This is a genomic window from Streptomyces sp. NPDC096323, assembly GCF_040302845.1.
GTDB lineage: Bacteria > Actinomycetota > Actinomycetes > Streptomycetales > Streptomycetaceae > Streptomyces.
Genome location: NZ_JBEOSI010000011.1, coordinates 1 through 56,160, shown reverse-complemented (window position 1 = coordinate 56,160; position 56,160 = coordinate 1). Strand labels below are relative to the sequence as shown.

The following is a 56,160-nucleotide window of genomic DNA, read 5'->3' as shown; positions in this document are numbered from 1 at the left end:
TCGGCGAGCAGCACCACCTTGCCGCGCGCCCCGCCCAGCGTCGGCAGCGCGGAGTCGATGTGGAACAGCGGGCGCCAGCCCCTGCCGTCGAGGTAGTCGTCGAAGACGGCCCGGAACGCGGCGTCGCTCTCCTCCGAGTACTCCTGCTTGACCCGCATCAGCACGGTCTCCGTGGGCCGTTGCGCGAGGAAATCCCGGCAGGCGCCGAGTACATCGCCGAACATCAGGTTCTGGTACGAGGCCCCGTGGTGGATCGCGAAGGAACCGCCGGTGATCCGGCACCGTACGTCCAGAAAGCGAAGCCCGCTGTTCAACTGCTGGTCGACCGTGGTGTTCTGGCACTCGGTCCAGGGCCCGCCGTAGCGGGCGCCGGAGTCGTGCGAGCCGGGGATCGTGAGCCGCTGGAGGGCGGTGGAGTCCGCGATACCGCGCATCCAGTCCTGCGCGGTGAGGGCCTGCCGTGCCTCGGCCCGCGCGGGCGCCGTGCCGACGAGGGCGGTGGCGGAGACGGCGAGCGCTCCGGCCAGAAAGTGCCTGCGGTTCACGGTGTACGGGCTCATGCGGGGACGCCTCCGGGGGCCGTGTGGGGTCAGCTCAGGGATTATGACCCGTACACGTCATGCACGGAACAAGGCGTACGGCCTGGGTGCGGCGCGAAAACAACGGATGCGCGGGCCGGGGCCGCCGCCCCACCCGCGCATCCTGTCGGTGTCGTACGCCGGAACCGCCGGGACTACTGAATGACCGTGATCCGGTCCGTCACCGGCGGGGCCAGCGGCGCCGCCGCCGTGGAGTGCGCCGCCAGGTACGCGTTGAACAGGTCCAGGTCGGACGGGCCGACCAGCTTGTTCGTGCCCGCGCCGAGGGCCGCGAAGCCGTCGCCGCCGCCCGCGAGGAACTCGTTCATCGCGACGCGGTACGACTTGGCCGGATCGATCGCCTCACCGTTCAGGCGGATCGTGTCGGTGACCACGCGCGCCGCGCCGGTCTTCGTCATGTCCAGGGTGTAGCTGAGGCCCTTGGAGATCTGGAGGATCTTCGGGCTGGCCTCGTTCGAACCGCTGACCTGCTGCTGGAGCGCGGACACCAGCTGAGCGCCGGTCAGGTCGACGACGTTCATCATGTTGGTGAACGGCTGCACGGTGAACGACTCCCCGTACGTCACCACGCCGTCGCCCTCGCTGCCCGTCGCCTTGTACACGAGGTCGGCACGGATGCCGCCCGGGTTCATGAACGCGACGACCGCCCCGCCCTTGTCCGCCGGGGCCAGGCCCTCCAGCTGCGCGTCGGCGATCAGGTTGCCGAGCGGCTTCTCGGGGGCCGTGGAGCCTCGGCCGTTGATGTCGGCCGAGATGAAGCCCTGCGGCCGGCTCGCGATCGGCGCCGCGAGCGTGTTCCAGCGGGCGATCAGGTCCGTCATGTCGGTGGCCTTGGCCTGGTCCCGGGTGACGATGTGGTTCACCGCGGCCGGGTTGGCGGCCGAGCCCTTCACCGCGGTGCGCACGATGTCCTTGGTGCGGCGGTCGTACGTGAGCGTCGTGTCCGTGTACAGCTTGCCGAACGACGAGGCCGAGGTGACCAGGCGCGGGTTGCCCGCCGGGTCCGGGATCGTGCACACGTACGCCTGGTGGGTGTGGCCCGTCACCAGCGCGTCGACCTTGGGCGAGATGCCCTTGGCGATGTCCGTGATCGGCCCGGAGATCCCGTCACCGGCACCCGGGCTGTCGCAGTCGTAGTTGTACGAGGACGAGGCCGGGGCGCCACCCTCGTGGATCAGCGCGACGATCGACTTCACGCCCTGCCGGTCCAGCTCCTTGGCGTACTTGTTGACCGTCTCGATCTCGTCGTGGAACTTCAGGCCCTTGACGCCGTTGGCCGTCACGATGTTCGGCGTGCCCTCCAGGGTCACGCCGATGAAACCGATCTTGACGCCGTCCTTCTTCCACACCGTGTACGGCTTGAGGACCGGCTTGCCGGTCTTCTCGTCCGTCACATTCGCGGCAAGGTACGGGAAGTCGGCGCCCTCGAACGTCTTGCCCTGCTCGTAGCATCCCTCGACCGGGTGGCAGCCACCGTTCTGGAGGCGGCCCAGCTCGGTGGCGCCCTCGTCGAACTCGTGGTTGCCGACAGTCGTCACGTCGAGGTCGATCTTGTTGAGCGCCTCGATGGTCGGCTCGTCGTGGAACAACCCCGACAGCAGCGGGCTCGCGCCGACCATGTCGCCGCCGGCCGCGGTGATGGAGTACGGGTGGCCCTTGCGGGCGGCCCGCAGCGAGGAGGCGAGGTACTCCACGCCTCCGGCCGGGATCGCCTTCGTCGTGCCGTCGGCCTGCTTCTCGGTGACCGATCCGGCCGAGCCGGCCGGCGGCTCCAGGTTGCCGTGCAGGTCGTTGAACGACAGCAGTTGTACGTCAACGGTCCGGGCCGGCGTGTGGTGGCCGTGGCCCTTGCCCTGCGTCTGGGCGCCGGCCGGCATGGCGGCGACCAGCGCGCCGACGGTGGCCAGACCGGCTGCGGCGGCGAGCACCCGCCGGGACGCGCGGTTCTTCTGCGGTGTCGCTGACATCGGACCCCTTGTGAGTTCAGCGGGTGGCATGAGGGTGGTGACAAGTCTGGATACTGCGTGCCGCAGCCTAGAGTCAACGCGCGTAGCGCGACAGATGTTCGGGGTTACGAATAGGTTGCCGCCCGAGCGGAACGGGGCCATTCACTCATATGGCTTACATATGTGAGCAGAAACGTCACCGCGTGCGCCAAAGGCGCAAATCTGTACGCCATGGACAGCACCACCACCCCGAAGGCCGCCATCCCCGCGCAAGAGCCCTCCGGGCTTTCTCCCGGGCTGCCCTCCGGCTTCCACGAGATGATCGACGACCTGAAGACGATCGTGCGGGGCGCGCACGTGCGCGCACAGCTCAAGGTCAACACCGAGATGCTCCAGATGTACTGGGAGATCGGGCGGACGATCCTCGATCGGCAGAGCGGGGAGAAGTGGGGCACGAAGGTCATCGACCGGATCGCCACCGAGCTGCGGACGGAGTTCCCGAACCAGCGGGGGTTCAGCACGCGCAACCTTCAGTACATGCAGCAACTGGCTCGAACGTGGGTCGAACAATTTGCGCAGCAAGCTGCTGCACAATTGCCGTGGGGCCATCTCCAGCTCCTCATGGACAAGTGCAAGACCTCCTTCGAGCGGGATTTCTACGCTCAGCACGCCGTCCACCACGGCTGGTCCCGCGACTACCTGGGCTCGATGATCCACACGAAGCTGCACCTCGCCGAAGGCGCCGCGGCCAACAACTTCGACGTCACGCTGCCCGCCGGCTCCGACGCCGTGAAGCAGATCTTCAAGGATCCGTACCGTCTCGACTTCACCGAGCTGGAGGGCCGTCCCGCCGAGCGCGATCTGGAGGACGCCCTCGTCGCCAACCTGATCCGCTTCCTCACCGAGCTGGGGGTCGGCTTCGCCTTCGTCGGACGCCAGTACCCGATCGTCGTGGGCGACAGCGAATACCGCATCGACCTGCTCTTCTACCACTGCAAGCTGCACTGCTACGTCGTCCTGGAACTCAAGACCCGCAAGGCCCACCCCGAACACTTCGGACAGCTGGGCTTCTACGTCTCGGTGGTCGACGACCTGGTACGGGACAAGGAGCGCGACGAACCCACCCTCGGCATTCTCATCGCGGAGAGCCGCGACCGCGCCATGGTCGAGTACACGCTGCGCGGATACAACACGCCCCTGGCCGTCAGTACGTACGCCGGACTGCCTGACCGCGTACGCGAACTGCTGCCCGCCGCCGAGGATCTCTCCCGGATCGCCGACGGCGTGCTGAATCCGTCGGAGCCCGGCAGCTAGGGGCTGTCCCACGAGATCCGAGCAGCATCCCGACAGCTGAGCGTCGGAGCGCCACGCACACGCCCCGTCTCCGCCCCTCCCGCCGTACGCTCGTACACATGACGACAGACGTACCCCTCCCCGCCCCCGGACGCGAGATCCAGACCCTCGACACCCTCTCCCCCGACCAGGCCGGAGCCGTCACCGAGCTCCTCGCCGAGGCCGCGCGGAACGACGGCCGGCAGGCCGTGTCCGAGCAGGGGCGGCTGCAGTTGCGGGGCGGGCACCGGGAAGGCGTGCGGCATTTCCTGCTGACGGCAGGCGGCGTGCTCGTCGGGTACGCGCAGCTGGAGGACACCGACCCCGTAGAGGCACCGGCCGCCGAGCTGGTCGTGCACCCCGCGCACCGCGGGCACGGGCACGGGCGGGCGCTCGGCGCGGCGCTGCTCGCCGCGACGGGCAAGCGGCTGAGGGTCTGGGCGCACGGCGGGAAGTCCGCGGCACGGCACCTCGCGCAGGTCCTCGGCCTTTCGCTGTTCCGCGAACTGCGGCAACTGCGGCGCCCGTTGAGCCCGCTGAACATCGCGGAGCCGACCCTGCCGCCCGGAGTCAGCATCCGCACCTTCGTGCCGGGCGAGGACGACGCCGCCTGGCTCGCCGTGAACGCCGCCGCGTTCGCCCACCATCCCGAACAGGGCTCGCTGACCCAGCGCGACCTCGACGACCGCAAGGCCGAGTCGTGGTTCGACCCGAAGGGGTTCTTCCTCGCCGAGCGGGCGACGGAGCGCGGCGGCGCCGAGCTCGTCGGCTTCCACTGGACGAAGGTGCACGCCGAGGAGCAGCTCGGCGAGGTGTACGTGGTCGGCATCCGGCCCGACGCGCAGGGCGGCGGCCTGGGCAAGGCGCTCACCGCGATCGGGCTGCGCCATCTCGCATCCGAGGGGCTGCCCACCGCGATGCTGTACGTCGACGCGGACAACACGGCGGCCCTGGCCGTCTACGAGCGGATGGGGTTCACCACCCATGAGACCGACCTGATGTACCGCACGGAGTCCTGAGTTCCAGTCAAACCCCGTAGGGGCGGCGTCGCTTGACGTCGCCCCTGCTTTGCGCCACCCTTTCACTACTCAATTAGTGAAAGGGGTGAACATGGCACAGTCCGCAGCGGTCGAGTTCCGCATCGACCGGCGCAGCGGCGTCGCCACGTACCTCCAGATCGTCCAGCAGACGAAACAGGCGCTGAGGCTGGGACTGCTGGAGCCCGGCGACCGGCTGCCCACCGCCCGCGAGGTCGTGGAGGCCACCGCCATCAACCCGAACACCGTGCTGAAGGCGTACCGCGAGCTGGAGCGCGAAGGCCTCGTCGAGGCCCGGCGCGGCCTCGGCACCTTCGTCACCCGGACGCTCGGCGGCGCGGCCGCCGCCGATGACGCGCCGTTGCGCACCGAACTGGCCGACTGGGCCCGCCGGGCCCGCGCCGCCGGTCTGGAGAGGGACGACGTGAGCGCGCTCTTCACCGCCGTACTCGACCGCACATTCCCAGGGGAGCAGAGCTGATGACAGGTGCAGCGATCGAGGCCGTCGGCCTCGGCATGCGATACCGGCGAAGAGACATCGCATGGGCACTGCGCGACTGCTCGTTCCGGCTGCCCGCCGGGCGTGTGTGCGCCCTGGTCGGCCCCAACGGCGCCGGGAAGTCCACCCTCCTGAGCCTGGCAGCGGGGTTCCTCCGGCCGGCCGAGGGAACGGTACGGGTACTGGGGGCGGCGCCCGCCGACGCCCGCGCCCGGATGGCGTACGTGGCCCAGGACAAGCCGCTGTACCCGCAGTTGACGGTCGCCGAGACCCTCTGGGCGGGGGCCGAGCTGAACCCGGCGACCTGGGACCAGGACACCGCCGACCGCATCGCCGCGCCGCTCCCCGGAAAGGCGAAGGTCCGTGCGCTCTCCGGTGGTCAGCGCACCCGGCTCGCCCTGGCCCTCGCCCTCGGCAAGCGGCCCGAACTGCTGCTGCTGGACGAACCGATGGCCGACCTCGACCCGCTGGGGCGGCACCAGCTGATGGGCGCCCTGATGGGGGAGGCCGCCGAACACGGCACCACCATCGTGATGTCCTCCCACATCCTCAACGAGCTGGAGGAAGCCTGCGACTACCTCCTGCTCCTCGACGGCGGCCGGATCCGCCTCGGCGGTGAGACGGACGACCTGATCGCCGCGCACACCCTGCTCACCGGCCCCGTGAGTGACCTCGCCCCGCACACCGTGGTCGAGACACGTACCGCGGGGCGGGTGCAGACCGCGCTCGTCCGGAGGGAGGGGCCGGTGGACGTCACCGGCTGGGAGACGGCCGAGCCGTCGCTGGAGGAGCTACTGCTGGCGCACCTGCGCTCGCCCGGGGCGCCGGACCTGCTGACACCGAGCGCCACGGCCGGCAACAAGGCGGTGGCCGCATGAGCACCACCGGCCTGCGCCCCCGCGTCGCACCCGCCGGACTGCGGGGCCCTGTCCGGGTCCTGCTCCGCCAGCACCGCGGTGCGCTGTGGGCGGCCGGCGCACTCCTGGCGCTCGGCATCGCCTTCGTGGTGGGGCTCCGGATATGGGTCGCCCGCTCGCCCGAAAACTGTGCCGACGGCGACACCACCCGCTGCGGGGACGGCAGCTACCTGGCCACTTATGCCCGCACCTCCGCCGAAACCTTCCTGGCGGACGGCGGCACCACCCTGCTTCTGCTCGCCGGGCTCATCGGCGTCTTCGTCGCGGGTCCGCTGATCGCCCGCGAGCTGGAGAACGGCACCTTCCGGTTCGTCTGGGCCCAGTCGGTGTCGCCCGCCCAGTGGCTGGCGTCCCGCATCGCCCTGCCCGCGGTCCTCGTGACGGCCGGGACGACCGTCCTGGTCCTCGTCTACCGATGGGGCCTGTCGGACCTGCGGAACAACGCGCACGCCAACGGACTCGGCTGGCCCGAGGCCGGGGTCTTCCCCGCTCTCGGCCCGATTGCCGTCGCCTACGCACTGCTGGCCGTGGCCGTCGGCGCCCTGTGTGCCGTCCTCGTACGCCGCACTCTCCTGGCCATGAGCCTCACCGCTCTCGTCCTGGGCACGGCCATGAACGGGTTCGGCCACCGTCGCTACGAGCTCTGGCCGACCGCCCGCCTCCTCGGCAGGGGCATCCTGCCGCGCGACGCCTGGCGCATCGAATCGGGCATGCTCACCCCCTCCGGCAAGGAGATCTACTGGCAGGACTGCTGGGACTCGGGCCATTACCTGCCTGACGACATCTCCAGCTGCATGCGCGACCAGGGCGGGGTCACCCACTTCACCGACTACCACCCCGCCTCCCACTTCTGGCCCCTCCAGCTCGTCGAGACCGGCATCCTGCTCGTCCTCGCCGCCGCGGCCGTCGCCCTCGCCTTCCGCGTCCTGCGCCGCCGCCACGCCTGAGCGGACAGGCACCACGTGGCCGTGCCCGGGCCGGATCCGCCCCCGGGCACGGCCACACACCGCTTCCTGCATGTCATGTCACCGTTACCGCGCATTCAGACGGCCTTGCGACCCTCTCAGGATGCAGCCAGCTGTGCCGACCCCCCGCAACGGGAGAATTCCCGGCGGCGAGCGCGCCGACCACGCGCTCTCCGTGATCTCATCGCCCTCCGACGCGCCCCCGGAGCACTCCACGCGGAACAATGGGCCCATGAGCCAGCAGCCCAGCTCCGAGGTCCCGGTCCAGCCCACCGCCCAGCCGTCCGTCGGCTCCCTCGCCGCGCACCGGCCGCACGCCGTCGCCGCCGCGTCGTCCTCCCACGCCCTGTCCACCGCGGCCGACCTGGACCCCGACATCGACGCCGACCCCGACGCGTACGAACCCGATGTCGACGGGGACGAGCTGCCGCAGGGCCGGTTCCTCGACCGGGAACGCAGTTGGCTCGCGTTCAACGAACGCGTTCTGGAACTGGCCGAGGACCCGGCGACCCCGCTCCTCGAACGGGCTAATTTCCTCGCCATCTTCGCCTCGAACCTGGACGAGTTCTTCATGGTCCGGGTGGCCGGACTCAAGCGCCGCATCGCGACCGGTGTCGCCACCCGGTCCGCATCCGGCCTCCAGCCCCGCGAGGTCCTCGACCTGATCTGGACCCGGTCGCGCGAGCTCATGGCCCGGCACGCCGCCTGCTACCAGCAGGACATCGCCCCCGCCCTGTCCGACGAGGGCATCCAGCTGATCCGCTGGCCGGAGCTGACCGAGAAGGAGCAGGCCCGGCTGTTCACCTTCTTCCGCCAGCGCGTCTTCCCCGTGCTGACGCCGCTGGCCGTCGACCCTGCGCACCCCTTCCCGTACATCTCCGGCCTCTCGCTGAACCTCGCCGTCGTCGTACGCAACCCGGTCAGCGGCCACCGCCACTTCGCCCGGGTCAAGGTGCCGCCGCTGCTGACCCGCTTCCTGGAGGCCTCGCCGCAGCGCTACGTCCCCATCGAGGACGTCATCGCCGCCCACCTGGAGGAGCTCTTCCCGGGGATGGAGGTCCTCGCGCACCACATGTTCCGGGTCACCAGGAACGAGGACCTGGAGGTCGAGGAGGACGACGCCGAAAACCTTCTGCAGGCCCTGGAGAAGGAGCTCATGCGGCGCCGCTTCGGCCCGCCGGTCCGCCTCGAGGTCGAGGAGTCCATCGACCCGTACGTGCTGGACCTGCTGGTCCGCGAGCTGAAGGTCTCCGACGCCGAGGTCTACCCGCTGCCCGGGCCGCTCGACCTCACCGGGCTGTTCGGCATAGCGTCCCTGGACCGGCCCGAGCTGAAGTACCCCACGTTCATCGCCGGCACGCACCGCGACCTCGCCGAGGTCGAGTCCGCCTCGGCGCCCGACATCTTCGCCGCCCTGCGCGAGCGCGACGTGCTGCTGCACCACCCGTACGACTCCTTCTCCACCTCCGTCCAGGCCTTCCTGGAGCAGGCGGCCGGCGACCCGGACGTCCTCGCGATCAAGCAGACGCTGTACCGGACCTCGGGCGACTCCCCGATAGTGGACGCGCTGATCGACGCGGCCGAGTCCGGCAAACAGGTCCTCGTACTCGTCGAGATCAAGGCCCGCTTCGACGAGCAGGCCAACATCAAGTGGGCGCGGAAGCTGGAGGAGGCGGGCTGCCACGTCGTCTACGGGCTCGTCGGCCTGAAGACGCACTGCAAGCTCTCGCTCGTCGTCCGCCAGGAGGGCGACACCCTGCGCCGCTACTCGCACGTCGGCACGGGCAACTACCACCCCAAGACGGCCCGGCTGTACGAGGACCTCGGTCTGCTCACCGCCGACCCGCAGGTCGGCGCGGACCTCTCCGACCTCTTCAACCGGCTCTCCGGCTACTCGCGGCGCGAGACGTACCGGCGCCTGCTCGTCGCCCCGAAGTCGCTGCGCGACGGGCTGATCGTCCGGATCGACAAGGAGATCGCGCACCAGCGGGCCGGCCGCCCCGCCTACGTACGCATCAAGGTCAACTCGATGGTCGACGAAGCGATCATCGACGCCTGTTACCGGGCCGCGCAGGCCGGCGTCCCCGTCGACATCTGGGTCCGCGGCATCTGCGCGATCCGCCCCGGCGTCACCGGCCTCTCCGAGAACATCCGGGTCCGCTCGATCCTCGGCCGCTTCCTCGAACACTCCCGGGTCTTCTCGTTCGGCAACGGGGGCGAGCCCGAAGTCTGGTTCGGCAGCGCCGACATGATGCACCGCAACCTCGACCGCCGCATCGAGGCCCTGGTCCGGGTCACCGACCCCGCGCACCGGGCCGCACTCAGCCGGCTGCTGGAGACCGGCATGGCCGATACCACCGCCTCCTGGCACCTGGGCCCCGACGGGAACTGGACCCGGCACGCCACGGACGCGGAGGGCCGGCCGCTGCGGCACGTACAGGAAATGCTCATTGACGCCCGGAGGCGCCGGCGTGCGACGCCCTGACCACCAGACACAGGCGGACCTGACCGCGGGGACGGTGCTCGCACCGTATCTGCGCACCCAGGCCGCGGACTTCCTGCGCAGCCTGCGTCTGCACCGCGAGAACAGTGCCCCCAGCGACGCCGGACCCCAGGCCGCCGAACAGGCCGCCCGGGCGCTGCGCCGCTCGTCCCGCCGCATCAGCGGCACCCTGCACACCTTCCGGGCGGCGCTCGACCCGCTCTGGGCCGAGCAGCTGCGCACCGAACTGGCCTGGCTCTCCGGCACGCTCGCCCGCGAGCACGCCTACGCGGAGCGGCTGACCCGGCTCCTCGAAGCGCTGCACGGACTGTCGGGGGCGCCGCCCCTGCCGGCGGCCCGCGCCGGATCCAGCTCTGGGGCCACCACCGCCGGCACCGCCGTCGCCGTCGTCGACAAGGAACGGGCCGTCCTCGGCGTCGGCGCCGCGCGCGCCGGCGCACTCCTGGAACGGCAGCTGACCCTCGCCCGCACCCGCGCCCACTCGGCGGCGCTCCAGGCGCTCGGCTCCTCACGGTTCCACGCGGTCGCCGACGCCGTCGCGCTGCTCGCCTCCGAGGTTCCGCTCTCCGCCGCGGCCGGCGCACCCGCCGGTGAACTGCTGCACGAGCCCGCCGACCGGGCGGAACAACGGCTGCTCGGCGCCGTCGCGGCGCTCCCCCGCGACGAGGCGGCCGAGCCGTACAACGAGGCGCACGACGCGCCCTGGCACCAGACCCGGCTGCTGCTGCGCCTGCACCGGTACGCCCAGGAGGTGCTGCGCGGCGCCCCCGATCCGGTCCTGACCGGCCCCGGTCACGCGCTCGATCTGCACCGGGACGCGGCGGAGGCGGCCACGGCGGCCTCCGCGGCCGCCCGCACGCCCCGCATCGCGCCGGCGACCGCGTACGCCCTGGGCGTCCTCCACGCCGACCAGCGCCACGAGGTGGAGGCGGCGCGGTCGGTGTTCCGCGAGAGCTGGCCGTACGCGACGGCGACGGCGGCAGCCCGGCCATGAGCGGCACGGCGGGCGGCACCGTGCGGGCGGCGGGCTGCGTGCTGTGGCGCCGCCGGCCCGCGGCCGCCGGCGGGGGCGTGGAGCTCTGTCTCGTACACAGACCGCGTTATGACGACTGGTCGTTCCCGAAGGGCAAGCTGAAGCGCGGCGAGTCCCCGCGGGACGCGGCCCTGCGCGAGGTGCTGGAGGAGACGGGCCACCACTGCGTGCCGGGCGCCGTGCTGCCCATGGCCCGGTACGTCGCGAACGGCCGGCCGAAAGAGGTCACGTACTGGACCGCCGAGGCCACGGCGGGCGCCTTCGCGCCGAACGACGAGGTGGACGACGTGCTGTGGCTCCGTCCGGATGCCGCCCGCGCCCGCCTGACCCAGCCCCGCGACCGCGACCTGCTGGACGCGGCCCTGCGGATGCTGCCGCGCGCGTAGCCGGGCCGGGCCATTCCAGCCCGTCCGGCGTTCGAGGACAAATCCCACGCCCGGGCCCTCCCGCGCGCACAGCCGGACGGGCTGGAGTGACCCGCGGGGCCCGGAACCAGGCCGCCCTGCACGGTTCACCTGCCGTTCACCCACCCCCGCAGACCACTTCACCTGTTCTGCCTAATTTCGGCAGTACACGGTGCGAGGCACACACCGCACCGGCCACGACTTCCGCTCCACCCACCACCACGCACGCCGTCGTAGAGCGAAACCACCGCGGCGGCTCCTGGAAGGAACACCCGAAAGTGAAGCTTCAGCGCAAGAACCGGCTTCGTGCCACCGCGCTCGGTGCCCTCGCCGTCTCCGGCGCCCTGGTCCTCACGGCGTGCGGTTCGGACAACAACAGCGGCAGCGACACCGGCGGGAACGGCGGCCAGACGAAGGCCGCGTCGAACGTCAAGTGCGACGGCGCCAAGGGCCAGCTGCGGGCCTCCGGGTCCAGCGCCCAGAAGAACGCCATGGACCTCTGGGTCAAGGAGTACATGGCGGCCTGCTCCGGTGTGGAGATCAACTACAACTCCTCCTCGTCCGGCGAGGGCATCGTCGCCTTCAACCAGGGCACCGTCGGCTTCGCCGGCTCCGACTCGGCGCTGAAGCCCGAGGAGGTCGCCGACTCGAAGAAGATCTGCAAGACCGGCCAGGGCATCAACCTGCCGATGGTCGGCGGCCCGATCGCGGTCGGCTTCCACCTGGACGGCGTCGACAGCCTGACGCTGGACGCCCCCACCCTCGCCAAGATCTTCGACACGAAGATCAAGAAGTGGAACGACGAGGCGATCGCCAAGCTCAACCCGGGCGCCAAGCTCCCGGACAAGGCGATCCAGCCCTTCCACCGGTCCGAGGACTCCGGCACCACCCAGAACCTCGGCAAGTACCTCAGCGCCGCGGCCCCGGGCGACTGGAAGTACGAGCCCGAGAAGAAGTGGCCGGCCCCGGGCGGCCAGGGCGCGACCGGCTCGTCCGGCGTCGCCACCCAGGTCAAGCAGGTCGACGGCTCGATCGGCTACTTCGAGCTCTCGTACGCCGCCTCGCAGAAGATCACCACGGTCGACATCAACACCGGTGGCGCCGCCCCGGTGAAGGCCTCCTCGGAGAACGCCTCCAAGGCCATCGCCGCCGCCAAGGTCAAGGGCACCGGCAAGGACCTGGCGCTCAGCCTCGACTACACCACCAAGGCCGAGGGCGCGTACCCGCTGGTCCTGGTGACGTACGAGGTCGTCTGCGACACCGGCAACAAGGCCGACACCCTCGGCACCGTGAAGTCCTTCCTGACCTACACCGCCTCCGCGGACGGCCAGAAGCTCCTCACCGAGGCCGGCTACGCCCCGATCCCCGACGCGATCAACGCCAAGGTCCGCGAGACCGTCGCCGGCCTCTCGTAACACCCGGCCGGTACGAGCAGCACACACCGCACAACGCGACAGGCGGCCCCGGTCCGGCGCACCCCTCCGGACCGGCCCGCCACCCCGGAGGCCGTCGGGCGGCCCCGACCGGACCGCCCGACGCCTCTCAGACCCATCCGGTGCACCGCCGCCAGGGGAGCCTCCGCTCCCCCACACAGACCGGAAAGACCATGGCTTCCACCACACAGACAGAAATTCCACCGGCCCCGCCGGGCAGGCGCGCCCGCCCCAAGGCCACCGGCCGCGCCGGTGACACGATCTTCCTGGGCCTCTCCCGCGGCTCGGGCATCCTGCTGCTCGTGCTCATGGCGTCGATCGCCGTGTTCCTCAGCTACCGCGCCGCGATCGCCATCTCCGGGGACGAAGGCAACTTCCTCACCACCTTCGACTGGAACCCGGCCGGCGATCCGCCGGTCTTCGGCATCGCCGTCCTGCTCTTCGGCACCGTCGTCAGCTCGATCATCGCGATGGTCATCGCGGTTCCGATCGCTGTCGGCATCGCCCTGTTCATCTCGCACTACGCCCCGCGCAGGCTGGCCGGCGCGATCGCGTACGTCATCGACCTGCTCGCCGCGGTGCCCAGCATCGTCTACGGCATCTGGGGCGCGCTCGTCCTCGTGCCGTACCTCGAGGGCCTGAACCTCTGGCTCGACCAGTTCTTCGGCTGGACGTACCTCTTCGAGAAGACCGAGATCGGCGTCGCCCGCTCGCTCTTCACCGTCGGCATCCTGCTCGCGATCATGATCCTGCCGATCGTGACCAGCGTCAGCCGCGAGGTCTTCCTCCAGGTCCCGAGGATGAACGAGGAGGCCGCGCTCGCGCTCGGCGCCACCCGCTGGGAGGTCATCCGCCTCTCGGTCCTGCCGTTCGGCCGCTCCGGCGTGATCTCCGCGTCGATGCTGGGGCTGGGCCGCGCGCTCGGCGAGACGATGGCCGTCGCCACGGTCCTGTCGCCGAGCTTCCTGATCTCGCTGCACGTGCTCAACCCGGGCGGCGGGACGTTCGCCCAGAACATCGCCGCGAAGTTCGGCGAGGCCGACGCGTTCGGGCGCGACGCCCTGATCGCCTCCGGCCTGGTCCTCTTCGTCCTCACCCTGCTGGTCAACGGCGCCGCGCGGCTCATCATCGCCCGCCGCAAGGAGTATTCGGGGGCCAACGCATGAGCCACGCGACCACCAGCGTCCAGGACCGCCCGGCGCCCGCACCGACCGCGCCGGCCACCGGCCTCAGCAGCCGGTCCCTGCCCCGACTGGCTCCGCTCGGCTTCGCCGCCCTCGCGATCGCCCTCGGCGTCGGCACCGGCGCGGCCGCCGGCTGGCACAGCCGCGTCCAGTGGGGCCTGCTGTCCGCACTGCTCTTCCTGACGATCTCGTACGTCGCGACCAGCGTCGTGGAGAACAAGCGCCAGGCCAAGGACCGCCTCGCCACCAGCCTCGTCTGGGTCTGCTTCCTCGTCGCCGTCGTCCCGCTGGCCTCACTGCTCTGGACGACCATCAGCCGGGGTTCGGAACGCCTGGACGGCTACTTCCTGACCCACTCGATGGCCGGTGTCCTCGGCCCCGAGGCCAGCGGCGGCGTCTACCACGCCCTGATCGGCACCCTGGAGCAGGTCGGCATCGCCACGGTGATCTCCGCCCCGCTCGGCCTGCTCACCGCGGTCTATCTGGTGGAGTACGGCAAGGGCGCGCTCGCCAAGGCCGTCACCTTCTTCGTCGACGTGATGACCGGCATCCCGTCCATCGTCGCCGGTCTCTTCATCCTCTCGATCATGCTGATCGCGGGACTGGAACCGTCCGGCCTGATGGGCGCTTTGGCCCTGACCATCCTGATGCTCCCGGTCGTGGTCCGCTCCACGGAGGAGATGCTGAAGCTCGTACCGAACGAGCTCCGCGAGGCCTCCCTCGCCCTCGGCATCCCGAAGTGGCGCACCATCCTCAAGGTGGTCCTGCCGACCGCGATCGGCGGCATCGCCACCGGCGTCATGCTCGCCATCGCGCGCATCGCGGGCGAGACCGCACCGATCATCCTGCTGGTCTTCGGCAGTCAGCTGATCAACCCGAACCCCTTCGAAGGCGCCCAGTCGTCACTGCCGTTCTACATCTACGAGCAGTACAAGATCGGCGAGACCGCCTCCTACGACCGCGCCTGGGCGGCGGCCCTGGTCCTGATCGCCTTCGTCATGATCCTCAATCTGGTGGCCCGCGGCATCGCCCGCTGGAAGGCCCCGAAGACCGGCCGCTAGGTCCGGCGGAAAGCAGTGATTCAGATGGCCAAGCGCATCGACATCAGCGGCCTGTCGGCCTTCTACGGCAGCCACAAGGCGATCGACGACATCTCCATGACCGTGGAACCCCGCTCCGTGACCGCCTTCATCGGCCCGTCCGGCTGCGGCAAGTCCACCTTCCTGCGCACCCTGAACCGCATGCACGAGGTCACCCCCGGGGGCCGCGTCGAGGGCAAGGTGCTGCTGGACGAGGAGGACCTGTACGGATCGAACGTCGACCCGGTCACCGTGCGCCGCACGGTCGGCATGGTCTTCCAGCGCCCGAACCCGTTCCCGACCATGTCGATCTTCGACAACGTCGCGGCGGGCCTGCGCCTCAACGGCTCGTACCGCAAGAACGCACTCGGCGACGTCGTGGAGAAGTCGCTGCGCGGCGCGAACCTCTGGAACGAGGTCAAGGACCGGCTGAACAAGCCCGGCTCCGGCCTCTCCGGCGGTCAGCAGCAGCGTCTGTGCATCGCCCGCGCCATCGCGGTCGAGCCCCAGGTGCTGCTGATGGACGAGCCGTGCTCCGCCCTCGACCCGATCTCCACCCTCGCCATCGAGGACCTGATCGGTGAGCTGAAGGAGCGCTTCACGATCGTCATCGTGACGCACAACATGCAGCAGGCGGCCCGCGTCTCGGACCGCACGGCGTTCTTCAACCTCGCGGCGGTCGGCATGCCCGGCAAGCTCATCGAGATCGACGAGACGGAACGCATCTTCTCCAACCCCTCGGTCCAGGCCACGGAGGACTACATCTCCGGCCGCTTCGGCTGATCCCCAGACGGCCTTGAGGTGCTGCATGGCGGTGCCACCACAAGGCGAAGGGTCCGCCCCGCTCTCCACGAGGAGAGCGGGGCGGACCCGTTCGTACGGTGTACCGGCCTGCGGTCAGCCGAAGATCAGCGCGACAACCCCATAGCTCGCGGCGGCGACGAGCGCCGCAGCCGGCATCGTGATGAACCACCCCAGGATGATGTTCTTCGCGACACCCCATCGCACCGCGTTCACCCGCTTCGTGGCGCCGACACCCATGATCGCCGAGGTGATGACGTGCGTCGTCGAGATCGGCGCGTGGAACAGGAACGCCGAACCGAACATGATCGAGGCCCCCGTCGTCTCCGCGGCGAAGCCCTGCGGCGGGTCCAGCTCGATGATCTTCCGGCCGAGCGTACGCATGATGCGCCAGCCACCGGCGTACGTACCCAGCGACAGCATCAGCGCGCAGACGAGCTTCACCCAGACCGGGATCGGGTCGCTGTACGTCTCGTGGCCGGAGATGACCAGGGCCATCACCACGATGCCCATCGTCTTCTGCGCGTCCTGCAGACCGTGACCGAGCGCCATGCCCGCGGCCGAGACCGTCTGCGCGATGCGGAAACCGCGCTTGGCCTTGTGCGGGTTGGACTTCCGGAACATCCACATGATGGCGACCATCACCAGATAACCGGCCACCAGGCCGATCACCGGCGAGATGAACATCGGGATGACGACCTTGTCGAGCACCCCCTGCCAGTGCACCAGCGTCCCGCCGGCCAGCGCCGCGCCGACCATTCCGCCGAACAGGGCATGGGAGGACGACGACGGCAGGCCGAAGTACCAGGTGACCAGGTTCCAGATGATCGCGCCGACCAGTGCGGCGAAGAGGATTCCCATCCCCTTGTCGCCGGTGGGCGTCGCGATCAGACCCTCGCTGACGGTCTTGGCGACCCCGCTGCCGAGGAACGCGCCGGCGAGGTTCATCACCGCCGCCATGGCCAGGGCCGCACGAGGCGTGAGCGCCCGGGTGGAGACCGACGTGGCGATGGCGTTCGCCGAGTCGTGGAAGCCGTTCGTGTACGTGAATCCGAGCGCGACGCCGATGGTCACGATCAGTACAAAGGTGTCCACGTGGTTCAGGACTCCTTGACCGCGATGGTCTCCACCGTGTTCGCGACGTGCTCGAACGCGTCCGCAGCCTCCTCCAGCACGTCCACGATCTGCTTCAGCTTCAGCACCTCCATGGCGTCGTACTTGCCGTTGAAGAGCTGGGCGAGCAGCTTGCGGTGGATCTGGTCGGCCTGGTTCTCCAGGCGGTTGACCTCGATCCAGTACTCGGTGAGGTTGTCCATCGTCCGCAGGTTCGGCATGGCCGCGGCGGTCAGTTCAGCCGCCCGCGCCAGCACCTCGACCTGCTGCTCGACACCCTTGGGGAGCTCCTCGACCTGGTACAGAACGACCAGGTCGACGGCCTCCTCCATGAAGTCCATGATGTCGTCGAGCGACGAGGCGAGGTTGTAGATGTCCTCGCGGTCGAACGGCGTGATGAAGGAGGAGTTCAGCTGGTGGAAGATCGCGTGGGTGGCATCGTCCCCCGCGTGCTCCGCTGCCCGCATGCGCTCCGCGATCTCGACTCGGGAGGCAGAATCCGCCCCGAGCAGTTCCATGAGGAGTTTCGAGCCCGTGACGATGTTGTCCGCGGAGGCGGAGAACATGTCGTAGAAGCTCGTCTCCCTGGGGGTCAGACGAAAGCGCACGTGGGGTCCTCGGGGTGCTTTGGATTCGGTCAGGCTGATGCTAGGCGCATCATCCGGCCACGGCTAACCGGCATTCTTCAGTGTCGCGCATCAGGCACAGTGATCAGCACGGGGCCCCGGTCACGTTTCAGCTGAATTCGTTAGGATATACCCACCAGGGGTATGTAAACGGCAGGGTAAAGGAAAAACGGGAGGCAGCAATGACCACTACCGAGGCCACCGAGGCGGACCGGTCGCCCGACGCGGGCGCATCCGATGCCACGGCTCCCGCCGAAGTGCTCGTGACCGACCACGACCGCGGGATCCACGGCTACCACCACCAGAAGGCCGAGCACCTCAAGCGCCTGCGCCGCATCGAGGGCCAGATCCGCGGCCTGCAGCGCATGGTCGACGAGGACGTCTACTGCATCGACATACTCACCCAGGTCTCGGCGTCCACCAAGGCGCTCCAGTCCTTCGCGCTCCAACTGCTGGAGGAGCACCTGCGCCACTGCGTCGCCGACGCCTCGGTCAAGGGCGGCGACGAGATCGACGCGAAGGTCGAGGAGGCCACCAAGGCCATCGCCCGCCTGCTGCGTACCTGACCGAGGCTCGCCCGATACCCGCCGCCCGCCCCGTCAGCCCCGGTGATCCGCCTGCCGGGGGACGGTGGCGCGCTCGGTGATCGCCTTCACGCAGAGCACCTCGTCGATACGGTCCACGCTGAGCCGCTCGCCCATCGCCGCCGACGCCGCGATCATCAGCTCTCCGCAGAGCTCGATCTCGGCGAGGGCCACCAGGTCCGATACGGTCCGCGGGCTGAGCGTCACCACGTCACTCACCTCTCACTGCCGTCGCCGATTTCCCAGGGTAGGGATCCCGGCACGCACCGCGCATGGCACGGACGGGCCATTTCGCCGCCCCTCAGATGCCTAGTGCCCCTCCCGGCACCAGGGCCTCTCGTTTGGATCATGCCGGGCTCGCGGGGCGGTCACTCCCGCCGCCCCTGCTCGATCTCTCCGGTGTAGATGTCGCGCGCGTCCGGCAGCGGTACGGAGACCGGCACCCCGAATCCGTACAGCAGCGTCGTCGACACCACCTCCCGCACCTGCCCCTCGTTGGCGAAGCTGAACCGGTGCCGCACCTTGCGCAGCCGGCCCTGTTCGTCCAGATACGCGTCGAACGGCACCGCGTGCGTACGGAACCCTTTCGCCGCCGCCGCGAGCGCACCCCGGAAAGCCGCCGGGGCGCGGCGGGCGGCCCGTCCGATGTCGGCGGTCCCCCGGTAGTGCCGCACGGTCACCCCGGCGAGGTCTGTCTCCCCCACGTACGTCACCGCACGCGCCCCGCCCAGCAGTTCGGCGGCGGCCATCGGGTCGGTGACTCCGCCGGTCACCAGGTTGCCGTCCGCCAGCGCCGTCGTGTCGATCCTGACCCACTTGTCGGCGGGCACCCCGGCACCGCGGTTCATCATGTAGAGGGCGCCCGGGGCCAGGAGCTCCGTGATCGGCCGGTGTTCGTCCTCGCCCGCCGCGTCCTGCGGGAGGACGACCTTGAGCCGGCCGGACCGGGCGCGGAAGTCGTACGTCCCCTTGCCCCTGATCGTGACCCGCGTGCCACCGGCCGCCGTCTCCATCGACGTCACCACCTCGGCGCTGCCGACCTCGGCTCCCCTGCCGGCGAGCACCGCCGCGCTCCGCCGCACCACTTCGACGGCCGCCGCACCGGACCGCTCGTCGGCCACGGCGCCGTCCCCGCTCGTACCGTCCCCGGCGCATCCGGTGGCCGCGACCATGACGCCCATCACGGCGAGGGCGCACACAGCGCGCGCCCCGCCTCCGGACCTGTGCTGCTGCACCACCATCGCCTGCCAACCCCCAACGAGGACCGCTTGCCCGAGCCCCCACCCGTTCCGCATAACGACAGCCCCTGCCGCCCGTCACGCGGCTCGCACACCCCTCACCGCCGGACGGCCCTGCCCAGTACCGTGGACGCGTGTACGACCAACACACCGCAGAGGTCCCGCCGGCCGTTCCACCGGCACGGCCCGCCCATGAAGCAACCACCGTCGAACGCGGCTCGTTCTGCACCGCCCGCTGCAGCTGCGGCTGGTCGGGACCGGCCCGCCGCTCCCGCGACCGGGCCCGCACGGACGCCGAGGACCACCGCACCACCACGGCCTGACCACCGGCCTCCTCCCTCGCCCTCTCCCCCACCCCGGAGGTCCGATGCCCCTGCCGAACCGGCGCACCGTCCTGACCGCAGGCGCCGCAGCCGTCCTCACCGGCGCCACCACCACCGCCTGCGACGACACGGGCCAGGGCGCTTCCGGCCCCGGTCCCGACCCGGTCACGTCGGCAGCCACCTCGGCGGCCGCCACCGGCTCCCCGGCCACGCCCCCGAAGACCTCGCCGACCGTTCCGGCGGACTGGACGGCCCTGGGCAGGAGCCTCGCCGGTTCCCTCGTACGCCCCGACGACGCCGCCTACCCGACCGCCCGCCAGCTCTACAACACCCGCTACGACAGCCAGAAACCGGCCGCGGTCGCCTACGTCCGGCACGAAGCGGACATAGCCGAGTGCCTGGCCTTCGCCCGCCGCAGCTCCATACCCGTCGCCATCCGCAGCGGCGGGCACTCCTACGGCGGCTGGTCGAGCGGCACCGGCCGCCTGGTCGTTGACGTCTCGTCACTGGACCGCGTGGAACGGGACGGCACGATCGGCGCCGGCGCCCGGCTCCTCGGCGTCTACCAGGGCCTCGCCGCGCACGGCCTGACGATCCCCGGCGGCTCCTGCCCCACGGTCGGCATCTCCGGCCTCACGCTGGGCGGCGGCCACGGCGTCGCCTCGCGCGCGTACGGCCTGACGTGCGACAGCCTCACCGGCGCGACGCTCGTCACCGCCGACGGCAGGACGCTCACCGCGGACGCCACCCACCACCCGGACCTCTTCTGGGCGCTGCGCGGCGCGGGCAACGGCAACTTCGGCGTCGTCACCGAACTCCGCTTCCGCACCCGGCCCGCCCCGCAGACGGTCTCCGCGTACATGTCCTGGCCCTGGGCGCGCGCCCGTGCCGTCCTGACGGCCTGGCAGGAATGGGGCCCGGACCAGCCGGACGAGATCTGGTCCTCCGCACACGTCGCGGCAGGACCGGGCGGGACGAACCCGACGGTGTCGGTATCGGCGTTCAGCCTGGGTACGTACGGCGATCTACAGAACGCCGTCGACCGCCTCGCCGACCGGATCGGCGCCTCCGCCACCTCGGTCTCGCTGCGCCGCCGCAGCTACCAGGAGGCGATGCTCGTGTACGCGGGCTGCTCGGGCCTCACGGACGCCCAGTGCCACCTGCCCGGGACGACTCCGGGCCGCGGCCCCCAGGGTTCGCTCCAGCGCGAGACGTACGCGGCGGCCTCCGACTTCTACGACCGCTCGCTGTCCCCGGCGGGCATCCAGGCCCTGCTCGACCGGGCCGAGGCGTTCACCCGGCTCGGCGGGGACCAGGGCGGCGGGGGCTCGATCGCCCTCACCGCGCTGGGCGGCGCGGTCAACCGGGTCGCCCCCGAGGCCACCGCGTTCGTCCACCGCGGTTCACGGATGCTCGCCCAGTACATCGGCGCCTGGCGCCCGGGCACGACCGGCACCGCTCAGCAGAACTGGCTGAAAGTCACCCATGCCACGCTGCGCCGTTACGCGTCCGGGGCGGCCTACCAGAACTACGCGGACCCGTCCCTGACGGACTGGCGGACGGCCTACTACGGTCCGGCCGCCGCCCGCCTGGCCGAGGTGAAGAAGCGGTACGACCCGGAGGGCTTCTTCACGTACCCGCAATCACTGTGACCGCCCGGGCCCGTCGTCAAGGGCCAGGCCCTGGGCGGCCAGACCCCATCCCGCCACGCCCCACCCCGCCAGGTCCTACGCGGCCAGACCCTACGCGGCCAGACCCTTCTCGCCGTCCGAGCCGCCGCCCGAACCGGGGCGCGGCTCGGGGATGCCGAGCGCCTCGCCCCTGTCCCCGGCCACCGCCACCACCGCACTGCGGGACCTGACCAGCCGGCCCAGCCGCCCCGACCGCGAGACGGCGCCGATCAGGGGTGTCAGCAGCATCATCGCGAGCGGCGCGAGCAGCAGCGCGGCAGCCGTACCGAGCGCGAAACCGCCGATCACGTCGGTCGGGTAGTGAACGCCCATGTAGATCCGGCAGAAACCCTCCAGCAGGGCGAGCGCGATGGCCGCGATGCCGAACTTGCGGTTCGCCACGAACAGCCCGACGCCGAGGGCCATCGCCATGGTGGCGTGGTCGCTGACGAAGGAGAAGTCGTTCTTCCCGTCCACCAGGACGTCCAGCCCCTGGTGGTCCTTGAACGGCCGCGGCCGCTCGACGAACTCACGGATCGGAATGTTGATCAACAGGGCGATCCCGGCCGCGAGCGGCGCCCAGACGATCCCGGCGACGGCGCTCACCGAGTCCTCGGGCGTGCCGCGCCTGCGGCTGCTCCACCAGCACCACAGGACCACCAGGACCATGCCGAGCATGATCCCGTACTCACCGACGAACTCCATGACCCGGTCGAACCAGGTGGGAGCGGACTTCGCGAGCCCGTTGATGTCGTAGAGCAGGCTGACATCGGGGTTCGACCCATCCAGTGCGAGTCCAGCCATCTGCCGCGGCCCCTTGCCTTGTCTGCTGCTGCGGCACACACCCATGTGTGCCGCTATGACGAACCCCCGTGTTCGGTTCAATCACTCACGTGTGGCGGGGCGTCGCCAGGTCATTGGCTGCGGGGCCCCGGTCCAACCAGAGAACGACGCGTCCCGTGCGTACGTTCCACTCTCCACCGAATGATCACCATGACGTTATCGAAGAGTGACTCATCGTCGCAGCTCAGGGCCCAGGCTTCACAGAGAGTTCCGGCCACCGACGCCCGGAGGTCAGGCCGCCGACTGCGCGGTCGGAAGGGCCGCGGCACCGTCCTTGGTGACGCGTGTCGCACCGAAGTAGTCCGGCGTGTCGATCTTGTCGAACCGGATGACGGCACCGGTGTACGGCGCGTTGATCATGTACCCGCCCCCGACGTACAGGCCCACGTGGTGGATCGCCCGCGAGTTGCTCAGGTCGTCGGAGAAGAACACCAGGTCCCCGGGGAGCAGCTCGTCCCGCGAGGGGTGCGGCCCGGCGTTGTACTGATCGTTCGCCACCCGCGGCAGCTCGATGTCGACGGTCCGGTACGCGGCCTGGGTCAGCCCCGAACAGTCGAACCGCCCGCCCTGCTCCGGGGTCCCGTTACCGCCCCAGAGGTACTTCGTCCCGAGCTTCTTCTGGGCGAAGTAGATGGCACCCGCGGCCTGCTGAGAGGGCTGCACCCGCCCGACGGGCCGGGCGAAGCTCTTCTCCAGGGACCGGATGATCTTGACGTAGTTCTGCGTCTCGGCGATGGCGGGGACCCCGCCGGCCTTGATGACCCGGTACGCGCCCGCGTTGTAGGCGGCCAGCATGTTGTCGGTCGGGTCCCCGGGGACCCTCTTCACGTACCCGGCGAGCTCGCAGTCGTACGAGGCGGCGGACGGGATCGCGTCGGCGGGATCCCAGACGTCCCGGTCCCCGTCCTTGTCCCCGTCGACCCCGTGCGAGGCCCAGGTGCCGGGGATGAACTGCGCGATCCCCTGAGCGGCGGCGGGGCTCTGCGCCCGCGGATTCCAGCCGCTCTCCTGGTAGAGCTGGGCGGCGAGCAGGGCGGGGTTGATGGCGGGGCAGAGGTTGCCCCACTTCTGTACGAGCGGCTGATACTTGGCCGGCACGGCCCCCTTGGCCAACGCCACGGCCCCACCCCCGCCGCCGACGAGGCCGGCGGCGGCGGAGTACGTACCGACGACGAGCAGCGCCACGAAGAGCGTGGCGGCCCCGAGGCCGATCCCACCTGCCATCCAGTATTTCCGCACCCCTCAACCATCCCCCATCGGGGAGGGGTTCATGGGTGTTTTCGACGGTGTGTACGAGTCGTTGGGGTCACTGATGCGCCATCAGTGCGCTCCGGCGGACCAGAAGTCGGAGTGGACGTTGGGGCGGGGGATCACTTCGGCTCCCGCGTAGCTCGGTCCGCTCGGCTCGGGGTCAGCCACCTCTGATTCCCGAACACACGGGCTGTCGACCTCGAAGAAGACTTGCCCCGCACCTCCAACAATCAGGCTCACCCCGAACCCATCCCTCGTCTGCGCAAAGATGGCCGGCACCTCCGAGTCATCGTTGACCGACTTGATTCTGTAGTCGCTCTTTCGCCAAAAGCGATCCACTAGCCCCAGGAAGCTCCCACGCCGCTCCGGGGAAACAACGGTCATGACGACCCTTCTGCGCGTTACATCACAAACCCCCGTAGTTGTCGGTCCATGCACCCACCGCACTTCCGGTTGAATTTCTGCAAGGACTGCATCAAGAATCCCGTCTGCATGTTCTGCGGCCTCTTGCATGTCCATACGCCCTCGCTCTCCTCCGCTACTGTCACACGAGGCAGTTGACAAACACAGGGCGAGCACGATTGCGATCCCGCCGAAATTACGCCTCACCGATACTCCTCGGGCTTAATTTTTCCAGACCGTCCCGCCGTGATGAGAGCAATGTTGTTCGCCGACACTGCATCCCTATTCGGGTCGAAGTAGCGAGAGTGCGCATCAATCGACAGGCCACCCGAACCGATCAACTGAGGCCCCTCATCAACCTCAAAGCGTCGTGCGCCAAAAGATCTACTCGCCGGGTCCCGCCCGAACCAGAGGTCGTCGTCCCCCTGATCTGCCGCGTCACCAAGTAGACGCGCCGCGAGAGGCCCTGCGGCGATGCCGACTACGCTCTGCTGTTTCGCCGGAAGCCTGGTCACGACATCGTTCTCTGCCGCACCAACGAAGACATGTTCCTTGCTCACTCCGAGGTCCTCTGCGCGATCTACGCCAACCCCGGGGCTCCCCACTAGAACAATGTCATCAACTCCGGGAATACTGCCACCGTGTTGCGTGGCAGCGCCTACTGTCCGAGAGCCGTAGGAATGCCCGATGGCGGTCATATGAGGATCGCTGTTTTCGTTGGTAGAAGAGAGGCCACCCATAAACTGATGGAAAGACGCCCCTCCCCTCTCGGCGCGCCCTTCCCTCATAACGTCAAGGCTGTGCCAGCCATCCGGCGACTGCGGAGCATCGTAGCCAAGCCACACAATCGCAGCGCTCGACGGATCGTAGTATCGGGCACCAATCGCCGTGTCACGTGCCCGTTTGAGGTCGCCTTCCGCGAACTCCTTGTCGAGCGAAGTATTCAACCCCGGGACGTACGTTGCAACGTTTCTCGCCCTATCTGGATTACCGAACGAAACAATCGCCCGCCCGTTTCCCTCGTCCCCGATGCCCAGCAAGTACATCGGCGGCTCGCCGGGTCGCCGCCCCGCCTGCAACTGCCGGTCGATCTCCCGCAGCCCCGCCAACTGTGTCTCCGACCGCGCATCGTCCCGCCCCTCCAGCTTGCCGATCAGCAGCTGCAGGTTGTCCCGGTTCGCCGTGTCGCGGACCAGGGCCGGGATGCCGTCCAGGTTGCCGATCAGGTCCGGGTACACCGCGAGGTACTCCTCGCGCTGCTCGTCCGTCAGGGCCGCCCACCACGCGCCCCGCTCCGCCGGGCCCGCGTCGTACGGGATGCCCGACCTCAGGTAGCCCCCGGCCACGTCCCGGACCATCGCCGCGTCCCCCGCCGCGTCGGTCCACGTCCGGTCCGGGACCTTCAGGCCCTCCTCGGCCTTCAGCTTCCGCAGGATCCGGGCGAACCGCCAGTCGATCTCGCTCGCCGTCCGCACCGCCTTCGCGACCCGGTCCGCGATGTCCTGCGCCCTGGCCGCATGGGGGTTCGGGGCCACCAGCCCCGACGGCGGCAGCAGCCCCGGCGCCCCGTTCGCCGAAGCCGTCCCGCCCGGCAACGGCTTCCCGTCGACCAGGCCCTCACCGCCCTCCGGATAAGTGACCGACCCGTCCGCGTGCACCGTGAACCTCAGCGCCTGCGCATCCTCCAGCGCCTCCCGCAACGCCCGTTGCTGGGCCTTCATCTCGTGGGCGAGGCTGTTCAGCGTCGTACGGACGAGCCCGCACTCCGTGTACACGTACTGCAGGTTCAGGCTCAGCTGCCGCAGCCTCCGCACCGCCGCGTCCGCCGCCGCCCCCTGCTGGGTGTCGCGCAAACCGTTCAGCAGCTGCTTCTCGATCCGGTCCCGCCCGGCATCGGCCCGGTTGCTCGCCTTGCCCCAGCCGTCGGCCGCCCCCTCCAGCTCGGCGCACTTCACGTCCCGTAACTGGGCCCAGGTCAGCCCGGAGACCCCCGCCGTCATCGCTCGACCCCTCGCGTCCGCCGGGCCACGGGGGCGAACGACGACTTGACGGTCTCGTTCGTGTCGCCCTGCGCCCGGGCGACCGCCCGAAGGTTGCCGGCGAGCGACCCGCACTCATGGCGCGCGGTCTCGAAGCGCCGCTCCCACGACGCGCGTACGGAACCCAGCTCGGCCAGCGCGCTCAGCCCGGCGGTCCCCGCCATCAGCCCCTCGTGCGCGGCCGCCAGCTCCGACCTCACCGGACCGAGGTGCACCCCCATCCCCTCCGCGCCCCCGGCAGCCCGCAGCCAAGCCCCGTCGCTGTGCCTCAACAGGCCACCGCCCGCCGAACCGCCTCCACCTCCGCCGCCGACGACGCCCCCACCACCCGCCAGATCGCTCAGCCTCTGCCGCACACCGCTCACCGCTCGCCCCGTTCCTTGATCGTGGAGCGGCACTGTGCCAAACCCGGCGACCCCGACACGCCGCACGCCCGGGCGCCGGGGAGCGGTCCGCCGCCGCTCCCCGGGCATCCCGGCGCATCGCCTCGCCCCGCAGATCACCCGAACGGTGGACGGGGCGCGGCACTACGACCCGTACGTCCTCGGGTCCGCCGCTGCGAGCCGGTTCAGCGCGTCGGCGGCGCGGTTCTCCGGCGGGGTGCCGGCCCCGGGGACGTACCACTTGAAGTACGTCGGCGGGCCGTCCTCCCCCGCGTACCGCAGGGACACCACCGCCCGGTCCGGGTCCCTGAACTCCGTGCCGATCCAGCTCAGTTCCGCGCCCCAGCGGGTGAGCAGCTCCGGCCGGTCGCGCAGCCCGGCAGCGATCAGCCGGGCGGCCTTGCGGGCCGGCCACGTCCACGTGTGGTCGTTCTCGGCGCGGGCGATCTCGGCGTCGTACTCGGCCGCGTCGAAGCGGAGCTCCGGGATCTCGCGGACGTGCGGCCGGGAGGGCGACGGCGCCGGGCACCGCCAGTCGGACCACACCACCTCACCGCCGTCCCGCCGGATCGTGACGTGCAGCGCACCGCAGCAGCCCTCGGTGCAGTACGCCTCCGCGAGCTGCACCTCCCGGGACTCCTCCGTCGCCCGAAGCCGTCCGCTGTCCAGCAGCCACTCCGGGCTGTTCGCGGGCCCCCTCCCGAACACCTCCGGCACCAGGGGACGGCCCCCGACGACGATGCGGGCCTCGACGGTGCCCGGATCCAAGGGGTCGCGTTCGGCGACCTCGATCCGCAGCCCCTCCGCCGGTCCGGCCGGATCGCGCGCCACCTGCGCCCGCGCACGCCGCGCCCACGCGGTACGCCACCGCGCTCCGGCGTCCGCTCCGTCCTGTTCCACGACCGCCCGCCATTCGGCCCGGTCCAGGACGGCAGCCAGTTCCGCGATCACCGCCTCCCGACGCCCCGGCCCCCATCCGTGCAAGCTGCCGGGCCCGCTGCGGAGCTCCTGGACGGCTGAGAGCACCAGTGCGTAGTGGTCGAGCGTGGGCTCCAGATGCGGGGCGCCCCAGGCGAACGACTCGTAGGCGCACACCGCCTCCTCATACAGGAGGATCTCAGAGGTGTAATCACGCATGGTGGTCATCCAAAACAGCAACCATCCGAGTCGGGCCGTCAGTTCGCCTGCCTGTGCGCGCGGCGCGCCGGGCCGCAGCAGTCGCGCCGCCCCCGCGGCCTCCGCCACTCTCCGCGCCACACCCGGCGCGACCGTCGACGGCAACGCCACCAACGCCGCCCGCACAGCCGCGTCGTCCCCGGCGCCGAGCGCGGCGACCAGCCCGTGCAGTTCGGGCTTCGTCTCCTGATCCCGCAGGGAGATCAGGGCCGCGGCCGACCTGTCGATGGTGTCGAGCGCATGGACGACGGGGCCCGCGAGGTCCCTCAGTACCCCCAGCGTCACGAGGTACGGCACGTCCTCCGGCTCACCGAGCCGGGCCAGCAGCACGAGGCCGACGCAGACGGACGGATGGCCGTGTCCCGTACGCACCAGGCACCGCGCGAACGCACGCGCCCGCGCCTCGTTCTCCAGCGGAAGACCGCGCACGACCCGGTGGATGTTCCGGTGATGGACGGGCGGATCCATCGCGGAGAACCGCCGGTGCAGTTGCTCCGCGGCCGAGGCGGCGTCCGGATCCATGAGCAGCGGGCCGAGCAGCCCCGTCAACTCGTCCCGGATCTCGGCCCAGCCACGGCGGGCCTTCCCCTTCGGCCCGATGCGGGCGGGCGGTGCCGCGTACTCCTGGCACCACGGCCCCTCGGGCTCGGCGTGCCGGACGGAGACGGCGCAGGTGTACAGCGAGGGCCGGGAGGTGAGCGCTCCGCGCTCTTCCGGGGCGCTCAACGGGCGGGGTGGTTCTCGATTCCATAGGTCATGCCGCGGAGTCTGGCAGGCCCCCGTCCCGGGCGCCAGCGGATAACGCGCGCCGCCTCACCGCCGCCGGGCCTGTCGCCCCCCGCGACCGCAACGCCGGGAAGAATGCGCCCCTATGAGCCACTCGCACCCCTCCCCCGCCTCCTGGTACCGCCCCATGGTCGCCCGCCCGCCCGGCGAGCGGCACCGCACCGCGACCATGCTGGAGCTGTTCTTCGACCTCTGCTTCGTCACGGCCGTGGCCCAGGCGGCGACGGCGTTCGAGCACGAACTCGCGGAGGGGCACATCGGCCACGGCGTCCTCGGCTACGCCATGGTGTTCTTCGCGATCTGGTGGGCGTGGATGAACTTCACCTGGTTCGCCTCCGCCTACGACACCGACGACGTGCCGTACCGGCTGCTCACCCTCGTCCAGATCACCGGCGCCCTGGTCCTCGCCGCCGGCGCGTCGGAGGCGCTGCTGCACGAGGACTTCACGGTCATCACCTGGGGCTACGTGATCATGCGGCTCGCCATGGTCACCCAGTGGCTGCGCGCCGCCCGGTCCGACCCCGCCAGGCGCGCCACCTGCCTGCGCTACGCCGTGGGCATCTTCCTCGTGCAGGTCGGCTGGGTGGTACGCCTGACGCTCCCCGACGACATCGGTCTCGTCACCTTCGGCGTCCTGGTCCTGGCCGAGATCGCTGTCCCCGCGTGGGCGGAGCACACGGCCACCACGACGTGGCACCCGCACCACATCGCCGAGCGGTACGGCCTGTTCACCTTGATCGTGCTGGGCGAGTCCATCACCGCCGCCACCGGAGCCGTACACGCCGCACTCGAATCCCACGCGCCGCTCGCCGACTTCGCCGCCCTCGTCGTCGGGGGCATTCTGACCGTCTTCGCCCTGTGGTGGCTGTACTTCGCGCGGAGTGCGAGCGTGCACGACCAGTTGACCTCGCTGCGCATGGCACTGTTGTGGGGGTACGGCCACTACCTGGTCTTCGCGTCCGCGGCGGCCGTCGGCGCCGGCCTCGCCGTCAACGTGGCCCACGCGACCGGCCACGGACACCTCTCGGACCGGGAAGCGGCGGCGGCCTACACCATCCCCGTGGCCGTCTTCGTGACCCTCGTATGGCTGCTGCACCACCGCACCGGCGGCCTGCGCACCACGGCCGACGTACTGCACCCGGTCACGGTCCTCGCCGTCCTGGCCGTCACGTACGCGCCCTCCCCGGTCCTCTTCACGGGAATCATCACCGCACTCCTCATCGCCACGACACTCATCCTGTCGGCGCGAAGCGCCGCGCGCGGGGACGCGGCCGGGGACTCGGAGGAGGAGAACGCGTAGGCCCCCTCAGCGCGTGCCGCTGCGGGCCGCCGCCGACTGCCCCGGCAGCACGATCCCCTGCGCCTGGGCGGCCTTGCCCGGGCGCAGGGTCCACGGCACGGGAGACGTCTCGGTCAGCCAGCCGTCGGCGACGATGCCGCTCACGACGAGGCCGCGCAGTGAGCGCGAGAGCTTCTTCCAGCCGAGCCCCTTGCACAACTGTCCGTACGAGGGCCCATGACCGTGCTCCGCGCGGAAGGCCACGGTGAACTCGGCCGCCTCACGGCCGCATTCCGGGTGCGCCTCCCGCCACGCGTCGTGGTCACTCGCCGAGGCCCGGGGCGCGGGAACGGGCGAGGGCGCGGACATGAACGCCTTCGCGACCCGGCCGAAGGAGCACCGGCACGAGGAGCACTGCTCGACGGCCTCCACGTGCCGCAGCAGGGCCGGGCTGATGCCGGACTTCCACTCCGCCCACTGGTCCGGGGTGATCTCCACGAGTTCGGCCGCGGCCGCCGCCTCGTTCGCGGCTCTGCGCGCCGCCTCCTCGGCGGCGAGTGCCGCGGCCTCCTCCGGCGTACGGAACATGCCGGCGAGGTGCCCCACCGCCGGGCCGAGCCGGTACGTTCGGCCGGACACCTGCGCCAGGAACCCCTTCTCCAGGAGGACGGCCACGGCCGGGTAGCAGGCGACGGGCAGGTCGTCGGGTGCCTCGCCTACGAGTTCGTCGGTGCAGTACGCCGCGAGGAACAGCGCGGCGAGCCGTGCGGCGGGCGAGGCCTTCTTCACGGGCTTGGCGAGGCGCGTCCGCATGGCCCATCCGGAGACCTTCGACCGCACACCCTTGCCCAGGGGCAGCACGTGCTGCGGCCCCGGCGCCATGTCCGGCACGACGATCCCGGTCGGCTTGTCCGGATCCCCGTCGAGCAGCGAGCCGGGCACCTGCCATCCGGCGGCGACCAGCTCGGCGACGGCCTGCTCCGGGTTGTCCAGCCGCAACGACCGCAGATCGGTACCGGTCAGGTTCCCGACCCCGGTGCGCGCGGCCCGGATCCCGACCACGACGGCGAGGAGTTGTGCGTCGACGGAGGTCAGCGGCAGGCCGACCACGTACGAGAGGAGCTCACGCGCCGCCTCCCCCTGGCGTGGCGTCAGCAGAAAGGGCTGGGGCGCGGGGGGCGGAGGCGGCACAGCGGCGGTCTCGGCCGAAAAGGCAGGCTTGGGCACATCACATCTAACGGTGATCACACCACGGAAGTCACGCGTGACGTGGACCACAATCACCTCGGCGAAGCCGGGGACACGAGCGCGTCGGCGTGGTCGTGGGCCACCGTCACGCCGCCGTGCCCGGGGACCACACGCCGAACCACTGCTCGGCGCCGTACTCCTCGAAACGCTCCACCTCGGTGAACCCCAGCTTCGCCGCGAGGCGCATCGCGCGCGTTGGCGGTCTGGGTGCAGAGCACCACCGGCTCGTCGGGAAGGTTGTCGGCGAACCAGCCAAGTGCCGCCGCGCACGCCTCGGTGGCGTACCCGCGTCCCCACGCCTCGTGTCGGAGCAGGTAGCCGAGCTCGGCCTCTCCGCCGTCCGGGAGCACGTGGCCCGGTCGCTCCGCGTCGCGCCGGTCGAGTGTGACCATGCCGATCATCAACCCGTCCAGATCGATCACGAAGAGCCCCGGCCGCCGCCCGGGCACCTCGGGGACCGAGCGTTCGAGCTCGGCACGCGGCCGAGGACCACCGATGTGGGTGCCCACCTCCGGCGAGGCGAACAGCTCGATGAACGCCGCACGGTCTCGGGCCTCGGACTCGCGCAGCACAAGTCGTTCGGTCGCCATAGGGGCCGGGGGCCACGCGCCTCGTACGGATTCGGCTTCAGCCATGGCGGGCAACCTAGTGCACGAGCGCGTCAGCGGGACGACAGGCGGGCGTTAGCAGAACATGAGCGGCGGGCGAGAAGCTTCATATGTCAGCAGGTCAGGAGGGGGAGCGGCTCGCCGCAGGTTCCTGGCCACGGCTGAACGACCGCACTCGACCCTCCACACACTCGGGGAATTCACATGCGTACGATCCACTCCCGCAAGCGCACCGCCACCCTCGGCGCCGCCGTGACCGCCGTACTCGCCCTCGCCCTCACCGCCTGCGGTGGGGACGGCAGCGGCACGAAGTCGGCCGGCCCGGCGGACAGCGCCGCGAAGAGCACCGCCTCGGCGGGCGCGTCGCAGCCCACCGGCTCGGACACGACCACCACCGACGGCGCGACGACCACCGCCTCGAAGAAGGACGCGTCCCAGACCGGCAGCACGACCAAGACCGGCACCTCGAAGTCCGGCGGCGGCGCCGAGGCGGGCGGCGGCAACACCAGCGACAGCTACGCCTACAAGCACCCCTGCACGAGCGACAACCTGTCGGTGCGGGTGTACCCCCGTGAGGGCTCGGCCACCCAGCAGGTGATCGAGGTCAACAACACGGGCGCGAACTCCTGCGGCCTGAGCTACTTCCCCCGGGTCAGTCTGGGCGCCGAGAACGCCGCGGACCACAGCGGCGACGTCACCCCCCTGGTCCCGGGCGGCCTCGGCGGCGCCCCCGCGTACCCGGTCAAGCCGAAGACCGCCGCCATCGCGGTGATCGACCTCAACCCCAGCGGTGCGGACGGTGCCCTGACCTGGATCAACGAGCTGAACGTCCTGGCCGACGGCGACCACATGCCCAACGCCGAGCAGCTCAACTTCCCCCTCGGCCCCGACGTGAAGGTCCTCGACCCGAAGCTGGGCCTGTACAGCGGTACGGTCGCCGACGCGGTGGCCTCCATGAAGCAGGCCGACTCGAAGTCCTGACCCGCGGCGCGCAGCAGTGGATCGGCGCACGCCCCGAAGACCCCCCGAAAGCCTCCTGGCGGCCGCATACGCCGCCAGGAGGCTTTCGGGGTTCCAGGTGGCGCTTGCGCCGTAATCGATCTCACGGAGCGTGGCCTGCAAGGCCGGAGCGGTGCCGCCTCTCACCGTGCCGGGTCAGGGTCGTTGGCGCCGTACAAGTGCATCACCGAGGTCCGGAACTGACTCGCTGCGACCTGTGCGTCCAGGCGGCCGATGCGGATCTGGTGGTCGGCGGTGTGGCCGAGCGCGATCGTCGCGGCGACCAGCCAACCGGTCTCCAGGTCGGTCGTGAACTCGCCACTGTCACGGCCGCGGCGGATCAGGGCCTCCAGTCGCTGCTCGACGGGCACGTGGCGTGCCGCCTCCTGCTCGGAGTCGGCAGCCGCGTGACTGGACGCCACCTGCTCGGCCAGCAGCGTTCCGGTCGCATCGAGGAACCGGCCGAGGGCTTCGGAGGCGGTGCCGTGCTCGATGTCGGCGGCATCGAGCACGGCGATGGCCCGACGGCTCAACTCGTCGCGCACTGCGGCAAGGAGCACCTCGCGGGTGCCGAAGTGCGCATGCGCGGTCTGTCGCGCCACGCCTGCCGCGGACGCGATCTCGGCCATGCTCGCCTCAGGGCGCTCGGCAAGCGTCCGGATCGCTGCCTCGACCAAGGCCGCACGGTTGCGTCCGACCTCGACCCGCTGACGACGACGCCTTATCTCTGACACGGTTGACAATGCTAACAGTGGACCTTAAAGCTGACAGGCATGTCAGAGATAACTGAAGCGTCGGCGCGCCGCCTGCTGATCGACTACACCCGCGACATGGCCCTCTCCGACGAGGACCCGGCGCAGATCGTGGACCGCACCCTGACCGACGACGTGATCTGGGTGACCGACGGTAGGGAACTCACCCGCGACCAGCTGATCACGCACGCGCCCCCGGCCCGCAAGAACGTCACCGCCTGCGACATGCGCATTGACGATCTCCTCGTCGACGGCCACCGCTTCGCCGCACGCTGCCGCCTCAGCACCGACCACCGCAAACTCGGACACCTGGAGATCGAGTGGGTCCTGATCGGCGAGGTCGCCGAGGACGGACGGGTGCGGCGCATCGACCAGCTGGGCCGCACCCTGGGTAATGCGGACGGCACCGGGTGAAACCGCCGTCGAGTCCCGACCCTGCGATCAACGCGGCGGCCGGCGGGCATCTGCCGCGTCGTCCCGCGGAACCGACCTCACGCGACAGCGCACCGGAGGGCGGAGACGGGGGAGTGAACCGCATGCGCATCCGGCTGGTCCAGGGCCTTGCCCTGCTGTCCACCGGCGCCCTCGCCGGTGCGTTCGGCTACGGAGCCGCCAACCTGGTCCCCACGTTCAACGCCGTACCGCTCGACATGAGGTTGTCCTTCCATGCCCAGTTGATGCAGATGAACGGCATCACCATGCAAGGCGCCATGGGCATGTCGGCGCTCAGTTCCCTCGCGCTTGCCGCCATGACGCGTGGCGCCTTGCGGCGGCTGGCGGGAGGGGCCGGACTCCTCACTGTTGCGTCGTTCCTCATCACCCGTCTCGGCAACGTCCCCATCAACGGCCGGATCAAGCAGTGGGCGGCCACTTCGGCCCCCGCTGATCACGCCGAGGTCCTGGCTCGCTGGGAGGCGTTCAACTATGCACGCACGGGCGCCGCGTTCGCTGCCTTCGCGCTGCTGATCCTTCTCTCCCTGCGCCGAAACCACTCCGCTCAAGATCCAGACGACACCCCCTAATGCCGCATCAGGCAACGTTCGCCCTGTTGTCGACTGCGCGTGGGCGCCCGTCATGGGTGGCCCGCTGCCTGATGCGGGCTATGAGCCCGCGCAGACAGGCGGGTGGGGCACTCGGGCAGGGGGCGAGCACAGGTCTCCGTGATCACGGAGTTGCGACGCTCTGTGATCACTGGGGAGACCTGTGCCCGTTCTTCCAGCATGGCCGACCGGCCCGTTGTGGGACCAATTCACGGCGCTGCTGTGTGCCGTGGGGTCAGCGGCCGATTTTGTCCAGCTCGGCGAGATCGTCGTCGGAGAGCTGGAGTTCCGCACCTGCGACGTTCTCTCGCAGGTGCGCCACCGACGAGGTGCCGGGGATCAGCAGGATGTTCGGCGACCGCTGCAACAGCCAGGTCAGGGCGACCGACATCGGTGTCGCGTCCAGCCGGGTGGCCACGGCCGTGAGCGCGGAGGATTGCAGCGGGCTGAAGCCGCCGAGGGGGAAGAAGGGCACATAGGCGATGCCCTGTTCGGCGAGTTCGTCGATCAGGCTGTCGTCTTGGCGGTGAGCGAGGTTGTACATGTTCTGGACGCACACGATCGGCGCGATCGAGCGCGCCTCTGCGACCTGTGCCGCCGTCGCGTTGCTCACGCCGAGGTGCCGGATCAGCCCCTGCTGCTGGAGTTCGACGAGTGTTTCGAACGCCTCGGCGAGCGAACCGGTCACGGGGCCCTGGGCGTCGCCGAGCCGAAGGTTGACCACATCCAGCGTGTCGAGACCAAGGTTTTCCAGGTTCTCGGTGACGGCCCTGCGCAGCTCTTCGGGCTTGCGCGCCGGGGGCCAGCCGCCCTCCTGGTCCCGGGTCGCGCCGACCTTGGTCACGATGTGCAGCGCGTCGGGGTACGGGTGCAGGGCTTCGCGGATCAGCTGGTTGGTGATGTGCGGCCCGTAGGCGTCGGCCGTGTCGATGTGGGTGATGCCAAGGCCGACGGCCTCGCTCAGGACGGCGAGTGCGCCGTCGCGGTCGGCGGGCGGGCCCATGACCCAGGGGCCGGCGAGCTGCATGGCGCCGTAGCCGAACCGTGTGACGGTCAGGTCGCCCAGGTTCCAGGTGCCGCCGGGCAGCGAGGCGGAGGGCGTGCTCATGGTGTGCCTTTCGTGTCGAGCCAGAGGATGGTGCCTGACGGCTCCTTGCACCACTATTGGTGTGTAGCTTCCTATCGGGAAGTAGGCACTTCCGAGTTCGTAGGGCACCCGCAGGTGAGAGGAAACAGTCCATGGCGACGATGACGGCGGCCCAGCAAAGGGCACAGGCCAAGGCGGAGTACAACGCCTTCGTGGCGGCCTGTCCCAGCCGCAAGCTACTCGACCGAATTTCCGACAAGTGGGTCACGCTGATCCTGGCCGCGCTCGGCAGCGACAGCGCGCATGAGCCCGGCGCCGACTGCACCGGCGAGCCCCGGGTGATGCGCTACTCGGAGCTACAGCGCCTGCTGGCCGGCGTCAGCCAGAAGATGCTCACCCAGACGCTGCGCTCCCTGGAGCGCGACGGCCTGGTGTCCCGCACCGTGGTGCCGACCGTGCCGGTCACGGTCTCCTACGAACTGACCGATCTGGGCCTGTCCCTGTACGAGATGATGCGGGGACTCAAGGATTGGGCCGAGGTGCACATGGACGATGTGCTCGCCAACCGCCAGACCTACGAGACCCGCGTCGTCTGAACCGCAACAGGGTTGCTGACCAGCGGGAACAGTCTGCGCGTAAGAGACTGGCCGATGGGCGGAGCTCAAGGACGTCGCTTGGGCGATCGTCCCAGCGGTGAGTGGCCCAGGCCCGGCGGATCAGGCTACGAACGGTGATGATCGTGTCGATCACCCCCGATCACCGCCGCAAGGGATACGCAGTCGAGGCGACCGAAATCGTCCTCAGCTGCATGTTCGCCGAGCAGCGCTACAACAAGTGCGAGGCGGAGGTCTACGCCTTCAACGACGCCTCCCTTGCCCTCCACCGCAGGCTGGGCTTGGTGGAGGAGGGACGGCTCCGCCAGCATGAATTCTTCGCTGGCAGTCACCACGACGTTGTGCTGCTGGGCATTACCGCCGCGGAACACTGGGCCACACACCAGCGCCCATCGGTGCGGTGATCTTCGCGTCACCATTCCCCGCTCGTACCGTTGCTCGAGGACCAGGTTTTTCGGACGCCCTCGCGTTCTGTGAAATGACGACCACGCCCCGATGGCGAAGTCGCCGAAGCCGCCTCGGAGGCGCGCCTCACCCCGCCGCCCCGGCCCCGTACCGGGGAAACGCGTCCGTCGCGACGACGAGGCCGAGGGGATCCGGCAGCGGGATCCCCTCGCCGTACTTGCCGCCGGGCCCGCTCCTGGTACGCGCCGCCACCGGGCCGCGTATGCAGGGCCCACGTACCGTGCCGGGGGTCGATGACGAGCAGGGCCGCGACGCCCGCGACGGCGTACCAGTCGTTCTTCTGGCTGACGTCGCGGGCCTTCTCCGACTGCGCGATCACCTCGACGGCCAGTTCGGCGTCTCCCGGGTCGATGAGCCAGTCGTCGGACTCCAGAAATGCGGCCGGACACACGGTGAGGTCCGGAGTCACGTAGTCGTCCGGGTCCTCGGGCATCTCGATCGACACGGATTCCGCGGCCACCAGAGCATCGGAGAGCCTCGGCCTGATCTCCTCCTCGAGTCGGTAAATCACGCCCGCGTGCTTGCCGCGTGGGGTCGGAGACATCACGAGGCTTCCTCCCAGGACCTGCACCCGCAGACCCGTCATTTCTTCGATCTGCTCGGCGGTCTCCCGGAGGGTTCCCGGCCGTGGACGCAGCGGACGCGGAACGGACATGTGTCTCGGCCTCCGTCTCGGCGAAGCGGGTGCGGCGCCTGCGGAGCGGGTGCGGGAGGGAGGTCCCGTATCGCGCTCGGCGGCCGTCCCACCGTACTGCGAGAGGTATTCATACGCTTCGGACATCACGCCCCCAGTCGCCCGCAAACCGACACATCTTCACTACACACAGTCACGATAGATCACGCCGCTGACAATCGGGCTCGGCAGTACATTCGACCCACAGGAGCTTGCCGCCCTGCCCGGGAAGCCCGCCGCGCATCGGGTAGGCGCCCCAGCTCTCCGCGTAAAGCGTGACGAGATAGAGGCCGCGCCCGCGTTCGGCGAGTTCCTGCGGCGCATGGGCGCTCCAGCGGAAGGGCGCCGGGATGTGGGGTTCGGTGTCCCGGACGCCGAGCCGGATCCGGCTGCGCCCGGCGTCGCGCATGCGCAGGGAGAACGGCCCCGAGGAGTGCTGGTAGGCGTTGGTGACGAGTTCGCTCGCCAGGAGTTCGGCATTTTCGGTGAGTTCGGACATGCCGTGGACGCGGAGGACGTTACGGAGGGTGGCCCGGGCGACCCCCGGAGCCCGGGGATCCTGCGGGAGTTGGATGGTGTACGTCCAGGGCGGCGATACGGTGGTGCGGACCATGGAAGTCTGTCATTCATGAAGCGGCACTTCGAATGCAGTTCGGCGGCCCCAAGGTCGCCCGTCAGCAGTTGGAACACCTGCTGACACTGAGCGAACTCCCGCACATCTCGGTGCACGTCATTCCGTTCGCCGCCGGGAGCTTCGCGGGGTCGGGCCAGTCGATCTACTACGCGCACGGACCGGTCCCGCAACTCGACACCGTCAACCTCGATCAGTCGCACGGGCCGGTGTTCCTCGACACCGACTCACAGGTGGAGAAGTACCGGGTCCTCCTGAGCCGGATGGAAGCCATCGCCCTCGACCCGGAAGACTCCAGGAACTTCATCCACACCATCGCGCGCTCTCTGTGAAGGGACCCGGTATGACCGCACACGTCTGGCAGAAGTCGTCCTACTGCGCCCAGGGCAACTCCTGCGTGCACGTCGCCACACACGGAGGCACCGTAAAACTGACCGAATCGGGCGACCCCACCGGCGCGATACTCCGCACCACCCCCACCGCCCTCCGCGCCCTCCTCCGCGCGCTCAAGGAGGAGCACCTCGATGACTGACGCCCCCGCAACCCTCACCTGGGTCCGCGCCGCGCCCAAGGACGATCCAGGGCCCGGGCCCTGGATCGAAGTCGCGTTCGGGGCGGACGATCTCGTGTACCTGCGCGAGACCAGCGCCCCCGAGAACGTCGTCACGACCACGCGCGCCAAGTGGGAGCGCTCGCAAAGGGCGTCCGGGCAGGCGAGTTCGACCACTTCGCCGAGCTCTGACACTCAGCAGGCCCGTCCTCGGCACCCCGCAACCGGTTGACTCGGTGGCGTCCGATGAGTTTTTCGTCGTACCGCAGTCAAAGATCACGTTGACGCGTTGCGGTCACGCGTACGACGTACGAACCGCCACGCACTGCCACGCACCACCCGTAACCGCTGACGCACCACACGAGACTCCGAGGATCACCAGATGCGCACCCTGATCAGCACCGCCTTCATCTCCCTCGACGGCGTGATGGAGGCCCCGGGCGGAGAGCCCGGATACCGGAACTCCGGATGGACCTTCAAGGAGGTCGAGTTCCTCCCCGAGGCCTTCGAGATCAAGGGCAAGGAGCAGGGCGAAGCCACGGCGATGCTGATGGGCCGCAACAGCTATGAGGCGTTCAGCCCCGTGTGGCCCGACATGGAGGACTTCGCCGACTACAAGGTCATGCCGAAGTACGTCGTCTCCACCACCCTCACCGAGGACGACCTGGTCTCAAACTGGGGCGAGACCACGATCCTGCGCTCCCTCGACGAGGTCGCCGCACTGAAGGAGACCGAGGGCGGTCCGATCATCGTCCACGGCAGCGCCTCCCTGAATCACGCCCTTTCGGACGCCGGCCTGATCGACCGCTACCACCTGCTCGTCTTCCCGCTCCTGCTCGGCGCGGGCAAGCGCCTGTTCAGCGCCACGGACAAGGACACCCAGAAGCTGAAGCTCGTCGAGCACGAGGCCTACGCCAACGGCCTGCAGAAGAACGTCTTCGACGTCGTCCACTGACAGGGCTCCCTCCCCCATACAGCGGAGGTCCTCCGCGCCGCCGTCCTCCCCTGGGGCATACGGAACAGGCGCGGAGGGCGACGCGACGACCGGGTGCGCGCGACACGCTGAGCGCATGGAGATGGAGACCAGGACCCCCGCCCCGTTCCCCACACCCGCCACCTCAGCCCCCGCCCCGCGCTGGGCCGTGCGGGCTGCGCACCTCGCCGCACTCGTCACCCTCCCGGCGGGCGTCTGGCGCATCGCACTCGTCCTGGGAATCCCGGCGGGGTACACGGCCGAAGGGTTCGCGGCCTTCGAGACACCCGGCGCGAAGGCGTGGATGCTGTTCCTGAGCATGGCGACCGAGTTGCCGACCCTCCTGACCCTCGGCCTGGTCTGCCCGTGGGGCGAAGTGCTGCCGCGCCGGCTTCCGCGCATCGGCGGGCGTACGGTCCACCCGCTGGCCGCGACCGTGCCCGCGCTCGTCGCAGCCTCTGCCTCATCGCGCTGTGGACACCGATGGCGTGGTGGTGGACGTTCCCCCACGCGGACATGACGCACACCGGCCACATCGTCGTGGGGCTGCTGTACCAGCCGCTCGTCCTCTGGGGCCCGTTGCTGGGGGCCGTCGCCGTCGCCTACCACCGCCGCCACCGACAGTCGTGAGAACTGCAAAGGGGAGGGGAACGTTCCGGCGAGTCCCCCTCGTTACGCCTGCGCCGTCCACGTCACCCGCAACCGCCCGAGGAGCATCGTGCCCGAACCCACCCCCGTCACCACCACCGCCCTCCCCGCGCTGTCGCCCCTGACTGCGCAGGCCGAGACACTGATCGGGCTCGGGGTCCACGAGATCGCCGAGCTGTCCGCTGCCGACATCCGCGACTTCGCCAAAGCGGCCGAGGCGGCCCAGGCGAACAGCGACGGCGACGGCGGCGGGCTGCTCGCCGTCCACCCGGACCGCGCCCCCGCATCCGCCCTCACGCCCCTGCTTCGCCGCGACGACAAACCGGGCTTCGTCGTCGTCGACATGCCCGACGTCGACCTCTTCACCCCGATCGACACCCTCACGGTCCCCGACGCACCGCTCTACGTCCTCGACGGCATCGACCGCGGCGACCACATGGCCAACTGGAGCCCGGACGAGGCGCTGCCCGCGCTCACCGCGCAGGACCGCACCCCACTGCTGCTCGCCGAAGGCATCCACTGGGTCCTGCAGCAGCCCGCCGCCCTGGAGCGCAACCACTGCTTCATGACCATCGGCTCCCGGCTTCGCAAGGCCAACGGCACCCTGGACGCGCGTACGCCGGCGCTCTGGATCAGCAACGGAACCGGCAGGGACGGCCGCGAGCGGCGCAACGCCCCCAAGGCCGGCTGGTGCTGGGCGGGCAACCGGCACACCTGGCTCGGCTTCGGCTCCACAACGGGCCGCCGCCTCCCGGGCGCGTAGAGCAGCGGCCGCCCCGACCGGCTGTCACACCCCCTCGCTACGCTCCCCGCATGCCTGCTTTCCGCGACTTCAACTTCAAGCTCCTCGTCATCGAACAGCTCATGTACAACGACGAGACCATCACGCCCGCGTTCCGCATCGCGGACTGCCTGAAGGCCAAGGGGATCGACGACCCGCAGACGTACGCGTACGACAACGACCTCGCCCACACCGTCCTCGCCGAGGCACGTACGTACTTCGAGTCGCTGGAGATCAGCACGGAGCTGCTGGCAACGGTCGAGGAGCTCACCCTCGACGGCGGGCTCGAGGTGTACCAGGAGTGCTCCCCCGTCTGGGACGGCGAGGACGACCTCTACGACGTGGGTTCGCTCGACGACCTCGACCTGCTGCCGAACCTGAAGCTGATCGAGGGGGTCGACAACTGCGGGATGGGCGCCGCGTTCGACGTCGACGTACTGGCGGCCCGGGGGATCGCCGTCGACTGATCCCGGGCGGTGGACTCGCGGTGGCCGACGCCTCGGCGTCGGCCACCGCGAGGATCGCGTACGAGTACCCCTACTCATGCGTCGCACGGACCCGGGCGGGAGACTCCTGACATGACCCTCACAACGCGCCTCGGACGTACCGTCACCGCAGCCACACTGCTGGCGCTCACCGTGACCGCGTGCGGCACCGAGCACTCCGGGCAGCCGCAGGCCCAGTCGCCGATTCCACGGCCGTCGTTCGCGCCCCGGCCGAAGTGCGCCCAGCCCTCCGAAGCTCCCCCGGTGAAGGCGTCCTCCTCCCCCACCACGACCACGACCGCTGCACCGCGGCGCGGAGGCAACGAGGACCAACCGCCCAACTACGCCGACAACCACGCCTACCGCATGTCGGCCGAGCTCAGCCCGGCGCAACGCGCCAAGGGCGAGGCCTCGGCCGGGCTCATCCGGTACGAACTGGAGAAGGCCCGCAAGGAGGGTGATGTCAGCGAGCAGCGGATCGCGGCCGCGCTGGCGCATCTGGGCTGCGGAAAGGAACACGGCGTCTACATCTGGAACGGGCTCTACAGCGTTCACACGGGAGACGTGTGCGTGTCCGGGCAGGTGACGGCGAAGGAACTGAGCATCGAGGTGCACGGCGCCTACGCCGAACCCCAACCGGGAACGGGACCGTGTGTGGAGAACCGGGGCGGCCACTGAGCCGGCCGGGACAGCGGCCACTGACGAGGGATCAGGGCAGCTCGTCCGGACACGTGTCCAGAGACCTCACCGCGGGCATGATCAACAGCATGAAAGCGGGCAAGAGGGACGACACGAGCAGCAGCAGCACAAGGACCGACACGAGAGTCGGGACGAACAACCGCGGGATCAACGCCCCCGGCCGGGTCCTGCACTGGAACTTCTTCATAGGCGGCCACCTGAGCGCCTCCGTACCCGTACGCCTCGTCGAACACACAGCCGAGGGTCAACTGGTCTGGATGGAAACGGGCACCCCGATGTGGCGCACGGCTCTGCCTCGCGGGGCCACACACCTGCGTGACATCGCCCCGCACGAGCGGCCCGCCGAGGGCTATCCCGTGATCGCCGGCCGGTGGCCGATGGGCAGCGCCCTCTTCTACCAGCCGACGGGTGCCGCGCACTCCGTGCTCTGGCTCTTCGGACGCAGGCAGAAGTTCCGCGGCTGGTACGTCAACCTCGAGCGCCGCATCCACCACGGCGACGACATCGACATCGCCGACCACGAACTCGACATCAACGTGGCGCCGGACCGGACCTGGCAGTGGAAGGACGAAGAGTCCTTCGCCGAGAAGACGGGACATCCCGCGTACTGGACCGCGGAGGAGGCAGCGGCCATCAGGACCGAAGGGGCCAGGGTGGCCCGGCTCGCAGAGGCCGGAACGTTTCCCTTCGACGGCTCCTGGTGCGATTTCCGGCCGCCGCGGGCCTGGCGGACCCCGCCCCGGTCCCCGGTCCCCCGCCACCCGCTCCTGTGACCGCGCCCGGCCCGGCCTCCCCTGATGGGTGCGGTTCGGCCCTTGCCGCAGGTCTCGGCCAGGGTGGCGCGATGGCGATCATTGCCCGGCGTCACCCTCCGTGATACACAGAGTAACCAGACGTAAATCCCTCACACACCGATTCGATCCGCAGGTCAGGACGGCCAGACCGGTCATATGTACGAGATCCGGGTAAAGAGAGCCGCCAAGTCGTCGTACGAGAGCAGTTTCATCAGCGAAGATAGAGGGTGACTCGTGCCGTGCGGCACGGGCGTCGAACTACCCAACAGGGGCGGTGACTTACATGATCCTGGCAGCTGAGAAGGGCGACATCACCACCATCATCGGCGGAATCGCCCCGAACTGGGGCCCGTTCGGGACCTTGGGCAACGAGGCCCGCGTCATGATCGAGGTCGTGATGGCGATCTCGATCCTGCTCTGCCTGGGCATCGCCGTCTGGGGCGCGGCCAAACAGCGCATCGGCGCGACGGCCCTGCGCGACACGTTCAGTGCGGAACAGGGCAAGGGGCTGATCGTCGCGGGCCTGACCGGTGTGTTCATCATCGGATCGCTGGGGACCGTGTTCACCATCGTCTACGGGATGGCCGTCTAACCACCCGTCGACCCCACGCCCAGGGGCAGTCCCGCCCACCCTCACCATCCGTCCGTCGTGCCCACCGGCAGAGGTTGCGTCTCCCTGATGACGAGTCACCACACCGCCTCCGCGCGGCAACCAGCACGGCTACCGTCGTACAAAGACACGGTTCAGGCAACGCTTGAGGGGGCGTACGCGGCATGAGTCACGACGACGGCTACGGCAGCGACTCGGGGCGTACGGGCGACGGCTACAGCACCCTCGGCGGCACCCGCCAGACCCGCACCCGCCTCCCCGACGGCGAGGGCGGCGACGGCTACGGCCCCCGCCGCCCGGCGCGCAGTTCGCGCTCGCTGGTGACAGTCGTGGGCGTGATCGTCCTGCTGCTCGCGGCGATCGCGTTCGCCAACATGGGCGGTGGCGACGGGGACGGCGGGAACGGTGCCTCGGGGAGCAACGGCAAGAAGACGGATGCTGCGCCGACCGCCCCTACGGGGACGAAACCGGTGACGGGGACGAACGGTGAGATCCCGTCGGGGTTCGCGCATGACGAGCAGGGGGCGCAGAGCGCGGCGTCCAACTTCGCGGTCGCGCTCGGCTCTGTTGGAATGTTCACGAAGGATCACCGTCACGCCATCGTGGACAGCATCTATACCTCTGGCGCCGCGAGCAAGCTCAAGGGCCCGCAGGACGCTGCGTACTCACCCGGCTTTCTTCAGAAGCTGGGCCTCGATGCCGAGGGGAATGCGCCGCAGGGCAACACATTCGTTTCGCGAACGATCCCCGTAGGCACCAAGGTCGAGTCTTTCGGCGGCGATACAGCCAAGGTATCGGTCTGGTACACGGGGCTGATCGGCATGTCCGGTCCGGGTTCGACCGACCCCGTCACTACCTCGTGGAAGACCTGGACCGTCGAGCTCGCCTGGACGGATGGCGGCTGGAGAGCCGTCAGCGACACACAAAGGGACGGACCCGCCCCCGTCCCCGGCGATGTGGCCGCTTCCAGCTCTGACGAGATCAGCAAGGCTGTCGAGGAATACGGAGGCTTCACTTATGCCAGGTAGCCCTCGGTTCGGCGTTCGAGCCATCGTCACCGCCCTGGCTGCGGTACAGACAGCCGCTGTCGTCTTCTCCGCGCGTGCCGTCGCCGCGCCCACGCCTTCTCCGTCCCCGAGCCCGAGCAACAAGGCCTGCGACCTACTCATCGGGCCCGCCAAGAACTACTGCGAAGGCGGCGACGCAGCCGCCCCCAAGTCCAACCTCCCCGACAGCGTCGACCCCGCCCTCGACCCCCTCACCTCCCTCGGCCGCGGCTGCGCCGACGCCGCGGCGTGGATCGTGGGCAAGCTCAGCGAGGCCGTCAAAAGCACCGCCAACGTCGACTTCACCAACACCCGCTTCCTCCAGCAGTACGCGATCGTCTTCGCCGCCTCCACCGTGCTGACGCTCGTCCTGTGGCTGCTCGCCGTAGCCAAGCGGGCGATCCGTGGCGTGCCGCTCACCACCGCGATCTCCGAGGCCATCGGGTTCCTGTGGCTCACCGTGCTCGCATCCGCGTTCACGCCGCTGATCCTGTACACGATCGTCTCGGCCACCGACGGCGTCACCGAGGTCATCTCCTCGTCCTCCGGCGGGCAGACGGACGTCTTCTTCGGGTCGTTCGCCGACGCGCTCAAGAAGGACGCCGACATCGGCGGCGGGCCGATCATGCTTATCGTCGTCTCGCTCGTGTCGATCCTCGCCGCAGGCATCCTCTGGCTGGAGCTCGTGATCCGCGCCGCCCTGCTCTACGTCGGCGCCCTCCTCGGAACCGCCGTGTACGCCGGGCTCGTCGACAAGAACATGTGGGGCCACGTACGCCGCTGGGCGGGCATCATGATCGCCGTGATCATGGTGAAGCCCGTCATCGTCATCGTGCTCGGGCTGGCTGGCGCGCTGTCGTCCGACGACGGGCCCGACGCGTTCTCGGCCGTCGTGTCCGGGCTGGCGATCATCCTCCTCGCCATCTTCGCCTCCGGCATGATCTACCGCTTCGTCCCCGGCTTCGGCGACGAGATCCAGGGCGCCCGCACCAACCGCAAGCAGGCCACCGACGGCTCCCAGGCCGCCGCGATGATCAGCTCACCGGCCGCTCTCGTCTCGCAGGGCATCAAGACCCACAGCAGCCGCGGCGGCGGCCAGGACGGCGGCGGTGGCAACAGCGGCGGCGGACGGCCCTCCAACCCGGTCAGCGGCGGAGTCGCCGCACACAGCTCCCGTAACTCCGGGAGCGGGGTCGGCGGCGGATCTGTCCCCTCCGCCGCACCTCCGCCCCGCAGCGGTTCGGGCCCCACCTCCGGCACCCCGCACGGCAGCCGGGGCACACGCGGCGGATCAGGCAGTTCAGGTAACAAGAGCACAGGAGGTGGCGGGCGTTGAGCACCCAGTCCCATCCGATCGCGCCCCGCCGTACGTATCTCATCGGCCGCGCCCGGCCGAACGCGATCGTCGGCAAGAACCGCGAGACGGGCGAGATCGCCCTGATCATCGGCGGCGCGTTCCTCGGCATGATGAGCGGGCTGCTCGTCCCGGTCCTGTCCCTGCGGATCGTGCTGCTCACCGGCTTCCCGCTGCTCGCGCTGGCGATCGTCTACGTCCCGTACAAGCACCGCACCTTCTACAAGTGGTTTGAGATCAACCGCAGCTTCAAGCGCTCTCTGCGCCGCGGCACCACCTACCGCTCCTCCGCCATGGAAGCGGGCGTCAGCGCCGACGGCCGTGAGGTCGAGATCGGGCCCCCGCCCGGCATCGGCCGGATCAACTGGCTGGCCGCCCCCTTCGGGCCCGACGAAATCGCCGTACTGCTCCACGCCGACCGCCGCACCGTCACCGCGGCCATCGAGATCGAGGGGCCCGGCGTCGGGCTGCGCGACAGCGAGGACCAGGAAGCACTCGTCGACCGCTTCGGCACCCTCCTCAAGCACGTGGCCAACGGCGACGGCTTCGTCACCCGTATCCAGATGCTGGCCCGCACCCTGCCCGCCGACCCCGACGCCCACGCCAAGGACGTCGCCCAGCGCGGCGACAAGACGTCCCCGGGCTGGCTGCAGGAGTCGTACGAACAGCTCCAGTCCATGGTCTCCACCTCCAGCGAGCAGCACCGCGCCTACCTCGTCGCCTGCATGCACTTCACCCGCGAGCTCGCCGCCGAGGCCAACGCCATGGCCCGCGCCGCCCGCCCGCACGCCGGCCGCAAGCTCGACCGGGACGCCGGACTCGCCGTCGTCATGGCGCGCGAGCTCACCGACATCTGCGCCCGCCTCGCCGAAGCCGACATCCGGGTCCGCCAGCCGCTCGGCCAGAGCCGGCTCGCCTCCCTCGTCCATTCGATGTACGACCCCGACCACCCCATCGACCACATCCAGGCCATGACGAAGCGCAACGCCTGGCCGGCCGAACTCGACGCGGTCGAGCCGACGTTCCTCCAGGCCAAGACCCGCGAGTCGTCGACCCGCGCCCCCTGGTGCCACTCCACGGCCTGGGTGAAGGAGTGGCCGATGACACCCGTCGGCGTCAACTTCCTCGCCCCGCTCCTCGTCCACACCCCCGACGTGATCCGTACGGTCGCCGTCACCATGGACCTCGAGCCCACCGAGATCGCCATCGAGCGGATGCTCACCGAGAAGACCAACGACGAGGCCGAGGCCAGCCGCCAGGCCAAGATGAACCGCACCGTCGACCCCCGCGACATCGCCGCCCACGGCCGGCTCGACCAGCGGGGTGAAGATCTCGCGAGCGGCGCGGCCGGAGTGAACCTCGTGGGGTACATCACCGTGTCCTCGCGTTCGCCCGAGTCGCTCGCCCGCGACAAGCGGACGATCCGGGCCTCCGCCGGAAAGTCGTATCTGAAGCTCGAATGGTGCGACCGCGAGCACCACCGCGCCTTCGTCAACACCCTGCCCTTCGCCACCGGCATCCGCCGCTAGCCCACCCGTCCGCGACACCGAGACCGCGACACCGAGAGGGAGGTCAGTCACGCCATGCGAGATCCGCTGTCCGCGTTGTCGGACGCCTTTACCGCCTTCCTCTTCGGGAAGGTGGAGACGACCCGGCTGCCCGTCCGCACCTCGACCGGCCAGGCCCAGGCGGTCTACCTGCCCACCGCCGCACCCGGCCTCGGCGACTCCGGCGTGATCATCGGCCGCGAGGTGTACTCCGGCAAGGGCTACATCTACGACCCCTTCCAGCTGTACGGACAACAGCTCCCCGCCCCGCACTGGCTGGTGCTCGGCGAGTCCGGCAACGGCAAGTCCGCGCTGGAGAAGACCTACGTGCTGCGCCAGCTCCGCTTCCGCGACCGCCAGGTCGTCGTCCTGGACGCCCAGGGCGAGGACGGCGTCGGCGAATGGAACCTCATCGCCCAGGAACTGGGCCTGACCCCCATCCGCCTCGACCCCACCTCAGCGCTCAACGGCGGCATCCGCCTCAACCCGCTCGACCCCGCGATCACCACCACCGGGCAGCTCGCCCTGCTGCGCACCATCATCGAAGTCGCCATGGGCCACGGCCTCGACGAGCGCTCCGGCTTCGCCCTCAAGGTCGCGCACGCCTACGTGAACGAGACCACGACCGACCGCCAGCCCGTGCTCATGGACATCGTCGACCAGCTGCGCCACCCGGAACCGGAATCCGCCCAGGCGATGAACGTCGACATAGACGACGTACGGGCCTGGGGGCTGGACGTCGCCCTCGTCCTGGACCGGCTCGTCGACGGCGACCTGCGCGGCATGTTCGATGGACCGACGTCCTTCGGCATCGACCTCGACGCCCCGCTGATCGTCTTCGACCTCTCGCACATCGACCGCAACTCCATCGCCATGCCGATCCTGATGGCGATCGTCGGCGTCTGGCTGGAGCACACCTGGATCAGGCCCGACCGCAAGAAGCGCATCTTCCTGGTGGAGGAGGCCTGGCACATCATCAACTCGCCCTTCGTCGCCCAGCTCTTCCAGCGCCTGCTGAAGTTCGGCCGACGGCTCGGCCTCTCGTTCGTCGCCGTCGTCCACCACCTCAGCGACGTGGTCGACGGAGCCGCGGCGCGGGAAGCCGCAGCCATCCTGAAGATGGCCTCGACCCGCACGATCTACGCCCAGAAGGCCGACGAGGCCAGAGCCACCGGCCGGGTGCTCGGGCTGCCCCGATGGGCGGTCGAGATCATCCCCACGCTCACCCCCGGCATCGCCGTCTGGGACGTCAACGGCAACGTACAGGTCGTCAAACACCTGATCACCGAGGCCGAACGCCCCCTCGTCTTCACCGACCGCGCCATGACCGAGTCCTCCGCCGTCGACCTCCTCCCGGAGGACGTACGCGCCGCCGAACTGGAGGCGGAGCAACGCGCGGCGCGCATCGAGAACCAGCAACGGCTGAACGAGTCGTCCGAGTCAACGGTGGCATGACATGACGGGTGCGGGGCGCGGCGACGTACGCAACGGCGGCAGCGGGAGCAGCGCCGGCGGCATCCCCGACGGGCTGCTGATCGGGCTGCTGCTCTTCCTGCTCGGACTGACGCTGCTGGCCTGGACGGCCACCGGTCTCGCCGGCCTCCTCGCCCACGGCGGCTGGCCCGAGGCCGTCACCCTCGCCGAGACCCCGCTGGCCATGCGCCGACTGGTGGGAGCTCCGCACGACCTGCCCGCCGCCTGGCCCACCACCCCGGCCGGCGAGCTCTCCGGGTACGGGCTGTTCTGGGGCCTGTTCATCGGCGAACTCATGGTGCTGGTGGTGCTGACGGTGTTCGTGATGGGCGTGATCGCCCGCTGGCGAGGCGTACGGGCCCGGCAACGCGCCGAGCGGCTGGGACAGCGGAACGAGCCCCCGCAGGAGTACGTGGACGAGGCGCGGGCCGCCCACCGGGAACCCGCACCCGCCCCACCCGTCACCGAGCGGGCCGCCCCGTCGGACACGACCCACCAGCAGGTCACCGAACAGGCGGCCCCTGCTCCCCTCCCGCCCATCGTCCCTTCCCCCCGCACGCCCCTCGTCGTCTACGGCCCCGCCGCCACCCGCCGGCCCACCGCCGTCCAGGCCATCCGCGAGGCGGACGGGCCCGTGCTCGTCGTCACCTCCGACCCAAGCGTCTGGGCCGAGACGAAGGACGCCCGCGCCAAGCTCGGCCCGGTCCTCGTCTACGACCCCGGCCACCTCTGCGACACCCCGGGCCGGCTCCACTGGTCCCCCACCACCGGCTGCGAACAGTCCGACCGCGCGGCCGCCCGCGCCGCCGCGCTCCTCGCCCCGGTACGACCGCAGTCCCGCATCGACGCGGCGACGGCCGACACAGCGGAGACCCTCCTGCAGTGCTGGCTGCACGCCGCCGCGATCGACGGCCGCCCCTTCCGCCAGGTCCACCGCTGGGCCCTCGGCGGCAGCGCCCACGAACCGGTGCGCCTGCTCCGTACGCACCCCAAGGCGGCCTCCGGACTCGCCGGCCTGCTGGAATCCGCCCTCACCGCGCATCCCGAACGCCGCGAGATGGCCCAGGAGCTGACGGTACGGGCCTTCGGCGCCCTGTCCTCGGTGCACATCCGGGACGCCTGCACACCGAACCGCGCCGACGCGCTCGCGCTGGAATCCTTCGCAACCGAAGGGGGCAGCCTCTACGTGGTCGGCGAACCCATCGAGAGCCCGCGCTCGGGCCCGGGGGCGATGCCCCTGCTCACCGCGCTCGCCTCGGACGTGGTCGAGCACGGCCGCCGCCTGGCCGCACGGTCACCCGACGGCCGGCTCGACCCGCCCCTGACGCTCGTCCTCGACGACATCGCGGCCGTGGCCCCGCTGCCCCGGCTGCCGGAGCTCCTGGCGACCGGCGAGGACCAGGGGCTGCCGACGCTCGCCCTGCTCCGCTCCCGCGAACAGGCCCGCGCCCGCTGGACCGAGCAGCTCCAGACGCCCACCACCCTCTGAGCCAGGGCTCCAACCCCGTACGCCCCCCGACCCCACCCAACCCCCACACGCGTCACTGCGGCCGGCGCTGCACGGCGTCGGCGACGGCCGCGGTGACGAACCTGTCGACGGCTGCCGTGGCCGGCGGCCCGGGGGTCTCGCGGTCGGTGAACAGGAGATGCCCGCCGCCGACCAGGGACAGGGTGAGCGAGTCGATGTCGGCGTCGGCCGCGACCCGGCCCAGTTCGCGCTCGGCGGCCAGATAGGCGGAGACCGCGGTCGTGGCCTCGGCGAGAATCGCGATGCCCCCTCCCGGCCTCGCCTGCCGCAGCCGTGTGCGCAGCTCGGCCCTGAAGGTGATGAGCGGGATGATCGCCACCGGAATCGGTCCGAACAGGGTGGTCAGCGCGGACGTGAGGTTGCCGGTCACGGTGCCGGTACCGGCGGACTCGCTCAGCGCACGCGCCTGTGTTTCCAGCCGGGCGGCCCGGTCGAGCACGAGGTCGGTGAGGAAGGCGTCGAAGTCGGCGAAGTGGCGGTGCAGGACGCCTTTGGCGCAGCCCGCCTCGTCGGTGACGGCCCGGCTGGTCAGCCCGTTCGGTCCGTCCCGCAGCAGCACGCGTCCGGCGGCGTCGAACAGCTGCTGCCGCGCGTCGCGAAGGTGCACACCAGTCGGCACTCGCAGATCCTCTCGTGAGCCAGCCCGCCCGCACCGTTGTCGAGTGGGCGGGTGCCCACTAAGGTGGGCGCATGCCCATCCTACCGAGAGAGCAACCGGAACCAGCCCCCGCGAAGCCTCACGAGGCCCGGCGGATCGCCGAGTCGTTCGGCGTGGACGCACCACGCTACGACCAGGCACGGCCCGGCTACCCGGCCGCGCTGGTGACCAGGATCGTCGAAGGGAGCCCCGGCCCCGCCGTCCTCGACATCGGCTGCGGAACCGGCATCGCGGCCCGCCAGTTCCAGGCCGCCGACTGCAGCGTGCTCGGCCTCGAGCCCGACCCCCGGATGGCCGGCTTCGCGCAATCCCGCGGGCTGAACACCGAGGTGGCGACCTTCGAAGCCTGGCAGCCCGCGGGCCGGACGTTCGACGCGGTCATCGCCGCCCAGTCGTGGCACTGGGTGGATCCGTCCACCGGCGCCACGAAGGCGGCCCAGGTGCTGCGCCCAGGAGGACGTCTGGCCATCTTCGGCCACGCGTACGAACCACCCGCCGAAGTGGCCGAACCCTTCGCCGCCGCGTACCGGCGGGCGGCCCCCGACTCCCCGTTCGCCGGCGGACCCGCCCGACGCCCGCTCGCCGTCTACCGGGCGGCCTACGCGAAGATCGCCGACACGATCCGTGAGACCGGACAATTCGACGAACCGGAACAGTGGCAATTCGACTGGGAACAGACCTACACCCGCGACCAGTGGCTGGACCTGCTGCCCACCACCGGCGGCCTCACCGGGCTCCGCCCCGAGCAGCTGACCGCGATCCTGGACGCCGTCAAGGACGCCATCGACTCCCTCGGCGGACGCTTCACGATGCACTACACCACCCTGGCCACGACCGCCGTACACACCGGCACCGGCTGAACCGGCCGCTACCGGGGCGGGCCTTACGACGGCCTACGACGGACGCGCCACCGCGTACTCCAGCTCCTTGGCCGCCGGGTCACCCGGCATCGGCACGGTCTCCCCGGTCGGCACGAACCCGATCCGCCGGTAGACGGCCGCCGCCCGCGGATTGTCCTCGTGCACATACAGCCGTACGCGCTCGATCAACGGCTCACCCAGCGACCACGCCCAGTCCATCCCGGCCCGGAACAGTTCCTCCGCCACCCCCTTGCCCCGCTCCTCGGGCCGTACGAACACCCCGACCACATGGGCTTGATGGACCACCGCCGCCTCACCGAACCGCACCTCGTCCTCCGGCCGCTCGACCAGCACGGTCACCGTCCCCGCCCAGCTGCCGTCGGGCGCCTCGGCGACGAACTGCCGCACCCGGCCCTCGCCCTCCTCCGACCCACCGGCCGTCCGCTCCCGCCAGAAGTCGTCGGAGCGCTCCAGGGCCTGCTCGTACGTCTCCAGGAACGCCACCTGAGCGGCCGGATCCTGCAACGCCGCCAGCCTGAGTTCCTTCGCCGACCGCCACTCGCCGGCCCGCACGGCCCGTATCACGTAGTCCATACAACCGATCCTGACCGGCGCTCCCGCCCCCGCGCAATCGCATTCGGACCCGAAAGCCCCCGCGGCAAAAACGTCGTACCCCGAAAAGCCCCCGCAGCAAGGACGTCGCACCCCGAAAGCCCCGCGGCACCGGCGTCGTACCCCGGTACTACGTCCGCCGCCACGTCCCGCCCCAGGTCCGACGCCCGGCCGCCGCCCGCTCCGTAGCGTCGACCGCATGATCAGGGCCTACGAACTCACCAAACGCTACGGCGACACCACCGTCGTCCACGACCTCGACTTCACGGTCCGCCCCGGCACCGTCACCGGCTTCCTCGGCCCGAACGGCGCAGGCAAATCGACCACCATGCGCATGCTCCTCGGCCTGGACGCCCCCACCCGCGGCCGCTCCACGATCGGCGGACGCGCGTACGCCACCCACAGCGCGCCCCTCACCGAGGTCGGCGCCCTGCTGGAAGCCCGCTCCATCCACCCCGGCCGCACCGCCTTCCACCATCTGATGGCACTCGCCCACACCCACGGCATCCCGCGCAGCCGCGTCGAGCACGTCCTCGACCTGGCCGGGCTGACCGCCGTCGCCGGTAAGCGGGTCAAGGGCTTCTCCCTCGGCATGGGCCAGCGGCTCGGCATCGCCGCGGCCCTGCTCGGAGACCCGGCCACCCTGATCCTGGACGAGCCCGTCAACGGCCTCGACCCGGAAGGCGTGCTCTGGATCCGCAACCTGCTCAAATCCCTCGCGACCCAAGGCCGCACGGTCCTCGTCTCCTCACACCTCATGAGCGAAATGGCGCTCACCGCCGACCACCTCGTCATCATCGGCCGCGGCCGCCTCCTCGCCGACACCACGGTCGCCGACTTCGTCGCCAGGGCGGGAGGCAGCGCGGTCAAGGTCGTCACCCCCCAGGCCTCCGCCCTGCGCGAACTCCTGCGCGGACCCGGCATCGACATCACCGGTCCGAACGGCCCGGGCGCGTTGGAGATCCGCGGCACGGACTCCGCCCACATCGGACGCGTCGCCGCCGCCCACGCCATCCCGCTGTACGAACTAATCCCGCTCGCGGCCTCGCTGGAGCAGGCCTTCATGGACCTCACCCAGGACTCGGTCGAGTTCCGGATCGCCGCCCCCGAACCGACCGGAGCCCTCGCATGACCACCACGACGACCACCCCGCACCCCTACCGCGTCACCCCGGCCCGGGTGCTGCGCTCCGAGTGGCACAAGCTCCGCACCCTGCGCTCCAGCTGGATCACCCTGGGCTCCGCCGTCGCACTGATCCTCGCCGTCGGCATCGTCATGGGCACCACCTACACGTCCGCCGGCGGCGACTCGGACGTCGACACCGTCATCCTGGTCCTCTACGGCACCACCCTCGGCACCCTCTGCACGGTGGTACTGGGCGTCCTCGTCACCGCGGGCGAGTACTCCTCCGGCATGATCCGTGCCTCGCTCACCGCGGTCCCGCGACGCCTCCCGGTCCTGTGGGCCAAGGCGGCCGTCTTCACCATCACCGTCCTCGGCGTCATGCTGGCCGCCTCCCTGCTCACGTTCACCGTCGCGCAGCTCTTCCTCCACGACACGGACCAGGCTGCCGGTCTCACCGACCCCGGCATCCTGCGGGCAGTGGCGGGCAACGCCGTCGGAGCCACCCTCCTCAGCCTCATCGCCCTAGGACTCGGCGCCCTGCTCCGCTCGGTCCCGGGCGCCATCGGCGCCTTCATCGGAGGCGTCATGGTCCTGCCGGAGGTGCTCACCATGCTCCCGTACGACGCCGTCGAAACCGCCGTCCGCTACTTCCCCACCCAGTCAGCCGGCGTGCTGGGTTCCGCGACACCGCTCCCCGACGCCGCTTCCACCGGAGGGGCCCTGACCGCCCTCGTCCTGTGGGCGGCGGCCACCCTGATCGCGGCGGCCGCGCTCCTGCGACGCCGCGACGCATGACGCGGACGGGCCCGCACGCGAGGATGGACGAGTGACGGACGACGACATACACCGGCCACCGGGCGCCTTCCCGCTCACCGGGCACATCCAGCGCCTGTTCCAGCGCGTCCGCGCGTTCGACCGCCGCCGCCCCCTCGTGCGGGACGGACTGCTCACCATGTTCTGGGTCCTGTTCGCCGTCCTCGACGTCTCGTCGGGCGGCTGGCGCACGGTGGCCGTCGACCGGGACGTGCCGACGGCGCTGGTCCTGGCGATGAGCGTGGCCTTCTCCGCCCCGCTGCTGTGGCGCCGCAGCCACCCGCTGGCGGTGCTGCTGTTCATGGCGCCGTTCTCCCTGGCCAACGCGTGGACGGGGGCGGTCCTCCAGGCCGCCTTCCTCCAAGAGATCGTCGTCTTCAACGTCGCGGTCAGGCAGCCGATGCGCGCCCTGGCATGGTCGGGCGCGATCGTGCTCGCCCCGCTCGTCATCGGCTCGGGTCACTTCCCGGACGACTGGGACCGGATCGTCCTCCCTCACCTGTACACCTTCGCGTTCGCCGCCCTGGCCGGCATCCTGGTGCGTACGCGCAAGGAGTACACGGAGGCCCTCGTCGACCGGGCGGACCGACTCGAACGCGAACGCGACCAGCAGACCCAGCTGGCGGCGGCCGCCGAACGGACCCGGATCGCCCGGGAGATGCACGACATCATCGGCCACAACCTCTCCGTGATCACGGGCCTCGCGGACGGCGGCGCCTACGCCGCGGCCAAGAACCCGGAACGGGCCGCCCAGGCCCTGGACGCCATCGGCACCACCAGCCGCCAGGCCCTCACCGAACTCCGCCGCCTGCTGGGCGTCCTGCGCGACCACCCGGACCCGGCCGACCGCACCCCGCAACCCACCCTCGACGACATCGACGCCCTCCTGGACGGCGTACGCAGCGCAGGCCTCCCCGTACGCCTGCACCGCCACGGCACACCCCCGGCCGTCCCGCTCACCCCCGGCAGGCAACTCACGGTGTACCGAGTGCTGCAGGAGTCACTGACCAACACGCTGAAGCACGCCGGCACCGACCATCCTCTGGCCGCCGACGTCACTCTGACGTACCGTCCGACAGAACTGGAGGCCCTGATCACGGACAACGGCACCCCCAGCCCCACCACCCGCCCGCTCGACGGCAGCGGTCAGGGCATCACGGGCATGCGCGAACGCGCCTCCCTGTACGACGGCACACTCGAAGCCGGCCGGCCGCCCACCGCCTCGGGCTGGCAGGTGCGGCTCCGACTCCCCCTGGAGGACTCCCCCTCGTGACGACCGTGCTCATCGCGGACGACCAGCCGATGCAACGCTTCGGATTCCGCATGCTGCTGGAGAGCCAGGACGACATGACGGTCATCGGCGAAGCCGCCAACGGCCACGAAGCCCTCCAGCTCGTCGCCCAACACCAGCCGGACGTCGCCCTGATGGACATCCGCATGCCTCTGCTCGACGGCATCGAGGCAACCCGACGCATCATCAGGACCGGCTCCCGCACCCGCGTCCTCATCATCACCACGTTCGACCTGGACCGCTATGCGTACGACGGTCTGCGCGCCGGCGCCAGCGGCTTCCTGATCAAGGACGCGCTCCCGGAGGAGCTCCTTTCCGGAATCCGTGCCGTGGCCTGCGGCGACGCGGTAGTCGCCCCGAGCCTGACCCGTCGCCTCCTCGACGCATACGTACAACACCTGCCGCCCACCCCCGGCGGACCCGCGACCCCGGACGCACGGATCGCGAAACTCACCGACCGGGAACGGGAAATCCTCACCGTCATCGGCCGCGGCTGGACCAATTGGGAAATCGCCGAACGCTTCCACCTGGCCGAGTCGACCGTGAAGACCCACGTCTCGCGCATCCTCGCGAAAACGGGAGCCCGGGATCGCGTGCAGGCGGTCATCCTGGCGTACGACACCCACCTGGTCACGGCGGGCTGAGAAAACCCTGTAAACGCAGAAAAGCCCCGTGCCACAAGGGCACGGGGCTTAACTATCAAAAGGAGTTCGGCGGCGTCCTACTCTCCCACAGGGTCCCCCCTGCAGTA

At 70.3% G+C, this 56,160-nt stretch carries 58 protein-coding genes and 3 pseudogenes (1 of these 61 only partly in view); 41 read left to right on the top strand and 20 right to left on the bottom strand.

What is annotated here, in order from left to right; all coding sequences use genetic code 11:
• A protein-coding gene (locus ABTX18_RS28405; RefSeq protein WP_352125626.1) for a phosphatidylinositol-specific phospholipase C crosses the window boundary here: on the bottom strand, positions 1–560 show its 5' portion. The gene continues 334 nt to the left of window position 1, outside the view; the window shows 560 of its 894 coding nt (coding positions 1–560); its start codon is at positions 558–560; the stop codon falls past the left edge of the window.
• Positions 561–733: 173 nt separating this feature from the next.
• Positions 734–2,566 (bottom strand): bifunctional metallophosphatase/5'-nucleotidase, encoded by a 1,833-nt coding sequence (locus ABTX18_RS28400; RefSeq protein WP_352125625.1) that lies wholly within the window; start codon positions 2,564–2,566, stop codon positions 734–736.
• Between the two features lie 210 nt (positions 2,567–2,776).
• Here ABTX18_RS28400 and ABTX18_RS28395 point away from each other — a divergent pair, with 210 nt between their 5' ends.
• The 12 genes and pseudogenes from ABTX18_RS28395 to pstB all read left to right on the top strand — a co-directional run bounded on the left by ABTX18_RS28395 (position 2,777) and on the right by pstB (position 15,714).
• Entirely contained in the window at positions 2,777–3,859 is a 1,083-nt protein-coding gene (locus tag ABTX18_RS28395) for a PDDEXK nuclease domain-containing protein (RefSeq protein WP_352125624.1), read from the top strand.
• A 98-nt stretch (positions 3,860–3,957) separates the two neighbouring features.
• Positions 3,958–4,896 carry a mycothiol synthase gene (mshD, locus tag ABTX18_RS28390; RefSeq protein WP_352125623.1) on the top strand — a complete coding sequence of 313 codons (939 nt, stop codon included), beginning with the start codon at positions 3,958–3,960 and terminating at the stop codon, positions 4,894–4,896.
• 91 nt (positions 4,897–4,987) lie between these two features.
• On the top strand, positions 4,988–5,395 hold the full coding sequence (locus ABTX18_RS28385; RefSeq protein ID WP_352125622.1) for a GntR family transcriptional regulator: 408 nt from the start codon (positions 4,988–4,990) through the stop codon (positions 5,393–5,395).
• Positions 5,395–5,881, top strand: a pseudogene (locus ABTX18_RS35895) (ATP-binding cassette domain-containing protein); the annotation flags it as partial. The gene ABTX18_RS28385 and the pseudogene ABTX18_RS35895, both read left to right, overlap by 1 nt.
• Positions 5,882–6,287: 406 nt before the next feature.
• Positions 6,288–7,277 (top strand): ABC-2 membrane transporter-related protein, encoded by a 990-nt coding sequence (locus ABTX18_RS28375; protein WP_352125620.1) that lies wholly within the window; start codon positions 6,288–6,290, stop codon positions 7,275–7,277.
• A 250-nt stretch (positions 7,278–7,527) separates the two neighbouring features.
• Positions 7,528–9,780: an RNA degradosome polyphosphate kinase gene (locus ABTX18_RS28370; protein ID WP_352125619.1), complete on the top strand. Its 2,253-nt coding sequence runs from the start codon at positions 7,528–7,530 to the stop codon at positions 9,778–9,780.
• Positions 9,767–10,792: a CHAD domain-containing protein gene (locus tag ABTX18_RS28365; RefSeq protein ID WP_352125618.1), complete on the top strand. Its 1,026-nt coding sequence runs from the start codon at positions 9,767–9,769 to the stop codon at positions 10,790–10,792. The genes ABTX18_RS28370 and ABTX18_RS28365 overlap by 14 nt, the downstream gene beginning before the upstream one ends.
• Complete coding sequence (locus ABTX18_RS28360; protein ID WP_352125617.1) at positions 10,789–11,217, top strand: NUDIX hydrolase; 429 nt, start codon at positions 10,789–10,791, stop codon at positions 11,215–11,217. Before ABTX18_RS28365 ends, ABTX18_RS28360 begins: the two co-directional genes overlap by 4 nt.
• 296 nt (positions 11,218–11,513) lie before the next feature.
• On the top strand, positions 11,514–12,650 hold the full coding sequence (pstS, locus tag ABTX18_RS28355) for a phosphate ABC transporter substrate-binding protein PstS (RefSeq protein ID WP_352125616.1): 1,137 nt from the start codon (positions 11,514–11,516) through the stop codon (positions 12,648–12,650).
• A 191-nt stretch (positions 12,651–12,841) separates the two neighbouring features.
• Entirely contained in the window at positions 12,842–13,834 is a 993-nt protein-coding gene (gene pstC, locus ABTX18_RS28350; RefSeq protein ID WP_352125615.1) for a phosphate ABC transporter permease subunit PstC, read from the top strand.
• Positions 13,831–14,913: a phosphate ABC transporter permease PstA gene (pstA, locus tag ABTX18_RS28345; protein ID WP_352125614.1), complete on the top strand. Its 1,083-nt coding sequence runs from the start codon at positions 13,831–13,833 to the stop codon at positions 14,911–14,913. The genes pstC and pstA overlap by 4 nt, the downstream gene beginning before the upstream one ends.
• A 24-nt stretch (positions 14,914–14,937) precedes the next feature.
• A complete protein-coding gene (pstB, locus tag ABTX18_RS28340) occupies positions 14,938–15,714 on the top strand; it encodes a phosphate ABC transporter ATP-binding protein PstB (protein WP_352125613.1) in 777 nt (258 codons plus the stop codon).
• Positions 15,715–15,828: 114 nt separating this feature from the next.
• On the opposite strand, the gene ABTX18_RS28335 is transcribed toward pstB, so the two are convergent.
• On the bottom strand, positions 15,829–16,827 hold the full coding sequence (locus ABTX18_RS28335; protein ID WP_352125612.1) for an inorganic phosphate transporter: 999 nt from the start codon (positions 16,825–16,827) through the stop codon (positions 15,829–15,831).
• Between the two features lie 5 nt (positions 16,828–16,832).
• The gene (locus tag ABTX18_RS28330; protein WP_136330487.1) at positions 16,833–17,453 is read right to left on the bottom strand and encodes a DUF47 domain-containing protein; all 621 of its coding nucleotides are present in this window, start codon (positions 17,451–17,453) and stop codon (positions 16,833–16,835) included.
• A gap of 200 nt (positions 17,454–17,653) precedes the next feature.
• On the opposite strand from ABTX18_RS28330, the gene ABTX18_RS28325 reads away from it, so the two are divergent.
• On the top strand, positions 17,654–18,037 hold the full coding sequence (locus ABTX18_RS28325) for a metal-sensitive transcriptional regulator (RefSeq protein WP_352125611.1): 384 nt from the start codon (positions 17,654–17,656) through the stop codon (positions 18,035–18,037).
• Positions 18,038–18,070: 33 nt separating this feature from the next.
• Here ABTX18_RS28325 and ABTX18_RS28320 read toward each other — a convergent pair whose 3' ends face one another.
• Both ABTX18_RS28320 and ABTX18_RS28315 read right to left on the bottom strand, forming a co-directional pair.
• Positions 18,071–18,265, bottom strand: coding sequence for a hypothetical protein (locus ABTX18_RS28320; protein WP_352125610.1), 195 nt, complete (start codon positions 18,263–18,265; stop codon positions 18,071–18,073).
• A gap of 158 nt (positions 18,266–18,423) precedes the next feature.
• Positions 18,424–19,296, bottom strand: coding sequence for an SCO4651 family lipoprotein (locus tag ABTX18_RS28315; protein ID WP_352125609.1), 873 nt, complete (start codon positions 19,294–19,296; stop codon positions 18,424–18,426).
• Positions 19,297–19,427: 131 nt separating this feature from the next.
• On the opposite strand from ABTX18_RS28315, the gene ABTX18_RS28310 reads away from it, so the two are divergent.
• Complete coding sequence (locus tag ABTX18_RS28310; protein ID WP_352125608.1) at positions 19,428–19,616, top strand: hypothetical protein; 189 nt, start codon at positions 19,428–19,430, stop codon at positions 19,614–19,616.
• A gap of 44 nt (positions 19,617–19,660) precedes the next feature.
• Positions 19,661–21,268, top strand: coding sequence for an FAD-binding oxidoreductase (locus ABTX18_RS28305; protein WP_352125607.1), 1,608 nt, complete (start codon positions 19,661–19,663; stop codon positions 21,266–21,268).
• Positions 21,269–21,358: 90 nt separating this feature from the next.
• On the opposite strand, the gene ABTX18_RS28300 is transcribed toward ABTX18_RS28305, so the two are convergent.
• From ABTX18_RS28300 to ABTX18_RS28275, 6 genes are all read right to left on the bottom strand, one after another.
• On the bottom strand, positions 21,359–22,090 hold the full coding sequence (locus tag ABTX18_RS28300; RefSeq protein WP_352125606.1) for a phosphatase PAP2 family protein: 732 nt from the start codon (positions 22,088–22,090) through the stop codon (positions 21,359–21,361).
• 270 nt (positions 22,091–22,360) lie between these two features.
• Positions 22,361–23,353: a C40 family peptidase gene (locus tag ABTX18_RS28295; protein WP_503061224.1), complete on the bottom strand. Its 993-nt coding sequence runs from the start codon at positions 23,351–23,353 to the stop codon at positions 22,361–22,363.
• A 96-nt stretch (positions 23,354–23,449) separates the two neighbouring features.
• Positions 23,450–23,899 carry a hypothetical protein gene (locus tag ABTX18_RS28290; RefSeq protein WP_352125604.1) on the bottom strand — a complete coding sequence of 150 codons (450 nt, stop codon included), beginning with the start codon at positions 23,897–23,899 and terminating at the stop codon, positions 23,450–23,452.
• An 86-nt stretch (positions 23,900–23,985) separates the two neighbouring features.
• Positions 23,986–25,782: an alpha/beta hydrolase gene (locus ABTX18_RS28285; protein ID WP_352125603.1), complete on the bottom strand. Its 1,797-nt coding sequence runs from the start codon at positions 25,780–25,782 to the stop codon at positions 23,986–23,988.
• Positions 25,779–26,186 (bottom strand): hypothetical protein, encoded by a 408-nt coding sequence (locus tag ABTX18_RS28280; RefSeq protein WP_352125602.1) that lies wholly within the window; start codon positions 26,184–26,186, stop codon positions 25,779–25,781. The genes ABTX18_RS28285 and ABTX18_RS28280 overlap by 4 nt, the downstream gene beginning before the upstream one ends.
• A 162-nt stretch (positions 26,187–26,348) precedes the next feature.
• Positions 26,349–28,106, bottom strand: coding sequence for a hypothetical protein (locus tag ABTX18_RS28275; protein ID WP_352125601.1), 1,758 nt, complete (start codon positions 28,104–28,106; stop codon positions 26,349–26,351).
• Positions 28,107–28,251: 145 nt separating this feature from the next.
• Between ABTX18_RS28275 and ABTX18_RS28270 the strand changes: the two genes are divergently transcribed.
• Complete coding sequence (locus tag ABTX18_RS28270) at positions 28,252–29,466, top strand: low temperature requirement protein A (RefSeq protein ID WP_352125600.1); 1,215 nt, start codon at positions 28,252–28,254, stop codon at positions 29,464–29,466.
• Between the two features lie 6 nt (positions 29,467–29,472).
• Here the strand turns inward: ABTX18_RS28270 and ABTX18_RS28265 are convergent, their stop codons facing one another.
• On the bottom strand, positions 29,473–30,636 hold the full coding sequence (locus ABTX18_RS28265) for a hypothetical protein (RefSeq protein WP_352125599.1): 1,164 nt from the start codon (positions 30,634–30,636) through the stop codon (positions 29,473–29,475).
• 142 nt (positions 30,637–30,778) lie between these two features.
• Positions 30,779–31,328 (bottom strand): annotated as a pseudogene (locus tag ABTX18_RS28260) (GNAT family N-acetyltransferase).
• 177 nt (positions 31,329–31,505) lie between these two features.
• Between ABTX18_RS28260 and ABTX18_RS28255 the strand changes: the two are divergent.
• On the top strand, positions 31,506–32,282 hold the full coding sequence (locus tag ABTX18_RS28255) for a DUF4232 domain-containing protein (protein WP_352125598.1): 777 nt from the start codon (positions 31,506–31,508) through the stop codon (positions 32,280–32,282).
• Between the two features lie 161 nt (positions 32,283–32,443).
• Here the strand turns inward: ABTX18_RS28255 and ABTX18_RS28250 are convergent, their stop codons facing one another.
• Positions 32,444–33,034: a TetR/AcrR family transcriptional regulator gene (locus ABTX18_RS28250; RefSeq protein ID WP_352125597.1), complete on the bottom strand. Its 591-nt coding sequence runs from the start codon at positions 33,032–33,034 to the stop codon at positions 32,444–32,446.
• Positions 33,035–33,073: 39 nt separating this feature from the next.
• On the opposite strand from ABTX18_RS28250, the gene ABTX18_RS28245 reads away from it, so the two are divergent.
• The gene (locus ABTX18_RS28245; protein ID WP_352125596.1) at positions 33,074–33,466 is read left to right on the top strand and encodes a nuclear transport factor 2 family protein; all 393 of its coding nucleotides are present in this window, start codon (positions 33,074–33,076) and stop codon (positions 33,464–33,466) included.
• 122 nt (positions 33,467–33,588) lie between these two features.
• Entirely contained in the window at positions 33,589–34,074 is a 486-nt protein-coding gene (locus tag ABTX18_RS28240; protein ID WP_352125595.1) for an anthrone oxygenase family protein, read from the top strand.
• Positions 34,075–34,327: 253 nt separating this feature from the next.
• Here the strand turns inward: ABTX18_RS28240 and ABTX18_RS28235 are convergent, their stop codons facing one another.
• Complete coding sequence (locus ABTX18_RS28235; RefSeq protein WP_352125594.1) at positions 34,328–35,200, bottom strand: aldo/keto reductase family oxidoreductase; 873 nt, start codon at positions 35,198–35,200, stop codon at positions 34,328–34,330.
• Positions 35,201–35,331: 131 nt separating this feature from the next.
• On the opposite strand from ABTX18_RS28235, the gene ABTX18_RS28230 reads away from it, so the two are divergent.
• Together ABTX18_RS28230 and ABTX18_RS28225 are read left to right on the top strand one after the other, a co-directional pair.
• Positions 35,332–35,775, top strand: coding sequence for a winged helix-turn-helix transcriptional regulator (locus ABTX18_RS28230; protein ID WP_352125593.1), 444 nt, complete (start codon positions 35,332–35,334; stop codon positions 35,773–35,775).
• A gap of 110 nt (positions 35,776–35,885) precedes the next feature.
• A pseudogene (locus ABTX18_RS28225) lies at positions 35,886–36,197 on the top strand (GNAT family N-acetyltransferase); the annotation flags it as partial.
• A gap of 8 nt (positions 36,198–36,205) precedes the next feature.
• Here the strand turns inward: ABTX18_RS28225 and ABTX18_RS28220 are convergent.
• A complete protein-coding gene (locus ABTX18_RS28220) occupies positions 36,206–36,802 on the bottom strand; it encodes a Uma2 family endonuclease (protein ID WP_352125592.1) in 597 nt (198 codons plus the stop codon).
• A gap of 283 nt (positions 36,803–37,085) precedes the next feature.
• Positions 37,086–37,544 (bottom strand): ATP-binding protein, encoded by a 459-nt coding sequence (locus ABTX18_RS28215; protein ID WP_352125591.1) that lies wholly within the window; start codon positions 37,542–37,544, stop codon positions 37,086–37,088.
• Between ABTX18_RS28215 and ABTX18_RS28210 the strand changes: the two genes are divergently transcribed.
• From ABTX18_RS28210 to ABTX18_RS28140, 15 genes are all read left to right on the top strand, one after another.
• Positions 37,526–37,894 carry a DUF5753 domain-containing protein gene (locus tag ABTX18_RS28210; RefSeq protein ID WP_352125855.1) on the top strand — a complete coding sequence of 123 codons (369 nt, stop codon included), beginning with the start codon at positions 37,526–37,528 and terminating at the stop codon, positions 37,892–37,894. The two genes, ABTX18_RS28215 and ABTX18_RS28210, sit on opposite strands and share 19 nt — an antisense overlap.
• 11 nt (positions 37,895–37,905) lie before the next feature.
• A complete protein-coding gene (locus ABTX18_RS28205) occupies positions 37,906–38,094 on the top strand; it encodes a DUF397 domain-containing protein (protein ID WP_352125590.1) in 189 nt (62 codons plus the stop codon).
• On the top strand, positions 38,087–38,344 hold the full coding sequence (locus ABTX18_RS28200; RefSeq protein WP_503061223.1) for a DUF397 domain-containing protein: 258 nt from the start codon (positions 38,087–38,089) through the stop codon (positions 38,342–38,344). Before ABTX18_RS28205 ends, ABTX18_RS28200 begins: the two co-directional genes overlap by 8 nt.
• A 150-nt stretch (positions 38,345–38,494) precedes the next feature.
• Positions 38,495–39,067 (top strand): dihydrofolate reductase family protein, encoded by a 573-nt coding sequence (locus tag ABTX18_RS28195; RefSeq protein ID WP_352125589.1) that lies wholly within the window; start codon positions 38,495–38,497, stop codon positions 39,065–39,067.
• A gap of 115 nt (positions 39,068–39,182) precedes the next feature.
• Positions 39,183–39,605 carry a hypothetical protein gene (locus tag ABTX18_RS28190; protein WP_352125588.1) on the top strand — a complete coding sequence of 141 codons (423 nt, stop codon included), beginning with the start codon at positions 39,183–39,185 and terminating at the stop codon, positions 39,603–39,605.
• A gap of 198 nt (positions 39,606–39,803) precedes the next feature.
• Positions 39,804–40,496, top strand: a complete 693-nt coding sequence (locus ABTX18_RS28185; RefSeq protein WP_352125587.1) for a DUF5701 family protein — start codon at positions 39,804–39,806, stop codon at positions 40,494–40,496.
• Between the two features lie 50 nt (positions 40,497–40,546).
• Positions 40,547–40,981 (top strand): DUF6892 domain-containing protein, encoded by a 435-nt coding sequence (locus tag ABTX18_RS28180; RefSeq protein ID WP_352125586.1) that lies wholly within the window; start codon positions 40,547–40,549, stop codon positions 40,979–40,981.
• A 111-nt stretch (positions 40,982–41,092) separates the two neighbouring features.
• Positions 41,093–41,677: a hypothetical protein gene (locus tag ABTX18_RS28175; RefSeq protein ID WP_352125585.1), complete on the top strand. Its 585-nt coding sequence runs from the start codon at positions 41,093–41,095 to the stop codon at positions 41,675–41,677.
• Positions 41,678–41,766: 89 nt separating this feature from the next.
• Positions 41,767–42,471, top strand: coding sequence for a ribonuclease FAU-1 family protein (locus ABTX18_RS28170; protein ID WP_352125584.1), 705 nt, complete (start codon positions 41,767–41,769; stop codon positions 42,469–42,471).
• A gap of 304 nt (positions 42,472–42,775) precedes the next feature.
• Positions 42,776–43,084, top strand: coding sequence for a DUF8827 family protein (locus ABTX18_RS28165; protein ID WP_136330506.1), 309 nt, complete (start codon positions 42,776–42,778; stop codon positions 43,082–43,084).
• 182 nt (positions 43,085–43,266) lie between these two features.
• Positions 43,267–44,130, top strand: coding sequence for a DUF8175 domain-containg protein (locus ABTX18_RS28160; protein WP_352125583.1), 864 nt, complete (start codon positions 43,267–43,269; stop codon positions 44,128–44,130).
• Positions 44,120–45,484, top strand: a complete 1,365-nt coding sequence (locus ABTX18_RS28155; protein WP_352125582.1) for a hypothetical protein — start codon at positions 44,120–44,122, stop codon at positions 45,482–45,484. Before ABTX18_RS28160 ends, ABTX18_RS28155 begins: the two co-directional genes overlap by 11 nt.
• Positions 45,481–47,031, top strand: a complete 1,551-nt coding sequence (locus ABTX18_RS28150) for an SCO6880 family protein (protein ID WP_352125581.1) — start codon at positions 45,481–45,483, stop codon at positions 47,029–47,031. Before ABTX18_RS28155 ends, ABTX18_RS28150 begins: the two co-directional genes overlap by 4 nt.
• 54 nt (positions 47,032–47,085) lie before the next feature.
• Positions 47,086–48,504, top strand: coding sequence for an ATP-binding protein (locus tag ABTX18_RS28145; RefSeq protein WP_352125580.1), 1,419 nt, complete (start codon positions 47,086–47,088; stop codon positions 48,502–48,504).
• Position 48,505: 1 nt separating this feature from the next.
• Positions 48,506–50,011, top strand: coding sequence for a P-loop NTPase family protein (locus tag ABTX18_RS28140; protein ID WP_352125579.1), 1,506 nt, complete (start codon positions 48,506–48,508; stop codon positions 50,009–50,011).
• Between the two features lie 52 nt (positions 50,012–50,063).
• Here the strand turns inward: ABTX18_RS28140 and ABTX18_RS28135 are convergent, their stop codons facing one another.
• Complete coding sequence (locus tag ABTX18_RS28135; protein WP_352125578.1) at positions 50,064–50,669, bottom strand: TetR/AcrR family transcriptional regulator; 606 nt, start codon at positions 50,667–50,669, stop codon at positions 50,064–50,066.
• A gap of 71 nt (positions 50,670–50,740) precedes the next feature.
• On the opposite strand from ABTX18_RS28135, the gene ABTX18_RS28130 reads away from it, so the two are divergent.
• Positions 50,741–51,568, top strand: coding sequence for a class I SAM-dependent methyltransferase (locus ABTX18_RS28130; protein WP_352125577.1), 828 nt, complete (start codon positions 50,741–50,743; stop codon positions 51,566–51,568).
• Positions 51,569–51,601: 33 nt separating this feature from the next.
• Here ABTX18_RS28130 and ABTX18_RS28125 read toward each other — a convergent pair whose 3' ends face one another.
• Positions 51,602–52,162, bottom strand: a complete 561-nt coding sequence (locus ABTX18_RS28125; RefSeq protein WP_352125576.1) for a GNAT family N-acetyltransferase — start codon at positions 52,160–52,162, stop codon at positions 51,602–51,604.
• 217 nt (positions 52,163–52,379) lie between these two features.
• Here ABTX18_RS28125 and ABTX18_RS28120 point away from each other — a divergent pair, with 217 nt between their 5' ends.
• The 4 genes from ABTX18_RS28120 to ABTX18_RS28105 are packed head-to-tail and all read left to right on the top strand — an operon-like array spanning position 52,380 to position 56,053.
• On the top strand, positions 52,380–53,312 hold the full coding sequence (locus ABTX18_RS28120) for an ATP-binding cassette domain-containing protein (RefSeq protein WP_352125575.1): 933 nt from the start codon (positions 52,380–52,382) through the stop codon (positions 53,310–53,312).
• Entirely contained in the window at positions 53,309–54,100 is a 792-nt protein-coding gene (locus ABTX18_RS28115; protein WP_352125574.1) for an ABC transporter permease, read from the top strand. Before ABTX18_RS28120 ends, ABTX18_RS28115 begins: the two co-directional genes overlap by 4 nt.
• Positions 54,101–54,131: 31 nt before the next feature.
• Positions 54,132–55,391, top strand: a complete 1,260-nt coding sequence (locus ABTX18_RS28110) for a sensor histidine kinase (protein WP_503061222.1) — start codon at positions 54,132–54,134, stop codon at positions 55,389–55,391.
• Entirely contained in the window at positions 55,388–56,053 is a 666-nt protein-coding gene (locus tag ABTX18_RS28105) for a response regulator (RefSeq protein WP_352125573.1), read from the top strand. Before ABTX18_RS28110 ends, ABTX18_RS28105 begins: the two co-directional genes overlap by 4 nt.
• Positions 56,054–56,160: the final 107 nt, after the last annotated feature.

Coding starts and splice junctions, on each gene's coding strand:
- ABTX18_RS28300 (WP_352125606.1), bottom strand. CDS start 22,090: ATGGCTGGACTCGCACTGGATGGGTCGAACCCCGATGTCAGCCTGCTC.
- ABTX18_RS28220 (WP_352125592.1), bottom strand. CDS start 36,802: ATGTCTCCGACCCCACGCGGCAAGCACGCGGGCGTGATTTACCGACTC.
- ABTX18_RS28240 (WP_352125595.1), top strand. CDS start 33,589: ATGCGCATCCGGCTGGTCCAGGGCCTTGCCCTGCTGTCCACCGGCGCC.
- pstA (WP_352125614.1), top strand. CDS start 13,831: ATGAGCCACGCGACCACCAGCGTCCAGGACCGCCCGGCGCCCGCACCG.
- ABTX18_RS28295 (WP_503061224.1), bottom strand. CDS start 23,353: ATGGCAGGTGGGATCGGCCTCGGGGCCGCCACGCTCTTCGTGGCGCTG.
- ABTX18_RS28200 (WP_503061223.1), top strand. CDS start 38,087: ATGACTGACGCCCCCGCAACCCTCACCTGGGTCCGCGCCGCGCCCAAG.
- ABTX18_RS28305 (WP_352125607.1), top strand. CDS start 19,661: ATGCCCCTGCCGAACCGGCGCACCGTCCTGACCGCAGGCGCCGCAGCC.
- ABTX18_RS28125 (WP_352125576.1), bottom strand. CDS start 52,162: ATGGACTACGTGATACGGGCCGTGCGGGCCGGCGAGTGGCGGTCGGCG.
- ABTX18_RS28130 (WP_352125577.1), top strand. CDS start 50,741: ATGCCCATCCTACCGAGAGAGCAACCGGAACCAGCCCCCGCGAAGCCT.
- ABTX18_RS28235 (WP_352125594.1), bottom strand. CDS start 35,200: ATGAGCACGCCCTCCGCCTCGCTGCCCGGCGGCACCTGGAACCTGGGC.
- ABTX18_RS28115 (WP_352125574.1), top strand. CDS start 53,309: ATGACCACCACGACGACCACCCCGCACCCCTACCGCGTCACCCCGGCC.
- ABTX18_RS28195 (WP_352125589.1), top strand. CDS start 38,495: ATGCGCACCCTGATCAGCACCGCCTTCATCTCCCTCGACGGCGTGATG.
- pstC (WP_352125615.1), top strand. CDS start 12,842: ATGGCTTCCACCACACAGACAGAAATTCCACCGGCCCCGCCGGGCAGG.
- ABTX18_RS28205 (WP_352125590.1), top strand. CDS start 37,906: ATGACCGCACACGTCTGGCAGAAGTCGTCCTACTGCGCCCAGGGCAAC.
- ABTX18_RS28385 (WP_352125622.1), top strand. CDS start 4,988: ATGGCACAGTCCGCAGCGGTCGAGTTCCGCATCGACCGGCGCAGCGGC.
- ABTX18_RS28155 (WP_352125582.1), top strand. CDS start 44,120: ATGCCAGGTAGCCCTCGGTTCGGCGTTCGAGCCATCGTCACCGCCCTG.
- ABTX18_RS28290 (WP_352125604.1), bottom strand. CDS start 23,899: ATGGACATGCAAGAGGCCGCAGAACATGCAGACGGGATTCTTGATGCA.
- ABTX18_RS28215 (WP_352125591.1), bottom strand. CDS start 37,544: ATGGTCCGCACCACCGTATCGCCGCCCTGGACGTACACCATCCAACTC.
- ABTX18_RS28165 (WP_136330506.1), top strand. CDS start 42,776: ATGATCCTGGCAGCTGAGAAGGGCGACATCACCACCATCATCGGCGGA.
- ABTX18_RS28360 (WP_352125617.1), top strand. CDS start 10,789: ATGAGCGGCACGGCGGGCGGCACCGTGCGGGCGGCGGGCTGCGTGCTG.
- ABTX18_RS28145 (WP_352125580.1), top strand. CDS start 47,086: ATGCGAGATCCGCTGTCCGCGTTGTCGGACGCCTTTACCGCCTTCCTC.
- ABTX18_RS28120 (WP_352125575.1), top strand. CDS start 52,380: ATGATCAGGGCCTACGAACTCACCAAACGCTACGGCGACACCACCGTC.
- ABTX18_RS28190 (WP_352125588.1), top strand. CDS start 39,183: ATGGAGATGGAGACCAGGACCCCCGCCCCGTTCCCCACACCCGCCACC.
- ABTX18_RS28270 (WP_352125600.1), top strand. CDS start 28,252: ATGAGCCACTCGCACCCCTCCCCCGCCTCCTGGTACCGCCCCATGGTC.
- ABTX18_RS28230 (WP_352125593.1), top strand. CDS start 35,332: ATGGCGACGATGACGGCGGCCCAGCAAAGGGCACAGGCCAAGGCGGAG.
- ABTX18_RS28160 (WP_352125583.1), top strand. CDS start 43,267: ATGAGTCACGACGACGGCTACGGCAGCGACTCGGGGCGTACGGGCGAC.
- ABTX18_RS28285 (WP_352125603.1), bottom strand. CDS start 25,782: ATGACGGCGGGGGTCTCCGGGCTGACCTGGGCCCAGTTACGGGACGTG.
- ABTX18_RS28245 (WP_352125596.1), top strand. CDS start 33,074: ATGTCAGAGATAACTGAAGCGTCGGCGCGCCGCCTGCTGATCGACTAC.
- mshD (WP_352125623.1), top strand. CDS start 3,958: ATGACGACAGACGTACCCCTCCCCGCCCCCGGACGCGAGATCCAGACC.
- ABTX18_RS28180 (WP_352125586.1), top strand. CDS start 40,547: ATGCCTGCTTTCCGCGACTTCAACTTCAAGCTCCTCGTCATCGAACAG.
- ABTX18_RS28395 (WP_352125624.1), top strand. CDS start 2,777: ATGGACAGCACCACCACCCCGAAGGCCGCCATCCCCGCGCAAGAGCCC.
- ABTX18_RS28370 (WP_352125619.1), top strand. CDS start 7,528: ATGAGCCAGCAGCCCAGCTCCGAGGTCCCGGTCCAGCCCACCGCCCAG.
- ABTX18_RS28175 (WP_352125585.1), top strand. CDS start 41,093: ATGACCCTCACAACGCGCCTCGGACGTACCGTCACCGCAGCCACACTG.
- ABTX18_RS28255 (WP_352125598.1), top strand. CDS start 31,506: ATGCGTACGATCCACTCCCGCAAGCGCACCGCCACCCTCGGCGCCGCC.
- ABTX18_RS28325 (WP_352125611.1), top strand. CDS start 17,654: ATGACCACTACCGAGGCCACCGAGGCGGACCGGTCGCCCGACGCGGGC.
- pstB (WP_352125613.1), top strand. CDS start 14,938: ATGGCCAAGCGCATCGACATCAGCGGCCTGTCGGCCTTCTACGGCAGC.
- ABTX18_RS28315 (WP_352125609.1), bottom strand. CDS start 19,296: ATGGTGGTGCAGCAGCACAGGTCCGGAGGCGGGGCGCGCGCTGTGTGC.
- ABTX18_RS28400 (WP_352125625.1), bottom strand. CDS start 2,566: ATGTCAGCGACACCGCAGAAGAACCGCGCGTCCCGGCGGGTGCTCGCC.
- ABTX18_RS28140 (WP_352125579.1), top strand. CDS start 48,506: ATGACGGGTGCGGGGCGCGGCGACGTACGCAACGGCGGCAGCGGGAGC.
- ABTX18_RS28375 (WP_352125620.1), top strand. CDS start 6,288: ATGAGCACCACCGGCCTGCGCCCCCGCGTCGCACCCGCCGGACTGCGG.
- ABTX18_RS28170 (WP_352125584.1), top strand. CDS start 41,767: ATGAAAGCGGGCAAGAGGGACGACACGAGCAGCAGCAGCACAAGGACC.